Below are 57671 nucleotides of genomic sequence, written 5' to 3' on the forward strand. Positions count from 1 at the left end.
TATCACATTATGAAATAGCTAAAAAAATTGACAGTTTCAAGTTTATTGAAGAAAAGAAAAAAGAAGGAAAAATAAAAAATATTGGTTTTTCTTTTCATGATAGTGCAGAACTATTAGACAAAGTATTGAATGAGCATCCAGAAGTAGATTTTGTGCAGTTACAAATTAATTATTTAGATTGGGATAATGAAAGCATACAATCTAGAAAGTGTTATGAAGTAGCAAAGAAACACAATAAACCTGTTATAGTTATGGAACCAGTAAAAGGTGGTACACTAGCAAAAATACCAGAAAGAGCCGAAAAATTATTTAACGATTATAATCCAGATATGTCAGTGCCATCATGGGCAATTCGTTTTGCAGCAAGTAAAGATAATGTCATGATGGTTTTAAGTGGAATGTCAAATATGGAACAACTATTAGACAACACAGGTTATATGCAAAATTTTGAACCATTTGTACAGGAAGAATATGATGTTATAAATGAAGCGGTGGAAATTATAAATGAAGCAATTGCAGTTCCATGTACTGCTTGCCAGTATTGCGTAGAAGGATGTCCAAAAAATATCGCTATTCCAAACTATTTTGCTTTATACAATGCAGAAAAGCAAGCTCTTAATACTGGATTTTCAACACAAATGGTTTATTATAATAACTACATTAAAACTTATGGAAAAGCATCAGATTGTATTGGATGTAAACAGTGTGAAAAAAATTGTCCACAACATATAAAAATTGTAGAATCTTTAAAGAATGTAGCAGAAATATTTGAAAAATAATTGCTACTATAAAATAATTAATGATACATAAAGAACTTGAAGTTAATTAAGTATAAGTGAAATAATTAATGTTATATAGAAAAGTTGAAGTTAATGAAATATCAGTAAAATAATTAATGTTATATAGAAAAGTCGAAGTTAATGAAATATCAGTTAAACTATTTAATCCGATTTTAAATTATACAGTATCAAGAAAGGAGGAGGATTTGTATGACAATTTCAGAAGTAAGTAGAAAATACGAACTTTCAGCAGATACTTTACGATATTATGAACGAATTGGTTTAATACCACCTGTAAATAGAAATAAAAGTGGAATTAGGTCTTTTACAGAAAAAGATTGTGAGTGGGTTAATTTCATCAAATGTATGAGAAGTGCAGGACTTTCCATTGAGACATTGATTGAATATGTAACTATGTTTCAACAAGGGAACAAAACTATCAAAGCGAGAAAAGAACTTTTAATAGAACAACGAAATCAGCTTTCTAGAAGAATTGAAGATATGCAGAAAACTTTAGAACGATTAAATAGTAAAATTGATGGATACGAGGATAAAGTTATTGAAAAAGAAAAAACATTAAAAAATAATAGTGAGAGTCAAAGAACGGAGGTATTGTCTTATGAATAAAAGTGTACTTGTATTGTCTGCAAGCCCTAGAAAAGGTGGTAATTCTGATTTATTATGTGACCAATTTATGCAAGGGGCATTAGAATCTAAAAACCAAGTAGAGAAAATATTTTTAAAAGATAAGGATGTTAAATATTGTATAGGATGTGGAGTCTGTTACGAGAAAGGTGGAAACTGTTCACAAAAAGATGACATGGAAGAAATTCTTGAAAAAATGATTAAAGCAGATGTGATTGTTTTGGCAACTCCAGTTTATTTTTATACTATGAATGCACAGATGAAAACTATGATTGATAGAACTTGTTCGAGATACACTGAAATTTCTGGAAAAGAGTTTTATTTCATCGTTGCCGCAGCCGACAATAGTGAGCAGGCTATGGAAAGAACATTAGAAGGATTCAGAGGATTTACGTCATGTCTAAATGGTGCTAAGGAAAAAGGTATAGTGTATGGCGTAGGAGCTTGGCATGTAGGTGATATCAAAGAAAGTGTAGCAATGAATCATGCCTATGAAATGGGCAAGTCAGTGTAGTGAAGGGAGATTTTTAAGAGTATCAGATTTACTAAATTTTATTGATAGAGTGAGTTCAGAATAATCTAGACAAAATAAATAGTAGACTAAAAGTGTTCTAGCATTTAGAGGCTGTAAGTAGATTTGTGTAAAACAAATTTACCTACAGCTTTTTGTTGTATATAATTGGTAAACTAGATAATTAGTTTTTTCATCCATAGCATCAGTCTTCATATTTTATTATTATATCATAAATATAAATACTAATTTTATAAATTAAATAATTTATAAAATAAATATAAATAAATTATATATAAAATATAAATGGTTATAAACAAATCAACTACTGATAAGATGAATTTTAATGATAGCATATAACACTTCAAGGAAATTCTTATTATGGGGGAGATGTTCCAGAATTAAGTGAAAGTGAAGAAGATAAAAAACCATTAATAGGAGCAACAAATTTCATAACTAGAGGCTTTTCTAATATGAGTATTGTCACATTGACAGAGACAAATCAGACTATAAAAAACATTAACTTTATATACATCATTTTTTCTAGACAAAATTTCTATCTTTTCAAGGTTCTTAAACACTTTCATTAACTGGTCAACTAATTCGATTTCCTTTATTCAAGCCTTTAAGTATCTACTTTTATTCTTTTTGATATAGTTTTCTAATGTCATAGAATAATTATCTTTACTATAAATATATTTTAATATATGTTATTCTGTTGCGGATAAAGTAATATCATTTTCAAATAACTCATTAAGCTTATGCATCTAAAACTTATTATATGATAAAGTCGATATTGAAATGTAACATAGATGCTTATGATTATATAATAGAAGCAGTACATGTAGGAGGAAATTTAAGATTACAAAATAACTTTAATGATTATATAGTAAAAGCAATACATAAAGGCTATAATTAGATTTACAGAAAAGTAAATTTATCCACAGCCTTTTGGTATCCACAGTTTTTTTATATGCACAGAATTTTGATATACATACAAATCTATGCACATTTTTATCATTTATTTGATATCTAAATTTATGTGTGTTTTAGTAGCATATTAAACAGATTTCTGCATAATATTATTCTCTTTACTAATTAACTTTTTTAGATTTTTCCAATCTATTTCTTCCATATTAGCAAAATAATGTCCACTTCCTACACAAGTTAAATAGGACTTGCCATCTAATTCAAATGAAGAACCCCCAATACATTTTGGATTACATTTTTTACAAGTACGAGTTTTTGTAATACTATCTTTAATAGTTTTAGAACATTCCTCCACAGTATCTCTATATGTATTTAGATTATAAAGGTTTGCTTTAACTCTCCATTTTTTCTCATTACATTCAATAGTAAATAGACTACGCTTTGGTTTTTTAGTTGAATATAATATACGATAAGAACGAGCTCCTGTTCGTGGTTCAATCTTGCAACCTAGTAATTGACCAAGCTTATGAAAATCATAAGCAATATTATAATCTTTCACACTTAGTACTTTTAGCATTTCTTCTGTTGTTTCTGCTGTTAATGGACTTTTGTTCATAATTAAAAACCCCCTATATAAATAAAAATTTTGCATATAAATAGTAGCTTTATATACAAATAAAAACTAATAATAGTATAGTCAATCAAGTTATCAAAATCAATAAAATAGCTGTAATCTTACATTATTAGGCATGAAATGAGAGGTATTGTTTTGTAGAGGTAAAGACTTAATAGTATGAAAATTCACTCAAACATGATACAATCCTATAAAAGATTTAAAAAATAAGAAGGGAGAAAGTTGCTGAAATAATTTTATACTTTACTTATATTTTATAAAATAAACGTATATCTTATAAAATAAATGGGGTCATTAAAAAATAGTTTTGTAAGTTTTCAGCAGCAGTAGTGGAATGATAATTTTTTGGTTACTATTATACTTGGCTATTATATTTTCAATAGGTTCTATGATAACAAAAGTAAATAAGGTCTGGATTAAAGTGTTGCTATTTGTAGCAGTAGGATTGTCAACCATAGTTCTTTCATACATGATAGCATAATAACTTAAAACTTTAGAACTATTTAAATAAAATTCGCAAATTCTCAAAACAGGAATTCTCAAGTTGGTAAAATTCCAGATATGAGAAAAAAATTAGTACTATAAAAAAACTATTTTCGGATTATTTTTTATGGAAAGGTTTCAATTTAGGTGTTTTAAGTGGTTCTATAAAGTTTTATGAATAAAAAGAAATTGGCATGCTAATTGCTTTAATAAATATTAACATGAACACAAATAAATATAATAATCTGAGTATTGATTATTTGAAACTTTGGACTTGATTTCTTGTCTAGAGGTTCATATTAATATTGGTGTTTAGGAAATTTTATTTTCCTGTAAATATAACTTAATAATAGGAGGTGAAATCATGTCAAAAGTAGTAATAGCTACAGAGAAAGCTCCAGGAGCAATTGGACCATATTCTCAAGCAATACAAGTTGGAAATATAGTTTCTACATCAGGTCAACTTCCAATAGACATGAAGACAGGCGAGTTAGTATCTGACCCAAAAGAAGCAACAAAAGCTTCTTTAGACAATGTAAAAGCAATACTAGAACAAGCTGGTACAACTATGGATAAAGTATTTAAAACTACAGTTTTCGTAAAAGATTTAAAAGATTTTAATGATATTAACGAAGTGTACGCTACATATTTTAAAGAAAATCCACCAGCAAGATCATGTGTACAAGTTGCTCAATTACCAAAAGATGCAGTTTTAGAAATTGAAGCAATGGCAGTATTATAATAATAAAACCAATGACAAAACTAATGAAAATTAAAAACTAATAAAAAAAGTCTACAATTAAAAAGTTTATATTAAAAAAGTCTATATAAAAATCTATCTAAATATTTAACTATTGAGCTTTTCTTATATAACATATATTTTTGTGCCAAAAATATATTTGTTATAGGAGGAAAGCTTTTTTTATTTTATTATTTGTGTATTATAATTAAAGTAATCCTAATATAAAACAATCTTTTTATAATTATTATTATGTATTTCAATGTAAATATATAAATAAGTAATGTTTTATATATATTTTAAAAATTAACTATATGTTAAAATATAGTTAAACTGATAATTTAGTAAATTAAATTCTAATGGGGGAAACTATGGTAAGTAAATTAAAGGAATTTCAACAGGAAATGATAAAATACACTGAAACAGTAGCTAGCGTGTTAGATGTAGATATTGAAATAGTTGATGATAGATTAATAAGAATTAGTGGCACAGGTCTGTATAAATCAAAAATAAATGAAAGCGTTGTTACTGAAGGTTTTCTTTATGATAAAGTTATACAGACAGGTCAGGAATTAGTCGTATTAGATATATGTGATAATCAGCTTTGTATAGAATGTTCCCATTACATGAAATGCCTAAATAAAGTAATAATAGCAGTTCCAATAAAATATAATAATCGTACTATAGGAGTAATTGGTGCTATTAGTACAGATAAAACTAAAAAAGTAGAAATAAGTGCAAAAATAGATAATTATTTGAAGTTTGTCAATCATATATGCGATTTAATTTCTATGAAGATAGAAGAACATGAAGTGTCAAAAAGTAGCAGTAGAAAAATGAACATGATGATAGAAATAATTGAAAATGTTGAAAAAGGTGTTGTTATATTAGATATAAATAGCAAAATATCTTATATAAACAATATTGCTTTGAAAAAATTAGATATTGGAAAAGATATAATAGAAAATACAGTAAAAATAGTATCTGTTGAATCTTCTTCAAATGGACATGAATTACTAGAAATTGATATTGATAACAAAATTTATAATATAAATGCCAAAATAATTCCTGTATATCCATATATAAATCAATATGACAAGATAATTATATTTGATAAGACATATATAAACCATAAAGGACATGGGAAAGTCAATAGTGGATGGGGAAATAGTGATATAGAGTCTATAATTGGGAACTCAGAATCAATGGTGAAAGTTAAAGAGAGAACTAAGAAATTAGCAAAGTCAAATTCAACAGTTCTTATAACTGGTGAAAGTGGTACAGGGAAAGAGCTAATTGCTAGAGCTATACATGCTGAAGGAAGTAGATGGAATAAGCCATTTATTGCTATAAACTGTGCTGCTATTCCAGAAAACCTTCTTGAAAGTGAGTTATTTGGCTATATAAAAGGTGCATTTAGTGGGGCTAGTAGTGGAGGTAAGGTTGGTAAGTTTGAACTTGCAAATGAAGGTGTCATATTTCTTGACGAAATGGGAGACCTATCTATGCCTTTACAAGCAAAGTTACTTAGAGTTTTGCAGGAAAGAAAATTTGCAAGAATTGGCTCAAATAAACTTATAGATTTAGATATAAGAGTAATTGCTGCAACGAATAAAAACTTACTTAAGTTGGTGAATGAAGGTAAGTTTAGAGATGATTTGTACTATAGGTTAAACGTAATTCCTATAAATTTGCCACCTCTTAGGGAAAGAAAAGATGATATTGAAACTATAATGATGAAATTTGTTTCCAAGTATTCTTTAGAATTAGATATAAAATTGAATCAAATAGAAAAAAATGTAATGAATATGTTGGTTAATTATAATTGGCCGGGAAATATAAGAGAATTAGAAAATGCAGTTGAATATATGATGAATTTAGTTGGAGAAGATGGAATAATCTATAAAGATATGCTTCCATTAGATATTTTGAACTATTATAATATTGAAGGAAATAGTTTTAAGAGTAATAATAAGGTAACAAAGTTTGAAGATGATATAGTCGGGGGAATAGTAGAAAACCAAGAAAAAATACTTTCAATTAAAGAATTGGAGTTAACTTACATACATAAGTTGTTAAATAAATATGGAAGAGATACAAAGACAAAAAAGAAAATAGCAAAAGATTTAGGGATAGGTTTAGCTACATTATACAGAAAACTAGAAGAGGAACAACAATAAATTAAACATAGAAAATAGTTTTAAATGTATGGTAATGTGATTTGTAGGTCAATAAAAATAAAGCCTCTATAATAGAAGTGTCACTAGAAGAGACTAATATAGTAATAATACTATAGAAAAATAAAATTATAAGCTTGTAAGATATTGAGTCAGTATAAATAATAGAAAATAAAAGTTTGAGCTTATAAAGTGCAAATATGTAAAACATAAAAATAACAGTATTATAGAAAGCTAAAATAAAAACATAAAATATAGAAGGTTATAACAATATAAATATAGAAGGTAAAAATAGTAATATACAAGCCAAAATAACAGACATATAGAAAAGTAAAAGCATAATAAAGGAAAATAAAAACAAAGAAACGGTTTCTCGAAATGATAATTCTCGTATTGATAAAAATTTCCCAATATGAGAATTTTTTCTTTTATAAATCTTATTTTTCACACTCAGATTTTACAACGTTTAAATAAATTTGAAAAAAGTATGTAATTCCAACATAAAAAAAATGTTTTTAGAATAAATAATATTGGCACAGTAATTGCTTTATATAAAGACACAAAGATAAAAAATTAATAATGACATCGAAAAATTTGAAAGGGGAATATAAAATAAATGAGAGAAATAAAATGGAAATTAAATAACTTACCTAAAGCAGAGGAAAAAGAAAAAGGAATTGAATTTTTAAAGGACGAAGAAATTGCAAAAGCTAAAGCATTTCATGAGAGTTTTCCACAATATGAAAAAACTCCTTTAGTTAAATTAGATAACTTAGCAAAATTATTAGGAGTTAGCGGAATATATGTTAAAGATGAATCTTATAGATTTGGATTAAATGCATTTAAAGTTTTGGGTGGTTCTTACTCTATGGGTAAATACTTAGCTCAAAGATTAAATAAAGATATATCAGAGTTAGGATATGAAAAATTAACTTCAAAAGAAATAAAAGACCAGTTAGGAGAAATAACTTTCTTTACAGCTACAGATGGAAATCATGGTAGAGGAGTTGCTTGGACAGCTAATAAATTAGGTCAAAAATCTGTTGTATTAATGCCAAAAGGTTCTTCTGAATTTAGATTAAATAAAATCAAGGGAGAAGGTGCAGATGCTAGTATAACAGACTTAAATTATGATGATGCAGTAAGATTAGCTAATGATTATGCAGAAGCTGATGACCATGGAGTAATGGTTCAAGATACAGCATGGGATGGATATGAAGAAATACCAGCATGGATAATGCAAGGATATGGAACTATGGCTAAAGAAGCTATAGAACAATTAAAAGAATATGGAGTAGATAGACCAACGCATGTATTTGTGCAAGCAGGAGTTGGTTCGCTTGCTGGTGCAGTTCAAGGATATGTTGCTTCAATATATGACGAATGCCCAATAACAGTAGTAGTAGAAGCTGATGAGGCAGATTGTTACTATAAATCAGCAGAAGCAGGAGATGGAAAACCAAGATTTGTAGGTGGAGATATGCCAACTATAATGGCAGGTCTTGCTTGTGGAGAACCAAATACTATAGGATTTGAAGTATTAAAAAATTATTCATCAGCATTCGTTTCAGCACCAGACTGGGTTTCTGCTAAAGGTATGAGAGTTTTAGGAAATCCTCTAAGAGGAGATGAAAAAGTAATCTCTGGAGAATCTGGAGCAGTTACAACTGGAGCATTAGTTTCAATACTTGAAAGTGAAGATTTAAAAGATTTAAGAGAGGCTTTGAAATTAGATGAAAACTCTAAAGTATTATTAATAAGTACAGAAGGAGACACTGACCCAGACAAATATAAAGATATAGTTTGGAATGGAGAATACCAAAGTAAATAAAAAATTTAAAATAAAAAATAAATAAAAGTTTAATAAGTGAAATATTAATAAGTAAATAAGTAAAATAACAATAAATAAAGTGAAACATCAATAAATTAAAAATTATATGGGGGAATATCAAAATGTTAAATGAAATAAGAAAAAAACAATTAACTGAAGTATGCCAAGATTTAATAAGAAATGCTAGTTATTCAGGTCAAGAAGAAAATGTAGTAAAGGCAATTGAAGAAAATTTTGCTATGCTAGGTTTTGACAGCTGGTCAAGAGATAGATATGGAAATATAATAGGATGCATAAAAGGAAACAAACCAGGGAAAAAAATATTATTTGATGGGCATATAGATACAGTTCCAGTTCCAGATGCAAGTAAGTGGAGTGTTCCTCCTTTTGAAGCAAGAATAGTAGACGGAAAAATATATGGTAGAGGAACTTCTGATATGAAGGGTCAAGTAAGTGCTATGATGGCGGCTGTTTCATACTTTGCAGAAGATACTAATAAAGACTTCGAAGGTGAATTATATGTAGCAGGAGTTGTTCATGAAGAAATATTTGAAGGAGTTTCAGCTAGAGAAATAAGTAAAGCTGTTAAACCTGATTATGTTGTAATCGGAGAATCTTCAGAACTAAACTTAAAGATTGGTCAAAGAGGTAGAGGAGAAATAGTTGTAGAAACTTTTGGTAAACCAGCTCACTCTGCTAACCCAGAAAAAGGTATAAATGCAGTTTATAAAATGGCTAATGTAATTCAAAGAATACAACAATTAGTACCTCCAACTCATCCAGTTTTAGGTGATGGAATATTAGTTTTAACAGATATAAAATCTTCTCCATATCCAGGTGCATCAGTGGTGCCAGATTATTGTAAAGCTACTTTTGATAGAAGATTATTAGTTGGAGAAACAAGAGAAGGAGTACTAGCTCCAATACAAGCATTATTAGATGAAATGATGAAAGAAGACTCAGAATTAAATGCAAAAGTTTCTTATGCATCTGAAAAAGCTGACTGTTATACAGGAAATACTATAGAAAGTGAAAGATTCTTCCCAGGTTGGTTATATGATGAAGATGATGAATTTGTTCAAGCAGCATACAAAGGATTAAAAGAAGCTGGAATAGATTCAGAAATAACTCAATATTCATTCTGTACAAATGGAAGCCATTATGCAGGTGAGGCTGGGATAAGAACTATAGGATTTGGTCCTTCTAAAGAAAATCTTGCTCATACAATAGATGAACATATAGAGTTAGACCAATTATTCAAAGGTGCAGAAGGATATTATGGAATATTAAAATCAGTTTATAAAAAATAATTAGGAGATGGTTTTGTGAGAACTTTAATAAAACATGGGCTTATAGTAGATGGAAATAAAACACCAGCATATGAAGGGGATATTTTAATAGAAAACGAAAAAATATTAAAAATATCACAGGATTTAAACGAAGAAGCTGACAAAGTTATAGATGCAAAAGGTAGAGTTATATGTCCAGGTTTCATAGATACTCATAGCCATTCAGACCTAGTGATTTTGGTTAATCCATATAATGAGGTAAAGATTAGACAGGGAATTACAACAGAAGTGTTGGGCCAAGATGGAATATCTATGGCCCCTCTACCTCAAGAGCATATATCTTCTTGGAGAAAAAATTTAGCAGGCCTAGATGGTGAAAGTGATGAAATTGATTGGAAATATGAAACAACAGAAAACTATTTAAAAATGATGGATGAAAATGGAGTAGGGTTAAATGAAACCTATTTAGTACCTCATGGAAATGTAAGAATGGAAGCAATGGGGCTTGAAGATAGACCTGCCACTAAAGAGGAAATTCAAAAGATGTGTGAAATCACAGAAAGAGAATTAAAGGCAGGAGCTATAGGATTATCAACTGGACTTATATATATACCTTGTGCGTATTCATTGACAGAAGAAATTATAGAGATGTGTAAAGTAGTAGCAAAATACGATGGAGTATTTGTGGTTCATCAAAGAAGTGAAGCAGATACAATTTTAACATCAATGGAAGAAATTATAGAAATTGGAAAGCAATCAGGAGTAAAAGTTCACTTCTCACACTTTAAGGTTTGTGGTAAATCAAATTGGAAGTATATACCTCAAGTTATAGAACTTTTAGAAAAAGCAGAAAAAGAAGGTATAAGAGTATCATTTGACCAATATCCTTATGCAGCTGGAAGTACAATGCTTGGAGTAGTTTTACCTCCATGGGCACATTCAGGAGGAACTGATAAATTAATAGAAAGATTAAGTGATGAAAACGAAAGAGCAAAAATGAAAAAAGATATAGCAAATGGAATCGAAGGTTGGGATAACTTTATAGAATTTGCTGGAATAGACCAAATCTTTGTAACAAGTGTAAAGACAGAAAAAAATCAAGATACAATTGGTAAGAGCCTACTAGAAATTGGAAAGATGAGAGGTAAAGACCCGTTAGATGCAACGTTTGATTTATTGAAAGAAGAAGAAAATGCAGTTGGAATGGTAGATTTCTATGGCTTGGAAGAACATATAATAGGTTTTATGAAAAGAGACGAACAAAATGTGTGTACAGATGGTCTTTTAGCAGGTAAGCCACATCCAAGAGCATATGGTTCTTTCCCTAAAATACTAGGAAGATATGTTAGAGAATTAAATGTACTAACAGTTGAAGAAGCTGTTTATAAAATGACTAAAAAAGCAGCAGTAAGCTTTAGTATAAAAGATAGAGGTGAACTAAAAGAAGGATATTTTGCAGACTTAGTTATATTTGACAAGGATACTGTTAGTGGATGTGATGATTTTATCAATTCTATGCAATATCCTACAGGTATAGATTATGTAATTATAAATGGAAATTGTGTTGTTGAAGAAGGAAAATACAATAAAATTAAAGCAGGAAAAGTACTTAAAAATTAAATCTTAGCTTTAAGGAGGAATAAATTTATGATTTTAGTGGGGAATGGGAGGCTAATAAGCCAAGATTCTTTAAATCCCTATATGGAAGATGGATGTGTTGTAATAAATGACAATCTGATTGAAGATATAGGTACTACTGAGGAAATGAAAGCGAAATATCCAGGACATGAATTTATAGATGCAGGCAAGAAGATAATCATGCCTGGTCTAATAAATTCACATATGCATATATACAGTTCATTTGCTAGAGGTATGGCAGTTCCAGGAAAACCATCTGAAAATTTTTTAGAAATATTAAACAATTTATGGTGGAGACTTGATAAACAACTTACACTAGAAGATACAAAATACAGTGCATATGCAACTTATATAGAATGTATAAAAAATGGTGTCACAACAGTTTATGACCATCATGCAAGTCCAAATGCAATTGAAGGTAGTTTATTTACAATATCAGATGTTGCAAAAGATTTGGGAATAAGAACATGCCTTTGTTATGAGGTATCTGATAGAGATGGTGGAGATACAATACAACAAGGTATCAATGAAAATGTAAATTTCATAAAATATGCTCAAAAAGATGATACAGACATGATAAAGGGAATGTTTGGTCTTCATGCTGCATTTACATTGTCTGATGATACATTAAATAAGTGTGCCTCAGAAATGGCTGGTCTTGATACAGGTTATCATGTACATGTTGCTGAAGGATTAGCAGACTTACAATATAATGTAGATAAATATGGAAAAAGAGTTTTAGAAAGATTTAATGATTTTGGTGTTCTAAAAGAAAAGACTATAGCAGTTCATTGTATATATATAAGTACAGATGAAATCAATCTTTTAAATAAAACAAATACATTTGTAGTTCATAATCCAGAATCTAATATGGGAAATGCAGTTGGATGTTCTCCTGCAATAGAATTACTAAAAAGAGGTGTTACAGTAGGTCTAGGAACTGACGGATACACTAGTGATATGTTTGAATCGTTAAAGGTTGCTAATATAATTCATAAACACCACTTAAGTGACCCAAGAGTTGGATTTGGAGAATCACAAACAATGTTATTTGATAACAATAAAAAAATAGCAAAGGCTTATTATAAAAATGACCTAGGCATACTTAAAAAAGGTGCTTATGCGGATGTCATAGTAGTTGATTATACACCACATACTCCATTGACAGAAAACACAATAGGGGGACACATCATATTTGGAATGAGTGGAAGAAGCGTGGATACAACTATTATAAATGGAAAAGTACTTATGAAAGACAGAAAATTGGTAAACATTGATGAAGAAAGTATTCTAGCTAAGAGTAGAGAACTAAGTCAGAACCTATGGAATAGAATCTAAATAATTGATAATGACATACAAGTAAGAGACAAGAATATAAGTGTTAAAAATAAAACTTAGACAAAAGTAGAATTTAAATGAAGTATATAGATAAAAAATATATGGAATAGAATATTAAACTAAATATAGAAGGGAGACCCAACATGTCTCAAAATGAAAGCCCTAAAATAGCTCCAGTAGATGAAAGGTTACCTGTATCCAAATCCTGGGTATTTTCACTACAGCACGTTTTAGCAATGTGTGCAGGAGCGGTAGCAGTTCCTATGATGATAGGAAGTGCTGCACGACTAGATCATGCTAGTATTGTTTTTTTAATAAATGCTTGCTTGTTTATGGCAGGTATAGGAACACTCATACAAAGTGTTGGTATAGGAAATATTGTAGGCGCTAAAATACCAGTAATTGAAGGAACTAGTTTTGCCGCTGTGGCAGGTATGACAGCAATAGCCTCATCATATAGTGATTCTCAAGTTGCAATACAGACAGTATTTGGCTCTGTAATAGTAGCTGGACTATTTTGTATATTACTTGCTCCAGTATTTGAAAAACTAATAAGATTCTTCCCTAGTGTAGTTACTGGAACAGTTGTTATGGTAATAGGTATTTCACTATTCCCAGTTGGGATAAAGTGGATAACTGACAACAAATTGGAAGCGGTTGAACCAAACTCATTAGCATTAGCTTTAGCAGTATTGGCGATAACTTTACTTTCATTTAAGTTCTTAAAAGGAATTTGGAATAGTACAGCGATATTGGTAGGTATAGTACTTGGTACATTACTTTCTATGGCAGTTGGAATGGCTGATTTTAGTGCAGTAAGTGGAGTTGGTTGGCTTAACTTAAATGTACCTTTAAAATTTGGAATGCCTAGATTTGAACCATCTGCAATATTATCATTATGCTTAATTATGTTAGTACTTATGACAGAATCAGTTGGTAATATGATAGCTATTCACGAAATGGTAGACAAAGAGGTAACTGGTAAAAATATTAAAAGAGGTCTATTTGGAGATGGAATATCTACAGCTTTATCTGGAATATTCAATTCATTTCCAATAACTCCATTTGGTCAAAATACAGGAATTGTTGGACTTACAGGTATAAAATCAAGATTTATTGCAGTTTATGCAGGGGTAATATTGCTAGTACTTGGTTTCTTACCAAAGTTTGCAGCAATAATAGGAGCAATACCTAAGCCTGTTCTTGGTGGAGTAGGATTTGCAATGTTTGGAATGGTAATGGTTGGAGGAGTAAAAACTCTAAGTAAAGTAAAATTTGATGGAACTAAAAATGGAGTGATAGTAGCAGTTAGTGTTGGGTTATCTATGATACCACTGACAAATCCTGATTTCTATCATAATTTTCCAACTTGGGTGCAAACGATATTCCACAGTGGAATAACAACAGGAAGTTTATCAGCAGTACTTTTGAATATCTTCTTCAATGAATTAGGTTCAAAAAAGGAAAAAACTCCTAAGACTGAAGAAGCAAAATAAGAAGAAATAAATGAAAAGCAACATAGACAAAAGAGTATCTAAGCTAAATATTAAAAAATATATTTAATTAAGGGAGAGATAATAATATGGCTAATTTAAAAGTTAATTTATATGGAATGGAATTCTTAAATCCAGTTATGACAGCGGCAGGTCCTGGAGCAAAAGATGGTGATCTCTGTCAAGAGGCAGCAAAAGGTGGAGCAGGAGCTATATGTACAAAAACTATATCTGTATTACCAGCAGATGTACCAAGACCATGTATGGCAAAAACTAACAGTGGTTTCTTAAATACAGAATTATGGTCAGAGCTTCCAAAAGAACAATGGATAGAAGAAGAATACAAAAAAGTAAAGGCAGCAGGTCTTCCAGTAATAGTAAGTATGGGATATTCAGCAGAACAAATAGCTGAGGTTGCACCTTTAGTAAAACCTTACGCAGATGCAGTTGAATTATCAACTCATTATGTAGGCACAGATGTTGCTCCAATAGTAAATGCTTTAAAAGCTGCAAAAGCTGTTTTAGATGTACCAGTATTTATGAAAATGAGTCCTCATACTGATATTCAAACTATTGCAAAAGCTGTTGAAGAAGCAGGAGCAGATGGACTTGTAATGATAAACTCATTTGGACCATGTATGGCAATAGATGTAAACACAGGATACCCTATAATGGGAAGTAAAGCAGGATATGGATGGTTATCAGGAGCTCCTATAAGACCATTAGCAATAAGATGTATATATGAAGCTTCTCAAGTTGTAAATATACCAATTATAGGTGTTGGTGGAATAACTTGTGGAAAAGATGTAGCTGAAATGATGATGGCAGGAGCAAGTGCTGTTCAAGTATGTACAGAAGCAATCCTTAAAGGGCCTTCTATATATGGAAAAATTGCTAAAGAATTAAATGATTTCTTAGATGAAAATGGATATGCTGATGTTAATGAAATCAAAGGATTAACTCATAAGAAAATGGCAGCTAGAGGATTTAGAACTCATGCAGTGGCTCCAGTTGTAGATGATAATAAGTGTATCAAATGTAAACAATGTGTAACAAGCTGTGTATATGAAGCTTTAGAAGTGACAGATAAATTAAATATAGATGTGGATAAGTGCTTTGGTTGTGGATTATGTGTAACTAGATGTCCAAAAGGTGCTTTAAGTATTTGCTACAATCAAGTAGAAGCTGTTAATGAATAATAATTATATAGAATTTTAGTAATTAACTTAGAGTAATAAATATATTAAGATAATAAAATATATTAGATAAGCAAGTTTATACATTAATAATACAACGTGAAGTTAATAATCTTATGACGTTGATTTAACTAAACATTAGTTTAATTAAATATCATTTTAATTAAATATTAATTTACTGTGTATAAGTGCTCTAATCAAATTACTTTAAGTTAATTTCTTCAGATAAAATAAATTGATACGTTATAAGTAAGGTGGAGTCTATATGGGAATTGTTTTAAAAGGTGGGAAAGTAGTAACAAGTGAAAAAACTTACTGTGCAGATGTAAGAATAGAAAATGAGAAAATAGTTGATATAGGTGTTGATATATCAAAAGAAAATGATGAAGTAGTTGATGTTAGTGATTCTTATATTATACCAGGAGGTATAGATACACACACTCACTTTGATTTAGATACAGGAACTACTAAGACAGCAGATAATTTTGAAACAGGAACAAAAGCTGCAATAGCTGGAGGTACTACTACTATCTTAGATTTTGCTACACAATCTAGAGGTTGTTCTTTAAAAGAAGGATTAGATGAATGGCATGAAAAAGCTAGAGATAAATCTTATTCAGACTATGGTTTTCACATGGCTATAACAGATTGGAATGCTTCAGTTTGTAATGAAATGGAAGACATGGTGAAAGAGGGAGTATCTTCATTTAAATTGTATATGGCATATAAAGGAAGCCTTCAAGTTGATGATGGTGTCATCTTTGAAGCTTTGAGAAAAGCAGAAGAGGTAGGAGGAATTATTGGATTCCATTGTGAAAATGGGGATATAATATGTGAACTTGTGGATAAAGCAAAAGCAGAAAATAATCTATCTCCAAAATATCATCAATTAACTAGACCAGCTATATTAGAAGCAGAAGCAACTTCAAGACTGATGAAGATAGCAGAAGTGGCAAATTCTAAGGTGTACGTTGTTCACCTAAGTTGTAAAGAATCTTTGGAAGAAGTTCTAAAAGCTAAACAAAGAGGAGTAGATGTGATAGTTGAAACTTGTCCTCAATACCTTCTATTAAGTGATGAATTATATGATTTAGAAGGATTTGAAAGTGCTAAATATGTAATGTCACCACCTTTAAGGGATAAAGAAAATAATGAAATTTTATGGAATGCTATTTTAAATAATCAAATAGATACTATAGGTACAGACCACTGTTCTTTTAATTATAGGGGGCAAAAGGAACTTGGAATAAACGATTTCAGTAAAATTCCTAATGGTTCGCCAGGGGTGGAACATAGGATGAGTCTTTTATACACATATGGAGTCTGTAAAAATAAAATATCTATCAACAAGATGGTAGAAGTAACATCGACTAATGCCGCCAAATTATTTGGAATGTATCCTGAAAAAGGAACTATAGAAATAGGTAGTGATGCAGATATATTAGTTTTAAATCCAAATAAAAAATCTAAAATAGAAGCAAAAAAACAATTACAAAATGTAGATTATACGCCTTATGAAGGTTATGAAGTAAATTGTCAAATAGAACATGTTTATTTAAGAGGAAAAGAAGTTGTTAGAGAGGGAGAATTAATTTGTAATACTCCAAGTGGGAGATATATAAAAAGGCGTCTAACAGAGGGGGCTAGAGAATGGTAGAATTTATATTAAATGGAGAGAAAGTTGTTGCAAAAGAAGGCAAAAAACTTTTAGACTTCCTTAGAGAAGATATGAATATAACTTCAGTTAAAAATGGATGTTCAGAAGGTGCTTGCGGAACTTGTATGGTCATAATAGATGGTAAAGCAACTAAAGCATGTGTATTTAAAACTGATAAATTAGCTGGGAAAAATATAACAACTATAGAAGGATTATCAGAAAGAGAAAGAGATGTTTTTGCATATTCTTTTGCCAGCCAAGGAGCTGTTCAATGTGGATTTTGCATCCCAGGTATGGTAATTAGTTCAAAAGCGCTTATAGACGTTAATAATAATCCTACTGAAGATGACATAAAAAAAGCTTTAAAAGGTAATATATGTAGATGTACAGGTTATGTAAAAATAATTAAAGCTGTGAGTTTGGCAGCAAAGATATTTAGAGAAGATATAGATGTGCCAAAAGTAAACTGCAAAGGTCTAGTTGGTGAAAGTCTTCATAGAGTTGATGCAGTAGGCAAAACACTTGGATACTCTGAATATGTAGATGATATAAGATTAGAAGGTATGATTTATGGTTCAGCAGTTAGAGCTAAATATCCAAGAGCATTAGTTAAAAAGATAGATATAGAAGAAGCAAAAGCTTACCCAGGAGTTGTTGCAGTTCTTACAGCTAAAGATATTCCAGGAACTATAAAAGTAGGTCACTTAAAGAAAGATTGGGATACTTTAATTCCAGAAGGTGAAATAACTAGATACTTAGGAGATGGAATAGTTTTAGTAGCAGCAGAAACTAGAGAAGCATTAGAAGAAGCGAAAAAACTAGTTAAGATAGATTATGAAGAATTGACACCTTTAAGTACTACAGCAGAGGCTCTTAAAGAAGATGCTCCAAATATACATGAAACAGGTAATGTACTTGTTAAGGAACATTTAGTAAGAGGAAATGCTGAAGAAAAAATAAGGAACTCAAAATACGTTGTAACTAAAAAATACACTACACCTGCAACAGAACATGCATTTTTAGAACCTGAATGTGCAGTAGCAGGTCCTTATGAAGAAGATGGAGTAATAATTTACTCAACAGACCAAGGTGTGTTTGCTACTCAACATGAATGTGCAGATATGTTAGGATTACCACATGAAAAAGTAAGAGTGATAAATAAGATGGTAGGAGGCGGATTTGGTGGAAAAGAAGATATGAGTGTTCAACACCATGCAGCCTTACTTGCATACCACACAAAGAGATTTGTAAAAGTACAGCTTACTAGAAAAGAAAGTATAATTGTTCATCCAAAAAGACATGCTACAGAAATGGAATTTACAACAGCATGTGATGAAAATGGATATCTAACAGGTATGAAAGCAACTATAATATCTGATACAGGTGCTTATGCATCTCTTGGAGGACCAGTATTGCAAAGATTATGTACTCATGCAGCAGGACCATACAATTATCAGGATATTGATATAACTGGAACAGCAGTATATACTAATAATCCTCCTGGAGGAGCATTTAGAGGTTTTGGAGTTACACAAAGTTGTTTTGCTACAGAATGTAATCTAAATTTACTTGCTGAAATGGCTGGAATATCACCTTGGGAAATAAGATATAAAAATGCAATAAGACCTGGTCAAGTTTTACCAAATGGTCAATTTGCAGATGAAGGAACAGCAATGGCAGAAACATTAGAAGCTGTAAAAGAAGAGTATGAAAAACACCCACGTGCAGGTATAGCTTGTGCAATGAAAAATAGTGGTGTAGGAGTTGGAATACCTGATGTGGGAAGATGTAGACTGGTAGTAAAAGATGGTAAAGTTCATATAAGAACAAGTGCCTCTTGTATAGGTCAAGGTCTTGGTACGGTTATGACTCAAGTAGTTTGTGAAACTGCAAATTTACTACCTGAAAACATAGTACATGAAGTTCCAGATACTCACTTGACACCAGATTCTGGTAATACTACAGCTTCAAGACAGACAGTATTTACAGGGGAGGCTACTAAGGTTGCATCAATTAAATTAAAAGAAGCTTTAGCAACTGGAAAAGCATTATCTGATTTAGAGGGAGAAGAATTTTACGGAGAATATGCAAGTGTTACAGACAAAATGGGTTCTGATAAAGAAAATCCAGTAAGCCATGTAGCTTATGGATATGCAACACAAGTTGTAATGCTAGATGAAAATGGAAAATTAGAAAAAGTAGTAGCAGCACATGACGTAGGAAGAGCTATAAACCCAATCAGTTTAGAGGGGCAAATAGAAGGTGGAGTTGTTATGGGTCTTGGATATGCCTTAACAGAAGATTACCCAGTAGTAAACTCTGTACCTACAGCTAAATTTGGTACATTAGGCTTATTTAAATCTACAGATATACCAGAAATACAAGCCGTAATAGTTGAAAAAAACAAAGATTTATTGGCATATGGTGCAAAAGGAGTAGGAGAGATTTGTACAGTTCCCACTGCACCAGCAGTGCAAAATGCCTATTATGTATTTGATAAAGAGTTTAGAACTGAACTACCACTTCAAAATACGCCATATAGTAAAAAAAAATAACAAAAAAATAAATATTAAATAAAAAAAATCAATTAAATTGTAAATAAAAAAAACCCTTTTGCATAAGGTATATTTTAAATGATAGAATATACATATACAGGAGGGTTTTTCTTTTATAAAATAAGTTTAATAAAATTGAGAGGTGAGCAAAATGAATTTTAATAATAGTCTAGAGTTAACTCAGTCTCAGAAGCTAATCATGACTACACAACTTAAGCAATCATTATCAATATTAAATATGAGTAAGTTGGAGTTAGAAGAAGAGATTAAAAGGGAAGCAGAGAATAACCCATTAGTCGAAGTTGAGAAAAGTGGGGAGATAAATTGGGAAGAATATATAAAAGATATGGAAAAATCAAGACGTTTAGATAGAACAGAAATAAGTTATAACCCTGACAATGAAGTTAATCTAGAAAATTTAGTTAAATATTCGTCAAATTTATATGAGGATTTGAAGTTTCAGATAAGCTTATATAAGCTAACAGATAAACAAATGGAAGTCTGTGAGTATATAATTGATAGCTTAGATGAGGACGGATATTTGAGAACTGAGGAAAAAGTAATTGTTGATACTTTAAAGATAGATGAAGAACTTTTTGAAAAATGCTTGATTAGTGTTCAGCAGTTGGAACCTAGTGGAGTAGGTGCAAGAAGTCTTTCAGAATGTCTGATGATTCAAATGGCAAGCTTAGGAATATATAATGAAATTTTAGAGGAAATCGTTACAAAAGACTTAAATTTAATTGCAAATAATAAATATAAAGAGATAAGCAAGAAGTACAATATGTCACTACAAAAATGCGTTGAACTAATAAATATAATTAAAACATTAGACCCTAAGCCAGGAAGAACCTGTTCAGTAGAAAAAAGTGTATATATACAACCAGATGTAACAGTTGAAAAAATTGATGATGAATTTATTGTGTATTTAAATGAAAAAGACTCCTATCAAATAAAAATAAACAGTTATTATAAAGACATACTAAAAAATTCACAGTCTGACGAAAGTGCAAAAGAATTTATAAAAGAAAGACTAAATTCGGCAACAGGGCTTATGAAAAATATAGAAAGTAGAAAGACTACAGTACTTAAAATTGCAGAAGAAATAGTAAAAGCTCAAGATGAGTTTTTGAGAAAAGGAACAAAATATATAAAGCCCTTAAAAATGAAAGACATAGCAGAAAAATTAGATTTTCATGAATCTACTATAAGTAGAGGTGTAAATGGGAAATATATGCTGACACCTTTTGGAGTATATGAATTTAGGTACTTTTTCAGTAGTGCTATTGAAACTGAAAATCATGAAATGGCATCTAGTACAAGCATAAAAAAAATTATAAAGGAAACAATAAAAGACGAAAATAAAAAGAAACCTTTAAGTGATGACCATATATCTAAGCTATTAAAAGAAAAAGGAATCAATGTTGCAAGAAGAACAGTTGCCAAGTATCGTGAAGAATTAGGAATTTTGTCTTCAAGTAAGAGAAAAGAATATTAGTGAAAAGAGAAAGAAGTATCAGTAAAATGAGGGGAAATGCTAATTAAAATACAAATGAGCATTATACAAATGAATTTAAGTATTGGAAAGAAAAGTATTAGAAATAAAATTAAATATTAGGAAAAATCAGGAATTAGAACGATAACTAGAGTCAAAAAAATACAGAGATAAATAAACTGTTATTGTTAATTTTAAGAGCATAAAAATAAAAACATAAAGTATAAAAACAAAGACATATAGAATCTAGCAGAGTAGAACATACAAGATTGAGTCAAAAATATTAGAATAAAAACCAAAAAATATATGGAAAAAATATTATATAAAAAATAAAAAATACTGTACTTTGAAAATGGTGGAGAAATTGCTATAAAACAAAAAAATAAAAAAGTTTTTGAAAAACTATTGAAATCTATACGCAAATCCTATAAAATAAAATTATCTTGTGGGACTTAAATAAACACTAGGGACAAAAAAAGTCCCTAAAGGAAAGCAATAAGGAGTATGTTATGAAGAACTTATTAGAAATTCAAAAGAAACTAATTCCACAGGCAATTGAACTTATGGAAAGAAGATACTCTATTTTAAGACAAATATCTTTAAGTGAACCAATAGGTAGAAGAACTTTATCAAATGTATTAGAAATTAGTGAAAGAATAATTAGGTCAGAAACAGAGTTTTTAAAAGAACAAGGACTTATAGATGTTGCTGTATCTGGAATGACTATCACTAAAGAAGGTTCTGATTTATTAGATAAACTTAAAGACATCATGAGTGACATCATGGGATTGTCTAAGTTACAAGATAGGGTCAGAGAAAAGCTTGGAATAAAAAAGGTAATACTAGTTCCTGGAAGCTGTGATGAAAATGGAAGCTTATTAAAAGATGTAACTAGATATGGATGCGAGTATTTCTTAGGTATTTTAAAAGATGGAGATATAGTTTCAATAACAGGGGGAAGCACTATGTTAGAGTTTTCAAATGTTATTAAAACTGATAAGAGATATCCAAACTCTACAATAGTGCCAGCTAGAGGAAGTATGGGAACTGATGTAGAGATGCAGTCTAATAGTATAGTTGCTTCAGTAAGTAAGAAATTACACTCTAATTGCAAACTTTTACATATACCAGATGAATTGGACGAGAGTGCAATGAAAACTCTTAGCCAAGTGCCAGAGATTAAGACAACTTTGGAGTATATTAAAAGAACAGACATTTTAGTTTTCAGCATAGGTAGAGCAGATGTCATGGCAAAGAGAAGAAAACTTCCAGAAGATAAAGTTAACGAGATATTATCTAAAAATGCAGTTGGAGAAGCATTTGGATATTATTTCAACAAAGATGGAGAAATAGTTTATAAATTAAATACTGTTGGAATTGATTTAGAGACAGTTAAAGAAGTAAAAGAAACTATTGCAATCTTTGCAGGAACAGAAAAAGTAGAAGCCTTATTAGCTATATCAAATATGCATAAAAACATGGTTCTTGTAACAGATGAAGAAAGTGCTTATAAGATATTGTCATTATTATAAAAGTCGAAAACTAGCACAGAGCTAGACAACATACATTTACTTTATAGGAGGTAGCGAAAATGGTTAAAGTAGCTATAAATGGATTTGGAAGAATAGGAAGATTAGCATTAAGAAAAATGATGGAGCAACAAGGTAAGTTTGAAGTTGTTGCAATAAACGACTTAACAGATGCTAAAATGTTAGCTCATTTATTTAAATATGATACAGCTCAAGGAAGATTTAACGGTGAAATAGAAGTTAAAGAAGGTGCTTTTATAGTAAACGGAAAAGAAATAAAAGTAACAGCAGAAAGAAATCCTGCTGACCTACCATGGGCTGAATTAGGAGTAGATATAGTATTAGAATGTACAGGATTCTTTACTTCTAAAGATAAAGCAGAAGCTCATATACAAGCAGGAGCTAAAAAAGTTGTTATATCTGCACCAGCAACTGGAGATTTAAAAACAATAGTATTCAACACAAACAGTGACATATTAGATGGTTCTGAAACAGTTATATCAGGAGCTTCTTGTACAACTAACTGTTTAGCTCCAATGGCTAAAGTATTAAATGATAAATATGGTATAGAAAAAGGATTAATGACTACTATACATGCATATACTAATGACCAAAATACTTTAGATGGTCCTCATCCAAAAGGTGATTTAAGAAGAGCTAGAGCTGCTGCTGGAAACATAGTTCCAAACACTACAGGAGCTGCAAAAGCAATCGGTCTAGTAATACCTGCATTAAAAGGAAAATTAGATGGAGCAGCACAAAGAGTACCAGTTGTAACTGGTTCAATAACTGAATTAGTTTGTACATTAGGAAAAAATGTTACAGTTGAAGAAATAAATGCAGCTATGAAAGAAGCTTCAAACGAATCTTTCGGATACACTGAAGAAATGTTAGTATCTTCTGATATAATCGGAATAAGCTACGGTTCATTATTTGACGCTACTCAAACAAAAGTTATGGAAGTAGATGGAAAACAATTAGTTAAAGTTGTTTCTTGGTATGATAATGAAATGTCTTATACTTCTCAATTAATAAGAACTTTAGGATACTTTGCACAATTAGCAAAATAGTCAGCTTTTAGAAAATAGAAAAGTAGATTGACAAAGTCCGAGTTTGTAGTTTAACACTACGGACTCTGGACTTTTTTTAAGAAAAAATATATAAAATACACCTAAATAATGTTACATACTATATATAAAAATATGATAATATGATATATTTAATAGGGTAAAAGTATGTACTATATTATACTTGGCAATAAAAAATTACTTTATTAAAAGGAGAGATATTTATGTCAATGCTAAACAAAAAAACTATAGAAGATATTGATGTGTGCGGGAAAAAAGTATTAGTGAGATGTGACTTTAATGTACCATTACAAGATGGTGTAATTACTGATGAAAATAGATTAAACGGAGCTTTACCAACAATTCAATATTTAATTTCTAAAGGAGCAAAAGTTATATTATGTTCTCATTTAGGAAAACCAAAGGGAGAAGCTAAACCAGAATTATCTTTAGCACCAGTTGCAAAGAGATTATCTGAAATGTTAGGTAAAGAAGTTGTATTTGCAGCAGATGATAATGTAGTAGGAGAAAATGCAAAAAAAGCTACTGAAAAAATGGAAAACGGAGATGTAGTGTTATTAGAAAATACTAGATATAGAAAAGAAGAAACTAAAAATGAAGAAAACTACTCTAAAGAATTAGCTTCACTTGCTGAAATATTTGTAAATGATGCATTTGGAACTGCTCATAGAGCGCATTGTTCAACAGTTGGAGCAGGAGAATTTTTACAAGAGAGAGTTTGCGGATACTTAATTCAAAAAGAATTAAAATTCTTAGGAGAAGCTGTTGCCAATCCTGTAAGACCATTTACAGCTATACTTGGGGGAGCTAAAGTTTCTGATAAATTAGCTGTTATAAATGAACTATTAGAAAAAGTTGATAATCTAATAATAGGTGGAGGAATGGCTTATACATTCTTAAAAGCTCAAGGTTATGAAGTAGGAACATCTTTACTTGAAATAGATAAAGTAGAATATGCAAAAGAAATGATGGAAAAAGCTAAGGCAAAAGGCGTTAACTTATTATTGCCAGTAGATGTTGTTATGGCAGACCACTTTGCACCAGATGCAACTCCAATAGTAACAGAAGATGCTAATGTAAAAGAAGATTATATGGGACTAGATATGGGACCTAAGACTATAGCAAACTTTGTAAAAGCCATAAAAGAATCAAAAACTGTAGTATGGAACGGACCAATGGGAGTATTTGAATTTGAAAACTTTGCAAATGGAACACTATCAGTAGCCAAAGCTATGGCAGAATTAACTGACGCAACTACTGTAATTGGTGGTGGTGATAGTGCAGCAGCAGTTAATCAATTAGGATTTGGTGATAAGATGACTCACGTATCAACAGGTGGAGGAGCATCACTAGAATTTTTAGAAGGTAAAGAATTACCAGGTATTGCAGCATTAGATAATAAATAAACTACTATATAGAGGAGATTGTAAAATGAGAAAACCTATAATTGCAGGAAACTGGAAAATGCATAAAACAATAAAGGAAGCTTTAGAATTTGTAAATGAAGTTAAAGGAAAAGTTAATGCTGATAAGGCAGAAGCTGTTATATGTGCACCATTTACTTTATTGAAGGATTTAAAAGAAGCTACTAAGGGTACAAATATAAAGATAGGTGCTCAAAACATGCACTTTGAAGAAAAAGGAGCATTTACAGGAGAAGTTTCACCTCTTATGTTAAAAGAAATAGATATGGACTATGTTATAATAGGACATTCAGAAAGAAGACAGTATTTCAATGAAACTGATGAAACTGTAAACAAAAAAGTTTTAAAAGCTTTAGAAGTAGAAATAGACCCAATACTATGTGTTGGTGAAACTTTAGAGCAAAGAGAAGCTGGAAAAACTAAAGATGTTTGTAAAGTTCAAGTTGAAAAAGCTTTAGAAAATGTTCTTAAAGATGATTTAGCAAAAGTAGTTGTTGCATATGAGCCAATTTGGGCTATTGGAACTGGTAAAACTGCAACTGCTGAAGATGCTAATGATGTTATATCTTATATAAGAGAAGTTATAAAAGGATTATATGGAGAATTAGCTAATGAAGTTAGAATACAATACGGTGGAAGTGTTAAACCTTCAAATGTAGCTGAAATAATGGGTCAAAGTGATATAGATGGAGCTTTAGTAGGTGGAGCTAGTTTAGCTGCTAATGACTATTTAGACCTTGTTAATTTCTAAGGAGTGAAATGATGAAAAAACCAGTTGCTTTAATTATTATGGACGGATTTGGATATAATAAGGAAGTTAAGGGAAATGCAATTGCTGAGTCCAAAACTCCTAATTTAGACAGAATAATGAAAGAATATCCAAACACATTAATAAATGCTAGTGGTCTTGATGTTGGTCTACCTGATGGTCAAATGGGAAATTCAGAAGTTGGCCATACTAATATAGGTGCAGGTAGAATTGTATATCAAGATTTAACTAGAATAACAAAATCTATAAAAGATGGTGATTTTTTTAATAATAAAGTTTTATGTGAAGCTATGGACAATGCAAAAGAACATTCTCTTCATGTAATGGGTCTTTTGTCTGATGGTGGAGTACATTCACATATAGACCATCTTAAAGCTATAATCAAAATGGCAAAAGATAAAGGTGTAGAAAAAGTATATGTTCATGCATTTACTGATGGTAGAGATACTGACCCTCAAAGCGCATTGGAATATGCTAAGGAAGTACAAGCTAGTATGAATGAAATTGGAGTAGGTGAATTTGCTACAGTTTCTGGTAGATACTATGCAATGGATAGAGATAAGAGATGGGAAAGAGTAGAGCTTGCATACAATGCCATGGCTAGAGGTATTGGCGAAAAAGCAACTTCTATTGAAGAAGCTATTCAAAACTCTTATGATAATGGAAAAAATGATGAATTTATAATGCCAACAGTTATTGTTAAAGATGATAAAGCAGTTGGAAGTATAAAAGAAAATGATTCAATTATATTCTTCAATTTCAGACCAGATAGAGCAAGACAAATAACAAGAGCTTTAGTAAGTGAAGAGTTTGATGGATTTAAAAGAGAAGAAATTAAAAACTTCTTTGTATGTTTAACAGAGTACGATATAACTATAAAAGAAGTGCATATAGCATTTGGACCACAATCTTTAACTAATACTCTGGGTGAATATCTTGCGAAAAATGGAAAAACTCAATTAAGAGCTGCTGAAACTGAAAAATATGCGCATGTTACTTTCTTCTTCAATGGTGGAGTAGAAGAGCCAAACAAAGGTGAAGAGAGATTATTAATACCTTCTCCAAAGGTTGCAACTTACGACTTACAACCAGAGATGTCTGCATATGAATTAACAGACAAAGCTTTAGAAAAACTAGGAGAAGATAAGTTTGACTTTATAGTTTTAAACTTTGCAAACCCTGACATGGTAGGTCATACAGGAAATATTGAAGCAGCTATAAAGGCTGTTGAGACTGTAGATACTTGTGTAGGAAAATTAGTAGATAAAATAATAGAGCTAGGTGGAAGCGCAATAATAACTGCTGACCACGGAAATGCTGAATACATGTTAGACCCACAAACAGGAAAGACTGTAACAGCCCACTCTATTAATCCAGTACCATTTGTGGTTGTTGGACAAGAATTTGAAGGTGCAAAATTATTAGACGCAGGAAGATTATCTGATATAGCGCCAACTGTTTTAGATATGATGAAGTTAGAAAAACCAGAAGAAATGACTGGTCATTCACTTATTTCAAAATAGTTAAGCTTAATAAGTATTATCTATTAATCTAGTGCCATTTGAAATTTTTGCTAAAGAGTTTGAATATGCAAAATTAGGTGCTAGAAATTGAATTAATAAGTTTATAAATTGAATTGATAAGTAGAATAGTAACTTACAATAAAGTAAACTTAAAAGTATTTCAGTCTAAGTGAATTTTATAAAGTTTAAATAAAATGATGTAAAAAATAATAATTAATATATATTATAAAATCAAAAATTATTAGAATCATTAGTTGTAAATTTTGTGTTTCATGTTTTAAGTTTATCTGTATATTTATGTATTGAAGATTGATTTTGGCTAATAGATAAGTTAAAAATTATAAAAAATAAAATAAAAATAGAAACTTTTACAAATTTACCCATCAAATAAATTTGTATCTAATTTTCAAAAATAACTTTCTGTACTATAATATAATAAGTAGATTAAAACTAGTAGACGGATGTTTACAGTAAATGAAAATTTAACTAATAGAAAAATCGAAGGGAGATATACAAATGTCAGTTATTGAATTAGTATATGCTAGAGAAGTATTAGACTCAAGAGGAAATCCAACTGTAGAAGTTGAAGTAGTATTAGAAGATGGAGCAATGGGAAGAGCAATAGTTCCATCAGGTGCATCTACAGGAGCTTTTGAAGCTGTTGAATTAAGAGATGGAGACAAAGGAAGATACTTAGGAAAAGGTGTAGAAACAGCTGTTGCTAACGTAAATGAAATAATAGCACCAGAAATCGAAGGAATGGATGCATTTGACCAACCAGCTATAGATGCAATGATGATAGAATTAGATGGAACTCCAAACAAAGGTAAATTAGGAGCTAATGCTATATTAGGTGTTTCAATGGCAGTAGCTAGAGCAGCTGCTGATGAAATAGGTTTACCATTATTCCAATACTTAGGTGGAGTAAATGCTAAGCAATTACCTGTTCCAATGATGAACATATTAAATGGTGGAGAACATGCTGATAATAACGTTGATGTTCAAGAGTTCATGATATTACCAGTAGGAGCTTGTTGCTTTAAAGAAGGTTTAAGAATGGGAGCAGAAGTATTCCATTCATTAAAGAAAGTTTTAGGAGAAAAAGGATTAGCTTGTGGTGTAGGTGACGAAGGTGGATTCGCTCCAAACTTAGGTTCAAACAGAGAAGCTTTAGAATTAATAGTTGAAGCTATAACAAAAGCTGGATATAAGCCAGGAGAAGATGTTATGTTAGGACTTGATGTTGCTGCTACAGAAATGTACAACAAAGAAACTAAAAAATACGTTTTAGCTGGAGAAGGAAAAGAATTAACTGCTGCTGAAATGGTTGCTTTATATGAAGATTGGTCAAACAACTTCCCAATAATAACTATAGAAGATGGTTTAGATGAAGAAGATTGGGATGGATGGAAATTATTAACTGAAAAATTAGGAAACAAATTACAATTAGTTGGAGATGACTTATTTGTTACTAATACAGAAAGATTAGAAAAAGGAATTGAAAATGGAGTAGCTAACTCTATATTAGTTAAAGTTAACCAAATAGGTACAATAACTGAAACTCTAGATGCAATAGAAATGGCTAAGAGAGCAGGGTACACTGCTGTTATATCTCATAGATCAGGAGAAACTGAAGATTCTACTATAGCAGATTTAGCTGTTGCAGTAAATGCTGGACAAATAAAAACTGGTGCTCCATCAAGAACTGATAGAGTTGCTAAATACAACCAATTATTAAGAATAGAAGAAATGGTTGGAGAGCAAGCTAGATACTGTGGATTAAAATCTTTCTATAACTTAAAAAAATAGTTTTTAAGGATTAAAAAGATAGTATAAAAGATTTTAAGTTTATCTTATAAGAGATAAATGGGATAAGTGTTAATTGATTTTTCAAAGCACTTATCCCTTTTTATATGTAAGCCATTTTTATTAGGAAAATAAATAAAAGCTTTGAAATAATTGCTATAATTAAAAACTATAGATATATTTTGATGGCTTTTGATATCAGTTTTGTTTGTGATTTATAACATAATAGTCTTGAAATGACTATATTATTGTGATACACTAAAGAGTAATGAAATTTAAGTAATAGAAAGATAGGAGGGGCAAGAATGGGCAACATTTTAATGGGTGTGCAAGTAGTACTAGGGATTTTACTAGTAATTAGCATAATGCCTCAAGATTCTAAGAATGCTTTACCTTCAGAGTTTGGTGGAGAAGGAAGTCAAGCTTACTTTAAACCAAAAGGAAAACAAGCATTTCTTGCTAGAGTTACAAAGATAACAGCAGTATTATTTTTTATAAATGCATTGGCACTACTTATAGTTAAGAAGTAGTGGTATTGTTGAATAACTGGCCATTATTTAATTAGTGCATTTTGGTTACATTTAAAAATTAAATTTAGTTTTTAATAAAAGTACGTCAACATAAAAAAGTACGTAAAGTAAAAGCTGGACTAATGATTTTATATTATTGGTCCAGTTTTTATTTTATGAATTGAGTCAGATATTTATAAAATAAATTTTTGATATATCTATTTTTGTTATATAGTTTTTAATATCTAGCTTTTGATATATCTAATTTTTAATCATTCTAGTATGCACAATCAACTTGATAATTTGCAAAATAGATACCATACTAAGCATCATTATTAAAAAAAAGTAGGAACTGTTAGTATATTGTGTATTTGTTAATATAAACTTTAATAAAAGAGTGTTGATTATTATTGTTAAAAGACCCATTAATTTACCAAATAAATTATAGTTCTTTTTTAAAATAGTGTTTTGAATTAGCAGTATAATTGCAATTATAGTAAAAACGATAAGAATAGCTATTAGAGCTATTTTAAGTGATTCAATAGGATAATCTCTTTCAAAGTTTCTGTTAGTGTATGTTACCCACCTATGCATTCCCATTCTTGTATTTGCATATTTTTCAAAAACCTTACATCCTATTAGAAAAGCAATTTGAAATAGTATTGTAATACTATAGAGTGTTTTCTTCATTAGTATTTCTCCTTATTATATTAAATTATAGACAAACTAAAAATATTATATTGATTTATATTATAATGTTTACTACTAAAATATTATAATATAAATCAATATAATTTAATAGTAAGATATAAATAGAATGCTGTATAGAAATTTTGTATAAAAAGTAAGATGAAGTATAGATATTTTGTATAGCCAACATTATGTATAAGCTGTAGAATTATTGAATAGAAAAAAGCTATATGATATACTTTTTAGATGAAAACTAGATAAGATGGAGGGAAAAACGTGAAAAAAAGGTTATTAAGTTTAATATTATGTATAGCTATGATTGCGACTTTATTAGTTGGGTGTTCAAACAACAATTCAAATGAAGCAAGTAATAAAGATGCTAATGCGGAAAAGGTTACAGCTGACCCAGTTGATACAACAAAAGTATTTGTATCACCTAAGTGGGTAAAAAGTGTTATTGATGGAAATCAACCAGAGTCTAAAAATTATGTTATTGCAGAAGGCTCATGGGGAGCAACTGAACAAAATGAAGGCTACTTGAAACAGCATATACCAGGAGCTATTCATATTGATACAGACTCTTTAGAATATGATAATGATGAAGGAGTAAAAGATTTTGATAATTATAATATCAAACCAGCAGATGTAGTTGAAAAAGTATTACTTAGCAATGGTATTACATCAGATACAACTGTTATACTATATGGTTCTGATTCAGGAGTAGATAGAATAGCATTCATTTGTCTTTGGGCTGGTGTTAAAAATGTTAAAGTTATGGATGGGAGTATTGAAGCATGGAAAAATGCAAAATATGATGTAGAAAAAGGAGCAGTAGAGCCAAAATCTCAAAAAGAGTTTGGTGTAAAAGTTCCAGCTCATCCAGAATATGTAATGGATATAAAAGATGTAGAAAATAAATTAAAAAATGACCCTAACTTTAGACTAGTAAGTATAAGAAGCTTAGAAGAGTTCTCTGGAAAAACAAGTGGTTACAATTATATTAATAAAGCTGGAGAGCCAAAGGGTGCTGTATGGGGGCGTGCAGGTACTGATGCAAGCAGTATGCAAGATTATATGAATGAAGATGGAAGCTATGTAGATTTTGATAAAGTATTAGGTTATTTTAGAGATATTGATGTGACAAAAGATACAAATACAGCATTTTATTGTGGAACTGGATGGAGAGCAACTATTCCTTGGTTAATGTGCTATGAAAATGGATGGAAAAACATCACTTTATTTGATGGTGGATGGTGGCAATGGCAAACACAACCTAATCTGCCAGTACAAGTAGGAAATCCTAAAGAGGGGGATGTTAAGTATACAACTGTAGGTGAATTATCAACTGATAAAGCTAAAAAATAATATAAAAAAAGAGGATATGCCAATATAATTTTTATAAGTAATAAGCTATATGCTATTTTTAAAAAAAGCTTGAAATTTTATGAGTTTCAGTAAAGAATGCAAGTTTCAATAGAGAATATAAATTTCAATATAAAAGGTGAACTATATTTATTATAGTCCACCTTTTTTATATTTTTTTGAGTTATGAGTAGTACTTATTTTCTGTATATATTTATTACAATATCAATACATATTTACTATGCTATCAATATGTGTTTCTTACAATACAAGTATATATTTCTTATTATACCAAATTATACTATAGGATATTACTAAATAAGATTATTCTGTTTTAAGATAAATATTATTATAAATACTGTGATTATGGAAAATGCAGAGGTAAATACTACAATTTGTCCAGCAAGTTCACTATCAGAATTCATCTGTTGGGCCATTGTAAATGAAGAAATAGCAGTTGGAGCAGATAACATTATCATAAGTGAAGCTAATTCTACATTTCTAAATCCAAGAAAAATGCTAATTGGTAAAAATATAGCAGGTATAAGAATAAGTTTTCCGCACACCCCCAGTATAATTGGTCTTATATGTCCTTTTATAGCAGAAAAGCTGAAAGACCCACCTAGAATTATAAGTGATAGGGGAGTAGCAATTTTGGAAATATCACCAATGGTTTTATGTAAAAATTCAGGGATTTTAATATTTAAAATAAGCATTATCAATCCTATTACAGAAGCTATTATGAGAGGATTTGTTAAAACACCTTTAATCATGTGCTTTATATTTATTTTACCACCTCTAAAAATCTCAAGTATTATGACTGATAATACATTGAACATAGGAACAATAACTGCAATTAATAAAGATGTAACCCCAATATTTTTATCACCAAATAGTGAGATTGTTACAGGTATACCAAATATAACAAAATTACTGCGAAAGATACCTTGTATTAATGCACCTCTTGTTTTATTATCTTTTTCAATTTTAGGTATAATAAAAACTAAGAGTAAAAAGATTGAAAAAATACTTATAATAGCTACAGCCATAAGCTTGAGGTTAAGAGAACCATTTAAATCCGTATTGTATATATTAAAAAATAATAGTAATGGCAGGAAAGATTTGAAACAAACATTATTCATTTTATTTAAAGTATGTTCATCAAATAAACTTAATTTTTTCAGAGCATACCCAAGTGACATTGTGAGAAACAAAGGAAGAACGACATTTATAGATAGAATTAAATTTTCCAAAGTTTATTCTCCATAACTTGACAATTCGATTAAATTTCCATCAGGGTCTCTTAAGTAAATAGACTTCATTTTACCAAAGGCTCCTGTGCGTTCTACAATTCCTTGCTCAATTTTAATCCCATTTTGTTCTAAGTTTGTTTTTATCATGTCAATATTAGTATTTATCTCAAAACACAAATCAGCACTACCTGTTTGTACGTTTTTGCTGTGAGGTGAAAGTTCATGACCTTTTAAATGGACATTTATTTTGAAATCTCCAGAGTAAAGTTCATATCTTTCATTTGCCATCTTTAATGTAAAACCAAGCTTTTTATAAAAATTTATGCAGTTTTCTATATTATTAGTAGTAATGACCACATGGTCTATTTTTTTTATCATAATAACTCCTCGAAATTTTATATAGATTTATTAAATGTGTTGATATCTTCTTTTAATAAGGCATAAAATAATAATTAGTTAAATATAAGAAATAACCTGAAATTAATTGATTTAATAGTTAAATAAAATATAAAAAATAATTCGAATCCATTGAATCAACAATTAATTAAAATAGAAAAATAATTTAATAGCAATTAAGCTAATCATTAATTAAGTGTAACAAATTAATGATTAGCTATAGTAAATCTAATTAATTAGAATAACTCCCTTTAAGTGTAAATCTATCTAAAATATGCCCATCCATGGCTTCAAAAAACTCATTCATATAAAATCCCTTTTCAAGATTAAGAGTAGTATCAAGGGCAAACACATGTATTTCATAAACATGTGGTCTATCTGGAGGAGCCATACCACCATAAACACTAGCTTCTAATCTACCAATATCACCTAATTTACTATGCCAACTAGTAGTCCCTTGAATAAAATCAGTAGCTGTTATGCTTTCATTTTCCTTTAATTCATCTTTTGTTATATTTGCAGCTAGCCAATGTATCCATGCAAATCCACATACAGGAACTGAATCTTTGTCCTCTAAAAATACAGCAAAGGACACTGTATGCTCTGGAGCATCTTCAAATTTTAGAGGTAATGAATATGTAGGCATACCACCTTTATTAAATTGATTTCCTCTTTTTCCATATTTATCTTCTATAACACCGTTTACTATACCTGTACTAGTTACTTTCATAATAATTTGCCTCCTAAATATATAATAAATTAATAAAAATTTTCTGTAAGTTTATTATATACCAGTTGTAAATAATGGTAAATTACTTACTTTACCATTCTCTAGCATGAAATTAATTCCTATATCTTGCATTATAGCCAAAGCATCTAACATCTGCTTTCCACGAATAGGTGTAAGTGAATATTCAACTTTAAGTGGATATCCTTCATAGGTTTTTTTATCAACCAGACCAAATTCAATCAATTCTTTAAGTTGTTCAAGCAACATTTTTTGGTTGATTCCATTAATCTCTTTTTCTAGTTTTGATAGAGAAGTTGGACCTATACGTAATCTCCATAATATAATAGACTTCCATTTACCTTTTATCATATCATGTGTTAGTTCTAATGGACATGTATATTTTTCACGAAGCTTCAAGTATAGTCACCTCCAATTTATTTTGCCAAAATACGTTTTGAAGCAAGTTTATATACAAGTTCAACTTTTTTATTTGAAACATCCCATGAGTTTAATTCGTTTTTTACTAAATCTGGATGTTTTTTACTTATGTCTCTGAGAGCATTTCCAACAGATTTTCTTAAGTATTCACTGTCCTCATCTTTTAAACTAGAAAGCAATGATATAGCTACAGTGGGGTTGGTCTTAAAATAGTCTCGGATAGTCCAAACTCTAAGTCCTTCTGTTACAGCTCTCTTTATATTTGGGTTGTCAGAACTTAACCACTCTTTTATCACAGGAAGTGATTTATCATATCCAACTTCACTACAATAATAATCAAATGATTTAGCTAATATTTCTTGTACTCTCCAGTTTTCATCTTTACTCACATTGTTTTTTAAAAATAATAAGGCTTCAGAAATATCTATTGATATAAAGCCTAATATAAACACTGCTAATTCTCTTACTTGATAGTATTCTGATCTATATAAGTAAATTGATAGATAATAACACTTCTTTGAGTCATTATTTTTCACAATTTTTTTAGCAATATTTTCGATTTCTTTAAAACCATTTTCTATGGTAATAATTTTTGCAATTACTTCTTCCAAGTTTATCTCCTCCAATAAGTAGATTAGTTTAAATTTAATATATTATTTATAATAAAAAAATTTATTTAATTTATATAAAATAAAGACTTGTCAAAAAACGTTTGCAAGCCTTTAATATTAGAATAAATAAAAAACAATAAAAAATCAACCTAATTTAACATATAAATTTACTTTTATTATAAGTTTTATATTATAAAAAGTTATATTTAAAAAATTAATTGAGTTATATAAATTTAACTTAATTTGAGTATACTAATAGAATAAATTATTATATAGTAATACTTAGATGGAATGAATATTTTACCAATTCTATATGATGGTGTATAATTAGGTGATAAAGTAGCTGTAATAATGATATTTTAAGTAAATTACAATTGTGCTTATGATAACTTAAACTATTATTAGAGAATTATCATAACTTTTTTAAAGATTTATTAAGATAATTTCAATTAAATATAAAAAACATATAATAATTGATTTAACTTGAAACAATAATAAAAGAATATAAAAAACGGTGTGTGAAGATATATGAAAGGTAATATAGAAGATATACAAAGGGTAATATAATAGAAAACTAAAAAAATAATATAACAAGAAAGTAAAATAGGAGGAAAAAATGATACCAGGACTTAAAGAGAGTTTGTTAGGATTAATAAACGAAAGTGCATATAATCCTCTAAAAAAGGAAGAATTAGCAGAAATTTTTGATATACATTCATCAGAAATGCCAATGTTCTATAATTTTTTAGAAGAATTAGAGGAAGATGGATATATATGTTTTACTAAGAAAAATAAAATAGTATCATCAAATCAAATGGGATATTTTGTTGGTAAATTTACATCACATAAAAAAGGTTTTGGATTTGTAGAATCTGATGTTGAATACACACAAGATTTATTTATCTCAAGTGACAATATAAATGGAGCTATGCATAATGATAGAGTTATGGCAGAGATAGTTGTACCTGCAACTGAAGAAAAAAGAGCAGAAGGAAGAATCGTAAAAATTATAAAGAGAGAAATAACTAAAATAGTAGGTACTTTTCAATCAAGTAAAACTTTTGGATTTGTAACACCAGACAATAAGAAATTTACTAAGGATGTATATATACCTAAAAGATATTTTAGTGGTGCAGTAGATAATGATAAGGTAGTTTGTGAAATTACAGTATGGCCACAAGAAGATAGAAAACCAGAAGGAAAGATTATAGAAATACTGGGTCAAAAAGGTGAAAGAGGAGTAGAAATAGACTCTATAATAAGAGAACATGGTCTTCCAGAAGAATTTCCTAAAAAGGTATTGCAAGAAGCAGAAGCTGTTGCTGTTGAAATTCCAGAAGAAGAGGTAAAAAGAAGAAGAGATTTAAGAGATTTAAATATATTTACTATAGACGGAGATGACGCAAAAGATTTAGATGATGCTATATCAATAGAGGTATTATCTAATGGAAACTTTAAATTAGGGGTTCATATAGCTGATGTTACACATTATGTAAGAGAAAAAAATAAATTAGATAAAGAAGCTTTAAAAAGGGCTACATCTGTGTATTTAGTAGATAAAGTAATTCCAATGTTGCCAAAGACTCTTTCTAATGGAGTATGTAGTTTAAATCCATTTGAAGACAAATTAACTCTTTCTATATTTATGGAAATAGACCATAAGGGAAATGTAGTTAAGCATGAAATATGTGAATCTATAATAAATTCAAAGGCTAGAATGACTTATACAGAAGTATCCGATATATTAGAAAAAGATGATGAAAAGCTTAAAAAGACTTTTGAACATGTTGTAGATGATTTTAAAAATTCTGAAATTTTGGCTAGAATTCTTATGTCAAGAAGAGAAAAAAGAGGGGCTATAGACTTTAACTTCCCAGAAGCAAAGATAATTCTAAATGGAAATGGAGAAGTTGCAGATATAAAACCATATGAAAGAAGAATTTCTAATAAAATAATAGAAGAGTTTATGCTTATAAGTAATGAAACAATTGCTGAACATTTTTATTGGATGGGTATACCATTTGTGTATAGAATACATGAAACACCATCTTTAGAAAAAATGGAAGAATTGAGTAAATTTATATCTACATTTGGATATACGATAAAAGGTGATAAAGAAGAAGTACATCCAAAGGCATTACAAGGAATAATAGAGAAGATAAAAGGCAAAACAGAAGAGGGAGCAATCAGTACCATAATGCTTCGTTCTTTAAAACAGGCTAAGTATTCACCAGAATGTAGTGGACATTTTGGGTTAGCTGCTAAATTCTATTGTCACTTTACTTCACCAATAAGAAGATATCCTGACCTTCAAATTCATAGAATAATAAAAGAGTCTTTAAATAATAAGATAAATGGAAAGAGACAAGAGCAACTTACTACTATAGTAGATTATGCATCTGTTCAATCATCTGAAAAAGAGAGAAAAGCAGAATTGGCTGAAAGAGATGTACATGACTTCTATAAGGCTCTTTATATGAAGGATAAAGTTGGTCAAGAGTTTGAAGGTGTTGTATCTAGTGTAACTTCATTTGGAATATTTGTTGAGCTAGATAATACTATAGAAGGATTGATAAGACTTGCAAATATGAATGATGACTATTATATCTATGATGAAAGTTCTTATAGTGTGTTAGGTGAGAGAACCAAGAAGTCATATAAAATAGGTGACCTTGTTAAGATAAAAGTTGAAGGTGTAAATGTAGACTTTAAAGAAATTGACTTTGAGATAGTTGAAAAGATTGAAGAATAAACAAAATATAAAGAATAAGGTTTAATATTTGAAAATAAGAGTAAACAGGAAAAAATTAATATCTTAAAATAGGAAAATACAGAAATATTTAAAAGTAGACATGAAAATTTGTAGTGTTTATGGTATGACTAAATGTAGAATATTTGATAAAAAGTAGATGTTTAGACCATATTTAGCATTTAGCAAAAATATATATTAAAAAAATAGATTTTTATAGGAAATAAGTGTATCATTTAGAAATTGAGATACACTTATTTTTTATTTTATATAATTTTGACACGATAACACATGTATTTTACTAAAAAGATAGAACTAATTTATGCAATATTAGTGCATGTGTGTGCGTAATAAAATTCTTTGGTTCAACATCAGAAATATTACCTCATGTATACTTTGATTTTTAAGATGTAATGACATTTTTTTTAGTGAATTTTCTTGTCAATACCTTTTGTTATGAGTTAAAATTATAAAAATACTACTTAGGAGGTAAGTAATTATGGGCATGATAGGAAGTTACTTTAGAATAAGTGAAGAAAATATTTTGAAATTACAACAATCAACAGATAACTTAGAGGATTTTATGTTTGAAGATGTGCAGGAAGATAGCAGTATTAATATTGATAAAGCATGGCATGCAATTCAGTTTACTCTAACTGGTTGTCCTTTTGGTGGAGATGATGCTAATATTTTTAGTAAATTAGTGTTGAGTGGAAACACATTTATGGAAATTGAAGGAGAATTTTATCCTATGCTGATTACACCCGATGATGTAAAAAAACTATCAGAGGCAATGAACAATTTGGAAGAACAAGAATTTAGAAAAAAATTTAGTGTCAGTGAAATGCTAGAAAATGAAATTTATCCTGTTATGGATGATGAAGATGAGGATGAATTTTTTGAATATGTATGGGCTAATTTAATCGAACTTAAAAAATTTATGCAAGTAGCTTCTAATGAGGGACAAGCTGTAATATTTTGTATAATGTAATGATTATTATAAAGCTATTTATCATAAGATTGTAAGTTTTATAAAGTTGTTTACTATAAAGTTGTAAATTTTAATAAAGTTAGATATGAGTAAATGATGCCTTTATAAACGTACATATTGAAACAGCAGTAGAATGTAATCCAATTATAGTAATTTTAAAAGAACTTTTTAAATAGTAATATTATCTTTAGACACTTCAATTATTTTTAAATCACTATAGTACAGAAGTCATTAGTATATAAGCGTATTTATTTTATTTATTAAGAGAAATTAGAATCTTTAGAAAAAATTTAGAAATTTCTAAATAATATCTTAAGTTTTAGAATTTATTATGGAAATATAATAAAAAATTAATAAAAATAAAATACTATAAAATGATTTATGGGGGTGTACTTATATATGGAAATGAAAATATCAGTGTCTAATCTCAGTAAGAGGTTTGGTTCAAAATTGGCTCTTGAAAATGTAAACATTGAAATTGATAGTGGAATGTTTGGGCTTTTGGGAAGAAATGGAGCAGGAAAAACAACATTTATGCGAATTCTAGCTACTTTATTGTCAAAAACTGATGGCTCAATAGATATGTGTGGAATTCCTATAGAAAAAACGAAAGAAATTAGAGATATGGTTGGTTACCTTCCTCAAGATTTTTCAATGTATCCAAATATGACAGTGTATGAAGCAATGGATTATCTAGCTGTTTTATCAAATATACCATCAGGAAAAAGAAGAAAAATTATCAATAAGTTATTAAGTAAAGTAAATTTAACTAATCATCAAAGAGTAAAAGTAAAATCTTTGTCTGGAGGTATGAATAGAAGACTTGGAATTGCCCAAGCGCTGATTCACAATCCTAAAGTTTTAATCGTAGATGAACCAACGGCAGGACTTGACCCAGAAGAGCGTATACGATTTAGAAATTTATTATGTGAGATTGCCAATGATAGAATAGTTATATTATCAACACATATTGTAGGAGACATAGAAGCAACCTGTGAAAATATAGCTATATTAGATAATGGAAAAGTTATATATAATGGAACAACTGAGGCATTAACAAAACTTGCTTATGGAAAAGTATATAGTGTTGAAGTAGATAAAAAGGACATAGAAAATATAAAAAATAGATTTGTAGTTATAGGTATGTTGACTCAAGGTGGAAAAGCTACACTTAGAATCATATCAGAAGAAAAACCTTTTGAAACAGCAGTAGAATGTAATCCAACTATCGAAGATGGCTATATGCTTATGATGGGAGGAAATAAGATATGAATCTATTTATAAAAGAGTGTAAAAACATATTAAAAAGTACAGTCTATTATGTTTTTATTGTAGTATTAGTAGTTTTCTATATTTCACAACTTGGAAGCTCAGTTTCAGAAGATGTAAGCAAAAATATTCCTAATGAAGGGAATCCATTAGTTGCTCCTCAAAGAGTAGAAAACATTGATGAATACTACTTAAAACACAATCAATATCCATATGGTCAAAAAGAATCTTTGAAGTCTGATAAAGTAATTCCAAGTGCAACTATAAGTTTAATTAGAGAATATCAAGAAAATTCATATACAACATATCCAATGGGAATTATTAAGCATATAAAATTAAATGAAAGTAAGACCCAAACTATAGAGAAGTATATTGAGGAGATAACTGGTAACAGTATTGACAAAGTAAACTCAATTTGGGAAAGTGGAGAAAATATAGAAATAAATTCTTCTAAATTATCATTTGAAAGATTTGAAGAAATAATGCAAAGCATAGATGAAATTTTAGGTGGTGGGTCTGCGTATGCCATTGATAAATTACAAAGATTTGGTATAGTTCCAATTACTTATGAAGAAGCTATGCAAAATTATAACTATACAATACAAAAAGATAAAGTAACTAATGGTTATGCAAGAATTTTTTGTGACTATATTGGTATAATTTTAAGTATATTTCCAGTATTTGTAGCAGTTTTTATGTCAATGAAAGATAGACGTTCAAGAATGAGCGAAATTGTCTATTCAAAACAAGCATCAACATCTAAAATAATTTTATCAAGATATTTTGCTCTTGTATTTATGATGATGTTGCCAGTTTTAATTTTAGGTATAAAAGAATTACTTCCTTTAATTTCATTTGCTAAAGATGAAGGAATTTCTGTTGATAATTTAGCATTTATAAAATATACACTGTGGTGGTTATTGCCAACTCTTATGATAGTTACAGCTGTAGGAGTGAGTCTGACTGTTTTAACAGACACACCAGTAGCAATTATTGTTCAATTAATTTGGTGGTTTTACAGTATAAACTCTATAGGTCTTGAAGGAGATTATCCATCAATGGGACTAATGATAAGACATAATAATGTACTAAATGGAACTATTATAGCAGAAAACTTTAATACTATTATGAGTAATAGACTTTTAATAGGATTGGGAGCATTAATAATTGTCTTGATAACTACATTTTTATATGAACAAAAAAGAAGGGGGAATCTTAATGTTGGTTCAAAGTTTTCAAAATTATTTAGTTTTAATAAAAGAAAACTTCAAATTAAGCACTCTAATTAATCTAATATGTTCAATTGGTATGTTATGTTTGATTCCATTTATACAAGGGGTAGCAAATTTAGATAGTGTTTCAGCAGCTATATGTCTTGAAAACTATGTTATAATAGTAGGAATAATAATGATAGTTCCTATATTTTACTTAGAACAATCAAAGGAAATTGATGAGATAGTATCATCAAAATCAGTATCTCAAGTAGTTATACAATTAATAAGAATAATAATGTCAATTATAAGTATACTTGTGTTAATTGCTGGATTTGTACTGATGTTAAAACATCTTGGAGGCAATTTTCCTATATTTAAATATATTGTGGGGAGTTTTGCATCAGCTATGTTTATAGGAAGTTTAGGTATGTTATTTTCTAATTTATTTAACAATACTATTATAGGATATATGGTATCTATAGGATATTTAATTTTAAATATGATGACTAAAGATAAGTATGTTGGAAATTTCTTTATAATGTCTATGAGTCGAGGTAGCTTTGATGAAAAGTATTGGTTGATATGTGGAAGTATTGTGCTTATAGTTGTATCTCTTTTGATAAAGCCAATAAAGAGAAAGATTGGTTAGTTAGATTAAAATTGTTTATTGTAGGTAAATCAAATAGAGTAATAATAGGCATTTTTAGGTTAATAATCAGAACTATAATAAAAGTTATTAGATTTATAATATATGCTATCAATAATTTTATTTAATTGGATTTATTGATAATTGAATGATTTAACGCAGATAAGATTTGAATTAGAGCATCAGATAAAAAGAATATATTTTTAAATATGAATTTATATTTATAAAAGAGGCTATTAGTAGATTTGAGGCTGTAAGTAGATTTGTGTAGAAACAAATTTACCTACAGCTTTTTTATATTTACACTGATGTCTTTATATTATAAAATATATCTATTTACTAAATTTTATCTAAAGATGTCAAAAGTATATTTTATATTAACTTTACATGAATGGTTTTATAAAATTTTCATAAAATTTCTATTTTTGCCTAGAAACCTTATTATTCATATTATCATTAGTAGGCATGGCTCCAAAGCTTAGTTTTTCGTACATTACTTGAGTAGGAGCTAACCAAACTGTACCATTTCCAGTAAATGTATTTAAGAAACCTTCACCATTTAAAGCAGAACCAATTAAAGATTTATCTGACTTTGTAACAGAAAAATTAACTCCAGATGTTCTGGCTATTGCAAAGTTACCATCTACTTTTAATTCTTCTCCATTGCTCAATTCATATTCTACAATTTCACTTTGAGGCACAACACATTCTAGAACAACTACACCAGTACCACTTAACTCTATTTGGAAGAAACCTTCACCGCCAAGTAAAGCAGAAGAGAAGTTCTTTTGCGTAAATGCCTTTACTTCTATAGTGTCAGAGCAACAATAGAATAGACCTTTATCGACGATTATAGAATCATTATCAAGGCTCATAAATAAATAATGTCTAAAAGAAGGCTCTAAGTAAACTTCGCCAGTACCCTTATATGTAGGTTTCATCATTGACTCATTAGTAAGTGCTCCTGATATTCCTTTTTTGAAAAGACCTCCAACACCACCAATTTTAGTTTCAGAAGATATCTTTCCTTTATAATAGTACAGTGCACCAGCTTCTGTTTTTATTGATGAATTATTTAATTTTATCTTAATTTGTCTAGCCTTCAAGCCAGCTTCTCTAGCAAAATATAATCCCATTGCCATCATTGGGCTAGAAGCACCTTCAAGTTTTTCAAATTCTAATATTTCAAATTCACTTCTACCATCTGATGTATTTTCTAAAATTTTTACTTTTTTGCTTAAATCCATACAAATTTCTCCCTACTATATTAAAATTTATCTCTAAAATATTATAAGATATAACTATATATTACATTTTTTTTGAAAAATTAGCTACTTTATCATCAAAGTTTTACATAGATATTAAGAAATTTTAAGAATATTTATAATTGAAGTATATTGTTTGAGTATGTATTTTGAGTAGTATTTATAATTTGTGGGTATTATATTTTGTGAGAGTGTTAAAATTATTTAAAAGTGAAAAGTGAAAAGTGAAAAGTGAAAAGTGAAAAGTGAAAAGTGAAAAATAGGTATTGGAGTATTAAAATTTTTGTTTTGAGTTTGATAGATTATTTTTAGTAATTTATTTTGACTTTGCATTAAATAGAGTAGATGCAATTTCTTACAATATGTTGTTATATTATTTAATATATATTGCTTAATTAGTTTAATGTATGAGTTGTCATATTGACTAAAGTACTTGAATATGTTATCATACAGGGTAGTCAAAAGATTTATAGATATAAAATAATTAGTAAATTTTTAGTATATATTAAAGAAATTTCTAGCAAAGAAGGTGAGATTTATATGGCTGGTAAAAAAATATTGGCAACAAACAAAAGAGCAAGACATGAATATTTTATAGAGGAAACCTATGAGTGTGGAATTGAATTAAAAGGAACAGAAGTAAAATCAATAAGACAGGGTAAAGTCAACCTAAGTGATGGATTTGCATCTGTAGATAACAGTGAAGTATTTTTAAAACAAGTTCATATAAGTCCATATGAGCAAGGAAATATATTTAATGTTGACCCTCTAAGAGTGAGAAAGTTATTGCTTCACAAGCATGAGATAAGAAAACTTATTGGAGCAACTACTATAAAGGGGTATTCACTTATACCACTTAGTTTATATTTAAAAAATGGTAAAGTTAAAGTAGAGATTGCTTTAGCAAAAGGTAAGAAGTTATATGACAAGCGTCAAGATATGGCTAAGAAAGATGCCCAAAGACGTATAGAAAGAGAAATGACAGGGAAATATTAAACTAGTTAAAATTGTATTTTTTAGAATAAAATTCTTTATTATCTAGAACATAACATTGATTTTTATTCTTAAAAGTATTATATTATATATACATTAAAAATTTAATAAGAATGGTGATAAAGTTTGCGAAGAGTCTAATGGACTATAAACTACTCAAGGGGGCGTAAAGGTTTCGACGTGGGTTTGGAACTTGAGGCTGCGTGTCGTGTTACTCTGGGTCACGTAAAAACTGGGGAACTTTAAAATAAACGCAGACGATAATTTCGCGATAGCAGCCTAGTTGCTGCTCGTCCCTCTTAGCCCTCCTGCCGGCTAAGACTGGACGTCATTATGCAGGGAACTACTTTGAGGGTGTCTCGACTTAGGGTAGATTAATTGGGACTGGCTAAGCATAGAGCCTGCCACTTGGCGTTATGTAAGGTGAGATATTAGTAAAGTTGGCTACACATGTAGATGCAGCGAGGAAAAGATTTGCGGACAGGGGTTCGACTCCCCTCGTCTCCACCAATTTTGAAAAAAGAATGATGAAATACTTGGAAATACTAGTCTTTATTGACTAGTATTTTTTATTTTGGTGATAAAATCCACCAACCGTACCCCAACCACAGAAAAAGAGGTTTTTTTGAGGGTATATTGGGGTGCATTTAATTATATGAAAAACTTTACTTATCATCACATTAGAGTGGATAGAAATTTAGTATATATTTTATAAGTGATTTATTAGAAACCTTAAAATATGAACTCATAAGAAGTTTATAAAATACTTAAACATAATACTGATATTTCAGATAATTATATAATACCTTGTTATGAATCATTACATTTTAAAGTAAAAGTTACATAGTAGAAGATTTGATAGAACTACTTAAATAAAAAGGAAGTGTTATGATAATTGTATATCATAGTCATTATTATATCGAGAAAACTCCTAATTCTATATTCTAAAGAGGTTCTTTAAATTTTGATAAGAGGTTTTATGTGATTAGTATAAAAATGCAGATGATTAATAGAGCAGAATGATTTAAGAGAAGAGGTAAAAGGTGTATGTAGATAGTTGTTTTTTAGAATTGATATAAAATCAATTTAATTATTTAATATTTATTTTTATAAAATTAAAAGAACTGTAGATATGTTTAATTAAACCACTATTTCACAAGTCTTTTCTAAAAATAGTGGTTAAAATGTTATTTTTTATATTTATTTACAACTTTAGTAATTTGATTATGATAAAAAGGTTTGTTAGGATTCAATTTTTTAGTTAATATATTAGCTATTTCTCTAAGACTAATGTTACAATCTAACATAGATAATATTTCAGTAATATTTTCTTCTAGTAATTTTATAGAACTTTTTGGAGGTATTAAATTTTGTTTTGATATATGTTCTTTATATACTTTCCCAATCACGTTTAAATCAAATGGTTTTCCTATTAAATTAGAACCTAATTTATGTGATATTTGTCTTAATGAATAATTATAATTATGTTTAAGGTCAATGAGAGTATCTATATGTTTATTTAGTAACTCTCTTTGTGTAGGAGGTTTTTCTTTAAGTTCTTCTCGACGAGTATGTTTGTAATTTTTATAAATACTTATTATTGTTTTATGGTCATAAGGTTTATCTCTTTTCACCAAAATAGCAATTTTCCTACCAATTTTACTAAATGAGTAATTTTCCATATCTCTTAGTTGTACAATCTTTTTTATGATTTCTTGATTATACAAATGATAATCTCGGTTAGTTCTTCTACGTTGAACTTTATCATTCATATTATCTTTTTGGTCGCCAGTTCTTAAGTGACTTGCTCTAATGCATAATGGATTATCACAATTGTGTAGAATATATTTGCCACTACTTGAATTATTAGTATAAGTGTCATAAGAGTACCTACTTGCTTTTATTTGTTTGTTATTTTTATGGACTACAGGACAGTATTTTTCACTTCCCCAATTTGCTTCAATACAGACTTCATTAGGGAAAAAAATTTCAAGTTTATGTAATGCCTCTACTTTTTCTGCATTAGTTAAATAAATATAATTCCATACACTACCTTTTTTAATATAGAGTAATAGCTCTAATGGGATAGATAAAAATTTAGCTATTTCTTCTATTGAATAATTAAATTCAGAGTTATTCATATTATTTAATAAATATTTTGTTAAATATACTGATTCTTTAGTTAAAACTATCTCATCAATTTCTGGTCTATCATTGAAATATTTATCAAGAATATTTTCAGATACTTTACGTTCTTCTATATGATTTGGATTAACACAACATCGATTGTAACAAGTATGATGTGCCTGGTATCCATTTCTAATTGGCCTTTGTAGCCTCTCTTCTAGTACTATTCTTGCAGCTCTTAAAGTACCTTCTTTATTTGAATTAATTTGACCATAACCATCACGGTCTCTATATCCTGGATAAGGAATGCATTCAATCAATTTTATCACCTCATTTATTAATATTAAATTAATTTGTATCCTTATTTTGATTTTGTAATTAACTATATGAAATCATAATATTTTTATGTATTTGATTTTTACAATGAAAATATTTTATCCAACTTTTCTACAGCTTCAACTTTCTTATCTTCCATAACTTGAGTATATATATTTAAAGTTATTGATATATCATAATGACCCATTAAAACTTGTACAGTTTTAGGAGGAACATCATTCTCAAAAAGTCTAGTTGCATAAGTTTTTCTAAGACCATGAAACTTTATAGGCTCTATATTTAAGCTATTTAATATAGACTTTAAATTCCTTAAAGGTCTTTTATCATCTATAGGGATGCCTAATTCATTGCAAAATACATAATTATCATTTCTATATAATTCTCCAGCCTTTAATATATCTGTATTTTGATTTACTTTATGTTCTTTCAATTTGTTTAAGACATCCTTTGGAATAGGCACAGTTCTGTAAGAATTTGATGTCTTTGGCTCTTGTTCTAATACTTTAAGCTCTCTATTTCCATTTTTATCTATAAGATATGTTCTTTGAAGAGTTCTTTTAACTGTTAAATTAGAACTCTTAAAATCAATATCAAACCATTTAAGTCCTAATAATTCTCCTAATCTAAGTCCAGTACCAAGAGCAAGTAAAAATAATACCTCTAATTTATGACCCTCTATAGCTTTTATAAAACTCTTTTGTTGTTCAAGAGTCAATATTTCAAGCTTATTTTCTTTTTTCTCAACTGGTATATTTACCATAGTGCAATAATTACGTTGTATAAGACATTGTTTTTCAGCTTCTGATAAGCAGGTTTTAAGTTTAGTGTTTATTTGCCTTATAGTAGGTATACTTTTATTGGAATCAAGCAATCTATTGTAATATTTTTGTATGTGAGATACTCTTAAGTCCTTTAACTTAACATTACCTAAATCAGTATCTTTAATATAATTACGATAGATGCTTTCATATCTTTCAAATGACTTGGGTTTTAAATCTTTTATTCTATATTCAAACAACCAATTGTAAAACCAATGTTCTAAAGTTATTTTATCATCTGAAATATCAGAGCTTAAATAATATTGTTTTTTATAAGCATCTAGTTTATCTTTAACTTCCTTTTGAGTTTTACCATAAAATTCTTTTCTTAGTGGTTTACCATCTTCATTATAACCAATCATTATACGAGAACGCCAACCATCTTTATATTTTCCGATAGAGCCTTCACCATTAGCTCTTTTAGTTGCCATTTGTAAACAGCTCCTTATATGATTTATAGTTATATCCATCAAAAAATGTAATACATTTCTCTAATAAGAATTTTATAACTTCATCAGCTTCTAGTGTTTCATAGAAGTTTAGCATTAATGTGTTGTATTCTTGTTTATGTTTGGCTGGTATTGATAGAACTCCTATATCATTACTTATAAGTATTAGGTTTGAGGTAAGTCGAGCAGTTCTTTTGTTACCATCATAGAAGAATTGACAATAGGACAACCATAAATTTATTATTATAGCCTTTTCTAAGGGGTTAGTTATTTTATTTATGATACTTATGTCACTTATAAATAAATTATTTAATAGAGTGGCTTCTATGCACTCATATTGAGTAGTACCAGCTATACCTATGTTACCGTTTCTAAAATCTCCAACAATTAGAGCTTCATCTTTTGCAACTATTTTATGTATAGAGCAAATTGTATCTTTATTTAAAGATAAGTTTTCTTTGTTACTTAATTTTATTATATAATCCCATGATGATTTTATATTTAGTATTTGATTTTGGTCACTTAATTTATGTCCACCTACTGTTATACCATCAAGTAATGTTTGTACTTCTGGGAATGTGAAGGGGTTATTTTCTAGGTTACCCATATCATATACAAATTCACTTATCATTCTTCTAATGTATGTTAAAGTATACTTTTTATCTCCATGAGGTAGATTCGTAGGGAATTTATGTGTGTATTTTGGTATATATGATTTATTCATGATTTTAGCTCCTTTCATATCTAATTTTTATTTATTAACTATGAATGTATAAAAGTTAATAGGTAAACCCATATTTTGAAAATGTGCAATACTAATATTCTTCATCCTCATCTTCAATAAGACCATTAGAGTTTTCTTGTATAAAATTTTCAACAAGACCATTTATCACCCAATTTAGATTTTTGGAGAAGTCTTTGAAGTCAGAGAAGCTTAAGCTAATTGGTTTTATTGTATCTGCATTATCTGTAATTTCAAACTTTTTTTTATAGTCTGTTTTTATATCATAACCATAATTTTCTAATATGTGAACTACTAAATCCAACTCTTTATCAAATACTTTTAAATTAATATTATTATTTGTTAAAGTATCTAAATCATTTTCTTCAACAATGAGTTTATTTATGGCAATTGATAAAGCAGTAGATATTTTTCTTATCATATCTAGACTAGGTATTCTTTGATTTTGCTCATATTTAGCTATAGCATGAACTGAACAACCAATCTTGTTGGCTAGCTCATTCCTTGACATATTTATCGATTTCCTATATTGTTTAATCTTTTCTCCGATTGTATTATTTATCATAATTCCACCTTAAATATATCATCAAACAATGATTGTACTTTTACACATATAAAGGAGTTATTTTCTAGATTATCTATATCATATACTAACTTACTCATAATTCTTTTAATGTATGTTAGAGTATATTTTTTATCTCCATAAAATAAATTAGTAGGGTATTTATATGTGTATTTTAGCATATATGCTTTATTAATAATTGTAACTCCATTTGTAGTTTTTTATCATTGCTTTAGATAGTATTGATATTATTTTATATTTTAGTTAGTAGTTTTTTTATTTCTTTAAGTGTATTTTCAAGCTTTTTATTTTTTTCCTTTAATTCATTATTTTCTTGTAATAATTTAAAGTAATCATTATTTTTAATAGTCATATTTTCTTTTTGAGATATTAACTTTTTTAGTCGAATGTTACTCCCATTATCTGTTGCCTCACTAAAGTAATCATAGATTGCTTCTATATTTTCTTCTGATAGACCAATATCTAATAATTCATCAATTGATTGTTTTATAAGAACATCATTTTTAATAATTTCTTTTATATCATCAGGATGTAATGAAAAATCTAATTCAGTATTAGATACACAATCTGAAAGTATCCAATTATAAACTTGATTTTCATTTAGTTCTAATTTTTCACCAAGTTTATAATATTGGTCTTTATCAGACCAAGCACCTAGCAATAAACTTGAGGTAATCCTAATATCATCATCTTCCATAAGATTTGAAATAGCATTTAAAAATTCATCAAAAGAATAGTATTCTTCTGGGAATAAAGACTGTAAAAAGTATAAAACATCTTCATTAGTCATTACTTCATTTTCAATATCAAAATAAAAGATAGTCTTTTCAATTTTCAAAGCTTTAGCGAGTTTTGATAAGGTATCTATACTAGGTATTCTTTTATCATTTTCATAATTTATTAGAGCATTTCTTGAGATGCCACTAATTTCAGCAAGTTGAATCTGTGTTAGTTCTTTTTGTTTTCTTATCTTTTTTAAGTTTTTTCCAATTTGCAATATTATCACCTCGTATAAAGTATATCCCAAAAGTACACAAATGAGAACAGAAAAATAATATATTCTCATTGACAGCACACATATGTCGACATTATAATTAAAATGTAAAGTTTACGAATGTAAACTAGAAAAAAGGAGGAAAAAGTATGGGAATCAATTTAAAAATATTTAGGATTAAAAAAGGTTTAAAGCAACAAGAACTGGCAGATAGAGTTGGTATATCAAGATATTATTTGTCAAACTTGGAAACAGGTAAGGCTAATAATCCAAGCAATGATTTGATGATTAAACTATCTAGAGCTTTAGATACAACAGTAGAAGAATTATTTTTTAGTAAGGAGGAGTAAAATATGAAAGAGAATAATAATTTAGAAGTTTTAAAGACATTACAAGCTACTTTAAACATTATTGTAAAGAATGAAGAAGAAGCACAAGAAAAAAAGCAAGGATATAAAATTATTGAAAATGCGAAAAGAAATAAAGCTGAACTTATAACATGTAAAGAAGCATCTAAGCTTTATCCTATAGGAGAATCAAAATTTAGGCAGTTATGTCACTCTAAAAATAAAGGTTTCCCTTGTATATGGATAAATAATCGAGTATACATAATAAAAAACAAATTGGATGATTGGTTTATTGAAAATGCAAATGGTATCAAGTTATAGTCTTAAAGTAGGTGTTTGCAATTGAGCAATAAAGGGTGGATAAAGCTTTACAGGGAGTTGTTGGATAAATCAATTTGGAAAGATATTAAACCAGAAAGAAAAGTAATATTAATAACTCTATTACTTATGGCTAGTCATAAAGAAAATCATGTTTTTATAGATAATAAAAAGATAAAAATAAAGTCTGGACAATTTATTTCTTCATATAGCAAAATAGCTGAAAGATGTGGTAAAGGAGTTAGTTATCAAATGGTTAGAAGTTGTTTGTTGTTTTTTAAAAATGCTGGTTTTCTAACATACGAAACAACAAACAAATATATAGTCATAACTATTGAAAACTGGGAGCTTTACCAAGATAACACAGAAAATCAACAACCTAATCAACAGACGATTAACAATCAATCAACAACAATCAAGAATATAAAGAATGAGAATAATATTATATATAGTGAAATTATAAGCAAATTTAACTCAACTTGTATTGAACTTTCAAAGGTAAAGAAACTAACAGACACAAGAAAGAGGAGAATAAATTCAATAATAAGAGAATATGATAAAGAAACTGTATTAGAGGTTATAAATATAGTTAGTAAAACAAGTTTTCTGAATGGAAACAATAATACAGGATGGAAAGCAAACTTTGATTGGATAATGAATTCAAGTAATTTTACTAAGATACTAGAAGGAAATTATCATAGCAAGGAAACTGACCTAAATAAAGATGAAAAGGTATATAATCCAGATGACTCACAATTAAAGTGGTAGGGAGGTTATATTATAAACAATTCAAACAACTTAATTAAAAATACAGAAGCAGAGCAATCAATATTAGGAAGCATTTTATTAGACTCAACAATAGTAGAAGAGTTAGAGCAAATGTTAAATGAAGACATGTTTTATCATGAGGAACATAAATACATATTTAAGGCTATAAAAGAAATAAATAAGAGAAATGAAGTAATAGATATAATAACTCTTACAGAAGAATTAAAGAGAAAAGGTCATTTGAATAATATTGGAGGTATAAGCTATATCACTAGTTTGTCAACAATAGTTCCAACAGTATCAAATTTCATGAGCTATGTAAGTATAGTTATTGAAAAATACAAAAATAGAAATATAATTGATAAATTCAATAAATTCAGTCTTGGCGAAATAGATGATAATACCCTTATATATCAGTTAGAAAATGATATAAATAAAGCTAATCAGAAATTAATAAAAAAGGATTCAAGTATAACAGCCATATCAGAGAGAGCCTTTGAATATATAAATGATGAAATAAATGAAGGTATTAAGACTGGAATAAAGTTCTTAGATGATACTATAGGAGGTTTATATGGGGGTGAACTAACTACAATAGCAGCTAAAAGTGGAAGAGGTAAAACAGCATTGGCGTTACAAATACTTAGAAATGTAATATTTCAAGGTAAGAAAGTACTTTTTATAAGTGGAGAAATGAGCGATATACAGATTCTATTTAGAAATATAGCATCACTAACTGGAATATCAGTTGTAAAGATGAAAAATAGAAATCTAAATGATGAAGAAATAGTTAAATATATACAAGCTTTAAGCATAATAAATCAGGAAAATAATCTTTATATAAATGACTCTGTAAATACAATATCAGGGATAAAGAGAGAAATAAAGAGTATTAAGCCTAGCTTAGTCATAATTGATTATTTGCAAATTTTGGATTATGAAGGTAAAGAAGTAGGAGAAGCTAAATTTGCTGACTTATCAAGGCAAATAAAAAAGATTACTTTAGATTTTAATATACCAGTTATTCAGCTTGCTCAATTAAATGATGAATTGAAGGATGAAAGACCTAAAGGGGATAGAGTAATGAGAAGCTCAAAGCAGATATATATGGATTCTAATTCAGTTATATATATTCATAGACCTACAGAAAAAGAAGCTCTTAATTATTGTAAGACAATGGGAATTGAAGATATAAGAAAGTTGAGACGAAGAGAAAAAGGTTTTGGTGCTAATTTAAGTGAGATTATTGTTGCTAAAAATAGAGATGGTGAATCAGGATTTAGACCATATTGGTATATAGGAAATTTGTTTTCCTTTGAAGAATGTAAGAAGATACAAGAGATATAAAAAAGAAGCATGATTTATTGAGTAATAGATAAATTATGTTTCAAGGAGTTTTGAATGGTAAATATATAAAACTTAATTAGATGTAATATAGATTAAAATATATTGAGTTTAGATTTAAACACTTATTAGAAAAAGGTAGTTGCCATATAAATATAACAACTACCTTTATAAATTAGGTACTTAATGTACACTAACCTAGCAATTTAAGTATATATTAAGTACCTGATGAAAGTCAAGGAGGTACTAAAATGTATGATGAAATTATAGAAATATATTTTGATTATTGGATAAATGAACACATGTATAGGAAAGTACTAGAAAAAGATGAGTATTATAATGATAGATGTAAAGAAATTAAGAAAGTTAATAAATTACTAGAAAAAAATTTATCAGAAGAAAAGAAAATGGATGTATTAATAGAGTTAAATGATTTGTTTAATTCAGTTATAGAGATTGAAAGAGAGCTTGGTTATAAACTTGGTTTTAAGGCAGGAGCTAGATTTATGATTGAATTATTAAATAGTTAATTTATATAAGAGATGTTAGAAATTTAGTAGAGGGTATAACAAATAAAAGTTTATAATATATTAAATAGTATATAATTTGTGTTTTTTGAACATAAAAAAGCTATAAGTAAATTTGTGTTTACAAAGATTTACTTATAGCTCAGCTTTTATAAGATACATTTCATTTCACTTAATAATTTTGTTTGGTGAATGTTATTTTTAAATATCTAAAAATGTAAATTATGCTATTTAATCATTTTTATATTACTTTTGATTGAATAAAGATTTATCTTTAGAAATTTCATCAGCTAGATTGGATATTGTATCATTAAGTAAAACAGTACAATCCTCTTCTAAAGCAGATTGAGCAATTGTATCTATTAAATCAAAATAAAAATTTTCATCACCAGTAAGCCTATACCAAAAATCTTGACCAACAACTACTGGATACTCTTCATTAATTCTTTTATAGTGAGCATTAAGCTCATTTTCTGTTCCATAAAAAACACCAACAATTAAGTCATTATAAGATAATGAAAGTCCATTTGTTCTAGCAAGTCTTTTAACTGAGCTAAAGTGGTCAATTATGGTTTTAACATCATCTTTATTAATAGTGTTTGGTCCAGCTTTAATTTGACAGAATTTCCTTCTACCATCAATACAATCAATAAACTCTATATCAATGCCAGAAGTTGTAGAGGCAAAACCATCTAAAGTGGTAATACAGAATTTTTGTAAATTAGTTCCAAAGGAAGTATTAATTGAAGTACCTAAAACTCTTGGATAAATCAATGCTTTAGCAATATCCTCAGGTTTATTTGATCCTGTTAAGAAACTAGCTAAGTATTTAACTAAAAAAGGATTTATATTAAATGCCTTTAAATTTAACTTAATAGTATTCTTTTTATGATTAGCAACCAAAGTATTGGTGAAAAAATCTTTGGCTTTATCTAGTATTTCTTGTTTTTCTAATTCAGTCATAAAATAATCCCCCTAAAAAGTATTAATGTCATTATACAATATATTCCATAATGTGTAAAATTATGAGGTAATATTAGGTTGTTTACAGATATTTTATTTTAAGTTTTTATAACTACTTACATAAAAATTAGAATTATGATAATATATCCTTAAATAGTTAATGTATTTTATTAACTATTTAAGGGTATATTATCTATAAGAGGTGAACTAAATGAAAAAAATAACTATTGATAAAAATAGAGTGAGAAAAATTATGAAAGAGAAAAATATAAGAAGTCAGAATCAACTGGCATTAAATATGGGCATAACTAAGAATCAGTTATCTGCAATATTATCAGAAAAATTTACACCTATAAAAAGCAATGTAGAAAAATTATGTGAAGTGTTAGATATTGGATTCGATGAAATTATGTGTTTGGAAGATGTAAATGAAAAGCAACTGAAATTTACAAATATTTGTAGCAGTAATGAAGATTATATAGAGCATAGAGATTGTACATATAAAGAACTCAGTGAATATGAATTAAATCCTAAAGAGAGAAATAAAAGTAATAAACATATAGATATAAGTAATGTACTAGCTAAAAGAGCATATACATGTGTTGAATTATTTGCAGGAGCAGGAGGATTAGCATTAGGTCTTGAAAAAGCTGGTTTTAAAGAGGTTGGATTAGTAGAATGGGATAAATATGCTTGTGATACATTAAAATTAAATAGACCAGACTGGAATGTTATACAGGGTGACATTGTTAAAATAGCAGAAAATGGAATAAAGAATTATATTGATAATAATATAGAGATAGATTTGCTATCAGGTGGTTATCCATGCCAAGCATTTAGCTATGCTGGTAAGAAGCTAGGGTTAGAGGATGTAAGAGGGACATTGTTTTATTCCTATGCTAAAATTCTAGAAGAGTTAAAGCCGAAGGTGTTTTTAGCAGAGAATGTTAGAGGTCTTGTATCTCATGATGATGGAAAAACATTAAAGACTATGATAGATGTATTTAGTGAGATTGGATACAATGTAAAGTATGAGATATTAAAGGCTGTGAACTATGGAGTTGCACAAAAGAGAGAAAGAGTTATTATAATAGGAACAAGAAAAGACTTGTCATATGTAGATTTTAAGTTCCCTAAGCCTTTAGAATATATTGTTACATTAAGAGATGCACTTAAAGATGTTCCAAAATCTGAAGGAGCTAGATATCCTGAGAAGAAGAAAAAAGTGTTAGATTTAGTACCACCAGGTGGATGTTGGATAGATTTACCAGATGAGGTGGCAAAGGATTATATGGGAAAAAGCTATTATAGTGGTGGAGGAAAAAGAGGTATGGCAAGGCGAATAAGTTGGGATGAACCATGTCTAACTTTAACATGTAGTCCTGCACAAAAGCAAACTGAAAGGTGTCATCCAGATGAGACTAGACCATTCACAACTAGAGAATATGCTAGAATTCAAAGTTTTCCTGATGAATGGGAGTTTACAGGGTCAGTTAGCCAGGTGTACAAGCAGATAGGAAATGCAGTTCCTGTTAAGCTAGGAAAGGCTATTGGATTAAGTATAGTAGATTATCTCAATAAAATAGAAAAAATATATGTCACTGAGGAAGTTGCAATAACTGAAGAAGAGTATATAATTTAACTGTTATATAAATATTTGGATATAAACACTAAAAATACTAGTCTTAAATGGCTAGTATTTTTTGTTTTTGTGATAAAATTCTAGATTGTACTTTAGCTATATAAAAATTGAATAAAAAATTTATTAGAAAAAGGTGTTTGTAAAATATAATAATTTTTTACAAATTGTGTATTTGAGGTATGCACAATTTAAGTATGAATTATAAGTTTTTAAAAATGCATTTTGATTATTTGACAATATCAAGGTATGATATAATAATTTTAAGAAATTTTAAAATATTTAAGATATACTATTATATAAAATTTATTATATCACTGAATTTATTTTTATAAATAGAATGCAAAGTGTAGAATTAGAAAGTACAAACTAGGGGGATTTAAAGATATGGAATTGGAATGTACATTGCATGAAAGATTGCTTTTAAGTAAAAAATCAGAATATATTGGAAATAATGTAAAGAAAAAGTGGAATGATGCGAAAGAAAAATTATCTATTGACAAAATAAAATATGATGATTTGAGTAAAATTTTATGCTTAGATTTCTACAGGAATTTTGATGATATGTTCAAGTATAGGGGAAAAGAGATAGATGTTAAATTGGGAAACATAAAAATTTTACTAAGAGGAGTAGGTGAGAAATGTAATAATTATTCTAGATTTATTCCAAATAAAAAATATGTCTCTATAAACAGATTTAATCCAAAAGATAGAGTATTTATATATTTAGGTGTTGAGTTAAAAGATAATGGCTGTAAAAATAATTTTGAGAATGTAAAAGAAACATGTATAAAAGAATTAGGAGCATATAAATTAAAGAATAATAATAATTATGTATCTATTATGGAATTTATTGTTCCAAGTGAATATACAAAATTAAAGGTATTAGATTTAACTATTGCTGATAGTTATAAGTATGATGAAATAATATCCAAAATATATTATATATCTTCAAACTTGAAGAATAAAGAAATAATTAAAAAGAAGATTAATAAGTATTTAATCTATATTTATTTGAAGCTTATATCAGATTATATATTTGAGTTAGTTGAAACTGATAATGCTAAAGAA

General features: G+C 28.7%; 50 protein-coding genes and 1 other RNA gene (2 of these 51 only partly in view). 37 read left to right on the forward strand and 14 right to left on the reverse strand.

The annotated features are described in order from the left end of the window. The 3 genes from IC174_RS01020 to IC174_RS01030 all read left to right on the forward strand — a co-directional run. Positions 1-779, forward strand: the 3' portion of a protein-coding gene (locus IC174_RS01020; protein WP_227481899.1) for an aldo/keto reductase. Its footprint begins 343 nt before the window's first position; only the last 779 of its 1122 coding nucleotides appear in the window; the start codon falls outside the window, past its left edge; it ends in the stop codon at positions 777-779. Positions 780-989: 210 nt separating this feature from the next. Further along, positions 990-1406, forward strand: coding sequence for a MerR family transcriptional regulator (locus tag IC174_RS01025; RefSeq protein WP_227433758.1), 417 nt, complete (start codon positions 990-992; stop codon positions 1404-1406). Next, complete coding sequence (locus IC174_RS01030) at positions 1399-1938, forward strand: flavodoxin family protein (protein ID WP_227481900.1); 540 nt, start codon at positions 1399-1401, stop codon at positions 1936-1938. Before IC174_RS01025 ends, IC174_RS01030 begins: the two co-directional genes overlap by 8 nt. Before the next feature lie 1057 nt (positions 1939-2995). Here the strand turns inward: IC174_RS01030 and IC174_RS01035 are convergent. After that, on the reverse strand, positions 2996-3481 hold the full coding sequence (locus IC174_RS01035; protein WP_227481901.1) for a hypothetical protein: 486 nt from the start codon (positions 3479-3481) through the stop codon (positions 2996-2998). A 352-nt stretch (positions 3482-3833) separates the two neighbouring features. Here IC174_RS01035 and IC174_RS01040 point away from each other — a divergent pair, with 352 nt between their 5' ends. From IC174_RS01040 to secG, 19 genes are all read left to right on the forward strand, one after another. Then, complete coding sequence (locus tag IC174_RS01040; protein ID WP_054274210.1) at positions 3834-3980, forward strand: hypothetical protein; 147 nt, start codon at positions 3834-3836, stop codon at positions 3978-3980. 366 nt (positions 3981-4346) lie between these two features. After that, entirely contained in the window at positions 4347-4724 is a 378-nt protein-coding gene (locus IC174_RS01045; RefSeq protein WP_227433761.1) for a RidA family protein, read from the forward strand. 368 nt (positions 4725-5092) lie between these two features. Beyond that, positions 5093-6901 carry a sigma 54-interacting transcriptional regulator gene (locus IC174_RS01050; protein ID WP_227481902.1) on the forward strand — a complete coding sequence of 603 codons (1809 nt, stop codon included), beginning with the start codon at positions 5093-5095 and terminating at the stop codon, positions 6899-6901. Positions 6902-7514: 613 nt separating this feature from the next. Beyond that, complete coding sequence (dpaL, locus tag IC174_RS01055) at positions 7515-8729, forward strand: diaminopropionate ammonia-lyase (RefSeq protein WP_227433763.1); 1215 nt, start codon at positions 7515-7517, stop codon at positions 8727-8729. 122 nt (positions 8730-8851) lie between these two features. Further along, the gene (locus IC174_RS01060) at positions 8852-10039 is read left to right on the forward strand and encodes a YgeY family selenium metabolism-linked hydrolase (RefSeq protein WP_227481903.1); all 1188 of its coding nucleotides are present in this window, start codon (positions 8852-8854) and stop codon (positions 10037-10039) included. 15 nt (positions 10040-10054) lie between these two features. Next, positions 10055-11638, forward strand: a complete 1584-nt coding sequence (locus IC174_RS01065) for an N-acyl-D-amino-acid deacylase family protein (RefSeq protein ID WP_227481904.1) — start codon at positions 10055-10057, stop codon at positions 11636-11638. A 27-nt stretch (positions 11639-11665) separates the two neighbouring features. Beyond that, positions 11666-12994, forward strand: a complete 1329-nt coding sequence (ssnA, locus tag IC174_RS01070; RefSeq protein ID WP_227433766.1) for a putative aminohydrolase SsnA — start codon at positions 11666-11668, stop codon at positions 12992-12994. A gap of 143 nt (positions 12995-13137) precedes the next feature. Next, positions 13138-14490: a nucleobase:cation symporter-2 family protein gene (locus tag IC174_RS01075; protein WP_227481905.1), complete on the forward strand. Its 1353-nt coding sequence runs from the start codon at positions 13138-13140 to the stop codon at positions 14488-14490. Between the two features lie 86 nt (positions 14491-14576). Beyond that, positions 14577-15686 (forward strand): 4Fe-4S binding protein, encoded by a 1110-nt coding sequence (locus tag IC174_RS01080; protein ID WP_227433768.1) that lies wholly within the window; start codon positions 14577-14579, stop codon positions 15684-15686. Between the two features lie 262 nt (positions 15687-15948). Continuing rightward, on the forward strand, positions 15949-17340 hold the full coding sequence (gene hydA, locus IC174_RS01085) for a dihydropyrimidinase (protein WP_227481906.1): 1392 nt from the start codon (positions 15949-15951) through the stop codon (positions 17338-17340). Further along, on the forward strand, positions 17334-19895 hold the full coding sequence (gene xdh / locus IC174_RS01090) for a selenium-dependent xanthine dehydrogenase (protein WP_227481907.1): 2562 nt from the start codon (positions 17334-17336) through the stop codon (positions 19893-19895). The genes hydA and xdh overlap by 7 nt, the downstream gene beginning before the upstream one ends. 151 nt (positions 19896-20046) lie before the next feature. Beyond that, positions 20047-21393: an RNA polymerase factor sigma-54 gene (rpoN, locus tag IC174_RS01095; protein WP_227433771.1), complete on the forward strand. Its 1347-nt coding sequence runs from the start codon at positions 20047-20049 to the stop codon at positions 21391-21393. Positions 21394-21899: 506 nt separating this feature from the next. Continuing rightward, on the forward strand, positions 21900-22922 hold the full coding sequence (locus tag IC174_RS01100) for a sugar-binding transcriptional regulator (RefSeq protein ID WP_227433772.1): 1023 nt from the start codon (positions 21900-21902) through the stop codon (positions 22920-22922). A gap of 59 nt (positions 22923-22981) precedes the next feature. After that, positions 22982-23989, forward strand: coding sequence for a type I glyceraldehyde-3-phosphate dehydrogenase (gene gap / locus IC174_RS01105; RefSeq protein ID WP_227481908.1), 1008 nt, complete (start codon positions 22982-22984; stop codon positions 23987-23989). A gap of 221 nt (positions 23990-24210) precedes the next feature. After that, positions 24211-25413: a phosphoglycerate kinase gene (locus tag IC174_RS01110; RefSeq protein WP_227481909.1), complete on the forward strand. Its 1203-nt coding sequence runs from the start codon at positions 24211-24213 to the stop codon at positions 25411-25413. 25 nt (positions 25414-25438) lie between these two features. Further along, positions 25439-26182, forward strand: a complete 744-nt coding sequence (tpiA, locus tag IC174_RS01115) for a triose-phosphate isomerase (protein ID WP_227433775.1) — start codon at positions 25439-25441, stop codon at positions 26180-26182. Positions 26183-26193: 11 nt separating this feature from the next. After that, entirely contained in the window at positions 26194-27723 is a 1530-nt protein-coding gene (gene gpmI / locus IC174_RS01120) for a 2,3-bisphosphoglycerate-independent phosphoglycerate mutase (RefSeq protein ID WP_413926637.1), read from the forward strand. A gap of 516 nt (positions 27724-28239) precedes the next feature. Continuing rightward, positions 28240-29532: a phosphopyruvate hydratase gene (gene eno / locus IC174_RS01125; protein WP_227433777.1), complete on the forward strand. Its 1293-nt coding sequence runs from the start codon at positions 28240-28242 to the stop codon at positions 29530-29532. A 302-nt stretch (positions 29533-29834) separates the two neighbouring features. Beyond that, positions 29835-30059 carry a preprotein translocase subunit SecG gene (gene secG / locus IC174_RS01130; RefSeq protein WP_227433778.1) on the forward strand — a complete coding sequence of 75 codons (225 nt, stop codon included), beginning with the start codon at positions 29835-29837 and terminating at the stop codon, positions 30057-30059. A 240-nt stretch (positions 30060-30299) separates the two neighbouring features. On the opposite strand, the gene IC174_RS01135 is transcribed toward secG, so the two are convergent. Continuing rightward, positions 30300-30728: a hypothetical protein gene (locus IC174_RS01135; protein ID WP_227433779.1), complete on the reverse strand. Its 429-nt coding sequence runs from the start codon at positions 30726-30728 to the stop codon at positions 30300-30302. 276 nt (positions 30729-31004) lie between these two features. Here IC174_RS01135 and IC174_RS01140 point away from each other — a divergent pair, with 276 nt between their 5' ends. Further along, positions 31005-32093 carry a sulfurtransferase gene (locus IC174_RS01140; protein WP_227481910.1) on the forward strand — a complete coding sequence of 363 codons (1089 nt, stop codon included), beginning with the start codon at positions 31005-31007 and terminating at the stop codon, positions 32091-32093. Between the two features lie 311 nt (positions 32094-32404). Here the strand turns inward: IC174_RS01140 and IC174_RS01145 are convergent, their stop codons facing one another. The 5 genes from IC174_RS01145 to IC174_RS01165 all read right to left on the reverse strand — a co-directional run bounded on the left by IC174_RS01145 (position 32405) and on the right by IC174_RS01165 (position 35518). Beyond that, on the reverse strand, positions 32405-33292 hold the full coding sequence (locus IC174_RS01145; RefSeq protein ID WP_413926957.1) for an AEC family transporter: 888 nt from the start codon (positions 33290-33292) through the stop codon (positions 32405-32407). Positions 33293-33346: 54 nt separating this feature from the next. Then, entirely contained in the window at positions 33347-33721 is a 375-nt protein-coding gene (locus tag IC174_RS01150) for a VOC family protein (RefSeq protein WP_227481912.1), read from the reverse strand. A 250-nt stretch (positions 33722-33971) separates the two neighbouring features. Then, positions 33972-34469 (reverse strand): YbhB/YbcL family Raf kinase inhibitor-like protein, encoded by a 498-nt coding sequence (locus tag IC174_RS01155; protein WP_227481913.1) that lies wholly within the window; start codon positions 34467-34469, stop codon positions 33972-33974. Positions 34470-34523: 54 nt separating this feature from the next. After that, positions 34524-34886, reverse strand: coding sequence for a winged helix-turn-helix transcriptional regulator (locus IC174_RS01160; protein WP_227481914.1), 363 nt, complete (start codon positions 34884-34886; stop codon positions 34524-34526). Positions 34887-34903: 17 nt separating this feature from the next. Beyond that, entirely contained in the window at positions 34904-35518 is a 615-nt protein-coding gene (locus tag IC174_RS01165) for a DNA alkylation repair protein (protein WP_227481915.1), read from the reverse strand. A gap of 616 nt (positions 35519-36134) precedes the next feature. On the opposite strand from IC174_RS01165, the gene rnr reads away from it, so the two are divergent. The 5 genes from rnr to IC174_RS01190 all read left to right on the forward strand — a co-directional run bounded on the left by rnr (position 36135) and on the right by IC174_RS01190 (position 42390). After that, on the forward strand, positions 36135-38270 hold the full coding sequence (rnr, locus tag IC174_RS01170; protein ID WP_227433786.1) for a ribonuclease R: 2136 nt from the start codon (positions 36135-36137) through the stop codon (positions 38268-38270). A gap of 496 nt (positions 38271-38766) precedes the next feature. Continuing rightward, the gene (locus tag IC174_RS01175) at positions 38767-39258 is read left to right on the forward strand and encodes a YfbM family protein (protein ID WP_227481916.1); all 492 of its coding nucleotides are present in this window, start codon (positions 38767-38769) and stop codon (positions 39256-39258) included. Between the two features lie 399 nt (positions 39259-39657). Then, on the forward strand, positions 39658-40530 hold the full coding sequence (locus IC174_RS01180; protein ID WP_227433788.1) for an ABC transporter ATP-binding protein: 873 nt from the start codon (positions 39658-39660) through the stop codon (positions 40528-40530). Beyond that, positions 40527-41816 (forward strand): ABC transporter permease, encoded by a 1290-nt coding sequence (locus tag IC174_RS01185; protein WP_227481917.1) that lies wholly within the window; start codon positions 40527-40529, stop codon positions 41814-41816. The genes IC174_RS01180 and IC174_RS01185 overlap by 4 nt, the downstream gene beginning before the upstream one ends. After that, entirely contained in the window at positions 41746-42390 is a 645-nt protein-coding gene (locus tag IC174_RS01190; protein ID WP_227481918.1) for an ABC transporter permease, read from the forward strand. Before IC174_RS01185 ends, IC174_RS01190 begins: the two co-directional genes overlap by 71 nt. A gap of 416 nt (positions 42391-42806) precedes the next feature. Here the strand turns inward: IC174_RS01190 and IC174_RS01195 are convergent, their stop codons facing one another. After that, complete coding sequence (locus tag IC174_RS01195) at positions 42807-43634, reverse strand: AIM24 family protein (protein WP_227481919.1); 828 nt, start codon at positions 43632-43634, stop codon at positions 42807-42809. 558 nt (positions 43635-44192) lie between these two features. On the opposite strand from IC174_RS01195, the gene smpB reads away from it, so the two are divergent. Next, the gene (gene smpB, locus IC174_RS01200; protein WP_054275121.1) at positions 44193-44648 is read left to right on the forward strand and encodes an SsrA-binding protein SmpB; all 456 of its coding nucleotides are present in this window, start codon (positions 44193-44195) and stop codon (positions 44646-44648) included. A gap of 157 nt (positions 44649-44805) precedes the next feature. After that, positions 44806-45155: a transfer-messenger RNA gene (gene ssrA / locus IC174_RS01205) on the forward strand. A 677-nt stretch (positions 45156-45832) separates the two neighbouring features. Here ssrA and IC174_RS01215 read toward each other — a convergent pair. From IC174_RS01215 to IC174_RS01235, 5 genes are all read right to left on the reverse strand, one after another. Continuing rightward, positions 45833-47092, reverse strand: a complete 1260-nt coding sequence (locus tag IC174_RS01215; protein ID WP_227481920.1) for an HNH endonuclease — start codon at positions 47090-47092, stop codon at positions 45833-45835. Between the two features lie 98 nt (positions 47093-47190). After that, complete coding sequence (locus tag IC174_RS01220) at positions 47191-48357, reverse strand: site-specific integrase (protein WP_227481921.1); 1167 nt, start codon at positions 48355-48357, stop codon at positions 47191-47193. Then, complete coding sequence (locus IC174_RS01225) at positions 48347-49099, reverse strand: Fic family protein (RefSeq protein WP_227481922.1); 753 nt, start codon at positions 49097-49099, stop codon at positions 48347-48349. The genes IC174_RS01220 and IC174_RS01225 overlap by 11 nt, the downstream gene beginning before the upstream one ends. A gap of 91 nt (positions 49100-49190) precedes the next feature. Further along, positions 49191-49682 (reverse strand): helix-turn-helix domain-containing protein, encoded by a 492-nt coding sequence (locus IC174_RS01230; RefSeq protein ID WP_009891546.1) that lies wholly within the window; start codon positions 49680-49682, stop codon positions 49191-49193. Between the two features lie 250 nt (positions 49683-49932). After that, the gene (locus tag IC174_RS01235) at positions 49933-50706 is read right to left on the reverse strand and encodes a helix-turn-helix domain-containing protein (protein ID WP_225532654.1); all 774 of its coding nucleotides are present in this window, start codon (positions 50704-50706) and stop codon (positions 49933-49935) included. Positions 50707-50843: 137 nt separating this feature from the next. Here IC174_RS01235 and IC174_RS01240 point away from each other — a divergent pair, with 137 nt between their 5' ends. The 5 genes from IC174_RS01240 to IC174_RS01260 all read left to right on the forward strand — a co-directional run bounded on the left by IC174_RS01240 (position 50844) and on the right by IC174_RS01260 (position 54001). Then, the gene (locus IC174_RS01240) at positions 50844-51044 is read left to right on the forward strand and encodes a helix-turn-helix transcriptional regulator (RefSeq protein ID WP_009891540.1); all 201 of its coding nucleotides are present in this window, start codon (positions 50844-50846) and stop codon (positions 51042-51044) included. Positions 51045-51047: 3 nt separating this feature from the next. Continuing rightward, positions 51048-51362: a hypothetical protein gene (locus IC174_RS01245; protein ID WP_003433761.1), complete on the forward strand. Its 315-nt coding sequence runs from the start codon at positions 51048-51050 to the stop codon at positions 51360-51362. 21 nt (positions 51363-51383) lie between these two features. Further along, on the forward strand, positions 51384-52127 hold the full coding sequence (locus IC174_RS01250) for a hypothetical protein (protein WP_227481923.1): 744 nt from the start codon (positions 51384-51386) through the stop codon (positions 52125-52127). A 33-nt stretch (positions 52128-52160) separates the two neighbouring features. Next, entirely contained in the window at positions 52161-53474 is a 1314-nt protein-coding gene (locus tag IC174_RS01255) for a DnaB-like helicase C-terminal domain-containing protein (protein WP_227482143.1), read from the forward strand. A 248-nt stretch (positions 53475-53722) separates the two neighbouring features. After that, positions 53723-54001 carry a DUF6809 family protein gene (locus IC174_RS01260; RefSeq protein WP_021373711.1) on the forward strand — a complete coding sequence of 93 codons (279 nt, stop codon included), beginning with the start codon at positions 53723-53725 and terminating at the stop codon, positions 53999-54001. 243 nt (positions 54002-54244) lie between these two features. Here the strand turns inward: IC174_RS01260 and IC174_RS01265 are convergent, their stop codons facing one another. After that, positions 54245-54961: a PmeII family type II restriction endonuclease gene (locus IC174_RS01265; RefSeq protein ID WP_074136607.1), complete on the reverse strand. Its 717-nt coding sequence runs from the start codon at positions 54959-54961 to the stop codon at positions 54245-54247. A gap of 211 nt (positions 54962-55172) precedes the next feature. Between IC174_RS01265 and dcm the strand changes: the two genes are divergently transcribed. Beyond that, on the forward strand, positions 55173-56603 hold the full coding sequence (gene dcm, locus IC174_RS01270; RefSeq protein WP_227481924.1) for a DNA (cytosine-5-)-methyltransferase: 1431 nt from the start codon (positions 55173-55175) through the stop codon (positions 56601-56603). 384 nt (positions 56604-56987) lie between these two features. Next, positions 56988-57671, forward strand: the 5' portion of a protein-coding gene (locus IC174_RS01275) for an RES domain-containing protein (RefSeq protein ID WP_074076128.1). It continues 234 nt past the right edge of the window; only the first 684 of its 918 coding nucleotides appear in the window; it begins with the start codon at positions 56988-56990; its stop codon lies off the right edge, out of view.

The organism is Clostridioides sp. ES-S-0001-03, assembly GCF_020676075.1.
In the GTDB taxonomy this organism is placed as follows: domain Bacteria; phylum Bacillota; class Clostridia; order Peptostreptococcales; family Peptostreptococcaceae; genus Clostridioides.

What these genes read in the sequence shown, in the direction of transcription:
- IC174_RS01025 (WP_227433758.1), top strand. Translation starts at nt 990, where the DNA reads ATGACAATTTCAGAAGTAAGTAGAAAATACGAACTTTCAGCAGATACT.
- IC174_RS01030 (WP_227481900.1), top strand. Translation starts at nt 1,399, where the DNA reads ATGAATAAAAGTGTACTTGTATTGTCTGCAAGCCCTAGAAAAGGTGGT.
- IC174_RS01035 (WP_227481901.1), bottom strand. Translation starts at nt 3,481, where the DNA reads ATGAACAAAAGTCCATTAACAGCAGAAACAACAGAAGAAATGCTAAAA.
- IC174_RS01040 (WP_054274210.1), top strand. Translation starts at nt 3,834, where the DNA reads ATGATAATTTTTTGGTTACTATTATACTTGGCTATTATATTTTCAATA.
- IC174_RS01045 (WP_227433761.1), top strand. Translation starts at nt 4,347, where the DNA reads ATGTCAAAAGTAGTAATAGCTACAGAGAAAGCTCCAGGAGCAATTGGA.
- IC174_RS01050 (WP_227481902.1), top strand. Translation starts at nt 5,093, where the DNA reads ATGGTAAGTAAATTAAAGGAATTTCAACAGGAAATGATAAAATACACT.
- dpaL (WP_227433763.1), top strand. Translation starts at nt 7,515, where the DNA reads ATGAGAGAAATAAAATGGAAATTAAATAACTTACCTAAAGCAGAGGAA.
- IC174_RS01060 (WP_227481903.1), top strand. Translation starts at nt 8,852, where the DNA reads ATGTTAAATGAAATAAGAAAAAAACAATTAACTGAAGTATGCCAAGAT.
- ssnA (WP_227433766.1), top strand. Translation starts at nt 11,666, where the DNA reads ATGATTTTAGTGGGGAATGGGAGGCTAATAAGCCAAGATTCTTTAAAT.
- IC174_RS01075 (WP_227481905.1), top strand. Translation starts at nt 13,138, where the DNA reads ATGTCTCAAAATGAAAGCCCTAAAATAGCTCCAGTAGATGAAAGGTTA.
- IC174_RS01080 (WP_227433768.1), top strand. Translation starts at nt 14,577, where the DNA reads ATGGCTAATTTAAAAGTTAATTTATATGGAATGGAATTCTTAAATCCA.
- hydA (WP_227481906.1), top strand. Translation starts at nt 15,949, where the DNA reads ATGGGAATTGTTTTAAAAGGTGGGAAAGTAGTAACAAGTGAAAAAACT.
- xdh (WP_227481907.1), top strand. Translation starts at nt 17,334, where the DNA reads ATGGTAGAATTTATATTAAATGGAGAGAAAGTTGTTGCAAAAGAAGGC.
- rpoN (WP_227433771.1), top strand. Translation starts at nt 20,047, where the DNA reads ATGAATTTTAATAATAGTCTAGAGTTAACTCAGTCTCAGAAGCTAATC.
- IC174_RS01100 (WP_227433772.1), top strand. Translation starts at nt 21,900, where the DNA reads ATGAAGAACTTATTAGAAATTCAAAAGAAACTAATTCCACAGGCAATT.
- gap (WP_227481908.1), top strand. Translation starts at nt 22,982, where the DNA reads ATGGTTAAAGTAGCTATAAATGGATTTGGAAGAATAGGAAGATTAGCA.
- IC174_RS01110 (WP_227481909.1), top strand. Translation starts at nt 24,211, where the DNA reads ATGTCAATGCTAAACAAAAAAACTATAGAAGATATTGATGTGTGCGGG.
- tpiA (WP_227433775.1), top strand. Translation starts at nt 25,439, where the DNA reads ATGAGAAAACCTATAATTGCAGGAAACTGGAAAATGCATAAAACAATA.
- gpmI (WP_413926637.1), top strand. Translation starts at nt 26,194, where the DNA reads ATGAAAAAACCAGTTGCTTTAATTATTATGGACGGATTTGGATATAAT.
- eno (WP_227433777.1), top strand. Translation starts at nt 28,240, where the DNA reads ATGTCAGTTATTGAATTAGTATATGCTAGAGAAGTATTAGACTCAAGA.
- secG (WP_227433778.1), top strand. Translation starts at nt 29,835, where the DNA reads ATGGGCAACATTTTAATGGGTGTGCAAGTAGTACTAGGGATTTTACTA.
- IC174_RS01135 (WP_227433779.1), bottom strand. Translation starts at nt 30,728, where the DNA reads ATGAAGAAAACACTCTATAGTATTACAATACTATTTCAAATTGCTTTT.
- IC174_RS01145 (WP_413926957.1), bottom strand. Translation starts at nt 33,292, where the DNA reads ATGTCACTTGGGTATGCTCTGAAAAAATTAAGTTTATTTGATGAACAT.
- IC174_RS01150 (WP_227481912.1), bottom strand. Translation starts at nt 33,721, where the DNA reads ATGATAAAAAAAATAGACCATGTGGTCATTACTACTAATAATATAGAA.
- IC174_RS01155 (WP_227481913.1), bottom strand. Translation starts at nt 34,469, where the DNA reads ATGAAAGTAACTAGTACAGGTATAGTAAACGGTGTTATAGAAGATAAA.
- rnr (WP_227433786.1), top strand. Translation starts at nt 36,135, where the DNA reads ATGATACCAGGACTTAAAGAGAGTTTGTTAGGATTAATAAACGAAAGT.
- IC174_RS01175 (WP_227481916.1), top strand. Translation starts at nt 38,767, where the DNA reads ATGGGCATGATAGGAAGTTACTTTAGAATAAGTGAAGAAAATATTTTG.
- IC174_RS01180 (WP_227433788.1), top strand. Translation starts at nt 39,658, where the DNA reads ATGGAAATGAAAATATCAGTGTCTAATCTCAGTAAGAGGTTTGGTTCA.
- IC174_RS01185 (WP_227481917.1), top strand. Translation starts at nt 40,527, where the DNA reads ATGAATCTATTTATAAAAGAGTGTAAAAACATATTAAAAAGTACAGTC.
- IC174_RS01190 (WP_227481918.1), top strand. Translation starts at nt 41,746, where the DNA reads ATGTTGGTTCAAAGTTTTCAAAATTATTTAGTTTTAATAAAAGAAAAC.
- IC174_RS01195 (WP_227481919.1), bottom strand. Translation starts at nt 43,634, where the DNA reads ATGGATTTAAGCAAAAAAGTAAAAATTTTAGAAAATACATCAGATGGT.
- smpB (WP_054275121.1), top strand. Translation starts at nt 44,193, where the DNA reads ATGGCTGGTAAAAAAATATTGGCAACAAACAAAAGAGCAAGACATGAA.
- IC174_RS01220 (WP_227481921.1), bottom strand. Translation starts at nt 48,357, where the DNA reads ATGGCAACTAAAAGAGCTAATGGTGAAGGCTCTATCGGAAAATATAAA.
- IC174_RS01225 (WP_227481922.1), bottom strand. Translation starts at nt 49,099, where the DNA reads ATGAATAAATCATATATACCAAAATACACACATAAATTCCCTACGAAT.
- IC174_RS01230 (WP_009891546.1), bottom strand. Translation starts at nt 49,682, where the DNA reads ATGATAAATAATACAATCGGAGAAAAGATTAAACAATATAGGAAATCG.
- IC174_RS01240 (WP_009891540.1), top strand. Translation starts at nt 50,844, where the DNA reads ATGGGAATCAATTTAAAAATATTTAGGATTAAAAAAGGTTTAAAGCAA.
- IC174_RS01245 (WP_003433761.1), top strand. Translation starts at nt 51,048, where the DNA reads ATGAAAGAGAATAATAATTTAGAAGTTTTAAAGACATTACAAGCTACT.
- IC174_RS01260 (WP_021373711.1), top strand. Translation starts at nt 53,723, where the DNA reads ATGTATGATGAAATTATAGAAATATATTTTGATTATTGGATAAATGAA.
- IC174_RS01265 (WP_074136607.1), bottom strand. Translation starts at nt 54,961, where the DNA reads ATGACTGAATTAGAAAAACAAGAAATACTAGATAAAGCCAAAGATTTT.
- dcm (WP_227481924.1), top strand. Translation starts at nt 55,173, where the DNA reads ATGAAAAAAATAACTATTGATAAAAATAGAGTGAGAAAAATTATGAAA.